Raw genomic sequence first — 57,671 nt, 5'->3', positions numbered from 1 at the left:
ATTCATTTACTTATTTTCCATCAGTATCGTTATCTTAATCTTTAGTGCTTTAATTTACTCGCACTTTGAACAACATAATCTATCAACTTCGCTTTGGTGGGCCATCACCACTGCGACGACCGTCGGATACGGTGATATTTCACCACAAACCGCTGGTGGAAAACTAATTGCCGCCTTTCTAATGTTTGGTGGAATTGGTTTTATTGGTTTGTTGACCTCAACGATTACTGACTTTTTCACTCATGGTGACAAGGATGTAACCGATGATAAGATTGATCAATTAAGCAAACAAATTGAAGCTTTAACCGCTGAGGTCCACTCATTACAAAAATCTGTTAAAAAAAATAACACCCCTAAATAGGGTGTTATTATTTTTTAGTCAGATAATTGAGTACTATGCACCGGTGCATGGTTACCTGGATATAAATCATTCATAATCGCATTGACGGTGATGGGAACTTCGCCAAAACCTGTTGCGATGATGGTTTGTTTACCATCATATTTGGCTTGGTCACCAACTGCATAAATGTTATGAATGTTAGTTTCTAAAGTATTATTAACCTTTGTGGCATGCTTTTCTTCTTCAATCTCAACCGCCCATCCTTGCATATCCTTATTATTGGAGATGAAACCGTAGTTTACCAAAATTTTATCAACATCTAAATCGATGAATTCGTCATCAGTTTTCATTTTTTTAGCATGAACACGAACTTGACCGTCATCGGTATTGACCAGTGATTTAATCAAGTATGGGGTCACTAATTCAACGCTGGATTGTTTTAGGACTTCTACCATGTGTTCAAGACCACGGAATTCATTGCGACGGTGTAATAAGTACACTTTTTTAGCGATGTCATTTAGCATTAACGCTTGATCAATTGCTGAATCCCCACCACCGGCAACTAATACGACTTTGTCACGAAAGCTTTCGATGTCGTTAGCAGTATAAACCAGTTGGTCATCAGAAATAGTTTCAACACCATCAGCGCTTAATTGACGGGGATTAAACGCCCCATTGCCGACTGCGATAATGATGGATTTTGTTTTAGTTATTTCCTGATTTGTGGTAATCTTAAAGGCGTTGTCGTCTTTTTCGACATTGATGACGGTTTGGTTTAACTTAATATCGCCGTCCATAGAAGCTAGTTGTGCTTTTAAGTTAGCAACTAGTTCACGCCCTTTAATGGCCGGGTATGCTGGAATATCTAGCAATGTCTTTTCTGGATATAATGCATTTACCTGACCACCTAATTCAGATAGACTTTCGATTATTTGGAACTTGGCGGTCCGCATGCCAGCATAAAAACCGGCAAACATTCCCACGGGGCCGCCTCCAATAATCGTAATATCATAAATTTCGTCTGTCATTTTATTTAACTCCTTTTATTTCGGTGTTATTTAATATATCATATATCTTATAATTATACTTTAGCAAAGGAAGAACAATTATGCACAGCAAACGCAGAAAAATTATCATTGGGATTATCTTGCTAATTGAAGCAATCGCCCTGTTTACTACTACCGCCTGGATTTTTAGAGGGCGCGTTCTAAATGGTCTTCAAGTGGAAAAGACCAGAACAGCAACTATTTTCATTCCTGGATACGGTGGTAACGCTGTTTCTACCGATGACTTCATCAATCAATTTAACGATCATGGAATTGCTAAGCGTGCGCTTCGTATCCATATTTCAAGTAATGGTAAAGTCACTACCATGAAAAAATATGTAAAGAAGATTACCGCTGACAATCCATTAGTTCAATTAATTTTTGAAGACAATACTCATCCAATCAAGCAAGCTAAGCAAATGAGAAATGTGATGACTTACCTATATAAGACTTATCACATTAAATCAGTAAACTTCTTAGGGCACTCATCAGGTGGTCAAATCGCTTATGAATACATGGTAAGAAATCCTAATCAAAAGGATGCACCAAAGATTAACAAATTCGTAAGTATCGCCAATGATTACGATCCAAAAGATAAACGTGTTAAAAACTTACCTCGCAATTTGAAGGTCTTCAATATTGCTGGTGAAATTTACAACTTCGGTACCGATGGTGAAGAAGCTGTTGATATTGTTAAACCAATGGGTAAATTAGTTAAACCATACGTTAAGAGCTACACTTTCTACTTATACCAATCTGATCCAATTTCTGCTGAACATTCAATGTTGCATGAAAATCCTACTTTAGATAAGACCATTGCAGAATTCTTATTTAGAGATTAAAACTAAGCACTCATTTCCATGAAATGAGTGCTTTTTTATTAATATTTTTCTAATTTTTAAGTAATTTGTTCGTCTTTTTACCTGGATTAATGAACAAATTACGGAATTCCCCTTTCAATTTACGGTAAAAGTCCATATAATTGAGTTAATGAAAAATGTTCACGGACGCAACGAAGATCCGTGAGGGGAATATTATTGGGAGGGTTTTTCATTATGGCAAAACAAAAAATTATCTTGGACTTAGACACTGGTATCGATGACGCAATGGCCATCGCATACGCTGTCGCTGTTCCAAACGCAGACTTAGTAGGGATTGTTAACTCATACGGAAACGTGGTAGTTGAACAAGCTGCGAAAAATTCTCTACAAATTTTAGATTTATTAGGCGCTACCAATGTGCCTGTTTTTGAAGGAGTACCTCATTCACTAGAAACTGATAGTTTTGAAGTAATGGATGTCTCTGCCCATATTCACGGGGTAAACGGTGTCGGTGAAGTCGAACTTCCTGCATCAAGTCGCCAAGTGGAAGACATGTCTGGTGTCGATTTCATGATTGAAGCCGCTCACAAATACGGTAAGGATTTAACAATTATCCCTACTGGTCCACTAACCAACCTAGCATTAGCACTTCGCAAAGATCCTGAAATTGCGAACCTAATTGGTAATGTGACTTTAATGGGTGGAGCGCTAACTGTTCCTGGTAACGTTACTGACGCAGCTGAAGCAAACATTAATCAAGATGCGACTGCTGCAAACGAAGTATTCAGAAGTCCATTACACGATACTATGGTGGGGCTAGATGTTACTTTAAGAACTCTATTAACAAAAAAAGAAACTCAACAATGGCGAGATTTAGGTACTGTAGCCGGTGAAAAATTCGCAGATATTGTTGATTACTACATCGATATTTATGACGAAATGTACCCAGAATTAGGTGGTTGTTCATTACACGATCCACTTGCGGTTGGGGTTGCTTGTGACCCTAGTTTTGTCCAAACTCTAGACATCGACTTATTAGTTCACACTGGTGAATTAAACTACGGTCGTACTACTGGAGACACTGCCAAGCTAGATGACCCCAATCCAAGTGCCAGCGTTGCCATTCAAGTAGATGAAAAACGCTACCTAAAGACATTCATGGAATACTTAAACTACCTATTTGCAAACAACAAATAACAAAAAAGCTTACCGCGATGGTAAGCTTTTTATTTTACATATTAAAGTAATGATGAAGGTACACGGCAACGCCATCTTCATCATGATCTAAAGTCACGTCGTCTGCAATCGCTTTGATTTCATCAGAAGCATTACCCATCGCTACTCCAATGTGGGCTGCCTTTAGCATTTCTTGATCATTTTCAGCATCACCAAATGCCATTAAGTTCGTAAAATCTAATTCTAAGTGATGTAATAAGATTTCTAGTCCATAAGCCTTACTCATGTTTTCAGGCAGAAATTCCATGATTTTCGGCTGTGAACGGACAATTTGATAACTATTCTTAATTTCATCTGGTAAATCCGCACGCGCTTGATCTAATGTCGCCACCTGTTCAGACATAATGGCCTTGCTGTATTCTTGTTCTGGTAAGTCAGTAAAATCGATTTGCTCAAATTCCAATGGTGAATTTAAGACTTCTTTATATGTAGATTTAACTAAGTCGGTTAATTCATAGACTTGTTTGAAATCTAAGATATCCAAAGGTAATTGGTGGTCAGATGCAAATTGATGAATTAAACTGAAGTCAGCTTTGGATAAACTCTTTTGGTTTAACACCGATTGGTCATCATTTTTAATAACCATCCCACCATTAAAGGTAATTGTGTAGTCGTTAGGACCTAATAAATCTAGTTGTTCAACATATGGCCAGACCGCATTAACTGGTCTTCCGGTACATAAAACTACAGCGATACCTTGTTCATGTAGCACTTTTAAAGTTTCTTGATTAGCGGTACTTATTTTCTTGTCGGAATTTAGTAAGGTATTATCTAAATCCAGCGCAATCATTTTAATCATGGTGTACTCCTATCTAAGTGGACAAAAAAACGACATTACCAAGTAATGCCGTCACTTTACAATATTAAGCTTCCAGTTGTGATTCTAATTCTTTTAGTTCAGTTTCACGGATGGAACGTGGTAAGAAACGACGAATTTCTTCCTCATTGTAACCAACTTCCAAGCGCTTGTCATCAAACACGATTGGGCGTTTAATAAGGTCGGGATATTTGACCACTAAACTAACTAGCTTTGATAATGATAAACTATCAAAATCAATGTCTAATTTCTTGAAAATCTTGGATCGAGTTGAAATAATATCTTCACTACCATTTTCAGTTAGACGTAAAATTTGTTTTATTTCATCCGCATTCAATGGGTTCGAGTTAATGTTTCTTTCTCTAAATGAGATATCATGAGCTTTTAACCATGCTCTAGCCTTACGACTTGATGCACTACTTGGTGCAACGTAAAGATTCAACATTTTATCACCCCTTAATCGCTTAAGTATTAGTAAAAAACAATTATGGTTTGTGTCCTCGCTTACTATTTGTAAACTGAACAACTGTAATTATACTAACACATATAGAAGATAAATCAATTTAAATTTTTCTTAAGATGAGAAAACCTTAATCATTTCTTAATTTCTAACTGAAGGAAAAGTGATAGAATATACACAACTCAACATAAATCGATGGATATAAATTTTGGAGGTGATTTCGATGAAAATAAATCTTTTAGAAACTAGTGATTCACATGGTTTTATCTTTCCTACTAACTACGTAAAGTCATTCGACGATAAGCCATTTGGCGTGCTTCGCTGTGCTAGTGCGTTTAAAAGCTTACGCCAACGCTTAGATAACGTTATTGCAATCGATAATGGTGATTTTCTAGAAGGTTCTGCACTAGCGTATTATATTGCAGAAATTAAGCATCAATCATCCCCTGCCCAAATCAGTAATGTCTTTAACGCGATGGACTATGATTTTGGCGTTTTAGGTAATCATGAATTCAACTATGGATTAGATTACCTAAAAAATACAATTAAAGAATCATCCAGACACTTCCTTTGTGCCAACATCATTGATCAAGACGGTAACCATCCTTTTGGTGCCCCTTATGAAATTAAAGAAATCAATGGCATCAAAATTGGTTTCTTGGGACTAACCACGCAAGGAACTACTAAATGGGAGAAAAATGAGAATTTAGCCGGACTAACATTCCTTTCCGCTAAGGACACTGCCGCTAAATACATTCCTGAAATGAGTGAACAAACCGACTTAAACGTGATTATTTATCACGGTGGAATCGAACGTGATGAAGACGGTGTCCCAACAGAAGTCCTAAATGGTGAAAACGAAACTTATGACATTTTGGCACACGTCGACAATATTGACGCGATTATTACCGGTCACCAACACAGAAAGATTGCTGGACACCTATTAGGCGTTCCCATTATCCAACCCGGCCACCGTGGCGAATATATCGGGCACATCGAATTGGACGTTCAACAAGATGAAAACGGTAAGTATTATGTCGACAACAGTGAAGCCGAACTAATTGCGACTAACGGATACAAAATCGATGAAGAGCTAGCCCACCAATTAAATGACCTTCAAACTTCAATTGATGTCTGGTTAGATGAACCAATGGCACATATTGATGGAAAAATGGACTTTGATGACGCCTTTGTCGCTCGTTTACACAAAACTAGTTTTATTCAATTCATTCAAAAAATTCAAATGCAAACCATGGGCGTCGACCTATCCGCAACCGCCTTATTCAACGATGAAGCGCACGGATTTGAAAACCCCATTACCATGAGAAATATTATTACCAACTACGTTTATCCTAACAGCTTAGCCGTTTTAAAAATCACAGGTGCTGAATTAAAAGCTGCGATGGAAACTAGCGCCAAATACTTTGACTATCAAGACGGTCAAATATGTGTGAACCGTGATTATATTTTTCCAAAATTAAAACACTATAATTATGACATGTATGAAGGTGTCAACTACACTATCAATGTCGCCAAGCCAGTTGGCCATCGCATTGAAAACCTCACATATCATGATCAACCACTCGCTGATGATGTTGAATTAAACATTGTTTTAAATATTTATAGAGCCGTTGGTGGTGGTAACTATCAAATGTTTGACCAAGATAAAATTATCAAATCAGATGACCGCATGATGAGTCAGTTAATCGCCGATTACCTTCACCATCACGAAACTATCAAAGCTGAAAACAACCATAACTTTGAAGTCATTTATCGACCATAAAAAAGAGCATCCAATTATTGGATGCTCTTTTAATTTATAATTACTATGCTTCTTTAATTGCGTTATGATTGCGTTTTTTGGTCTTCCCAACGTATTGAACCGCTTTTAGTTCACGGATGGTAGTAACCTTAATCTTACCAGGGTAAGTTAATTCGTCTTGAATTTGATCTTTAACATGCTTGGTTAAAGACTTACTCTTATCGTCATCCAACATTTCTGGGTTAACGATAATTCGAATTTCACGACCGGCTTGAATAGCATAACTATCACGAACACCATCATGTTGATTAGCAATGCTTTCCAGATTACGTAAACGAGTTACATATTCTTCAATCGATTCGCTACGTGCTCCTGGACGTGCTCCAGAAATCGCATCAGCAGTCGCAACTAGAATTGAAATTGGATCAGTTGGTTCAACATCACCGTGATGAGATTCAATTGCGTTAACCACGACTTCATTTTCATTGAAGGCACGAGTTAGTTTCGCCCCTAACTCAACGTGAGTTCCACCAACTTCATGGTCAATTGCTTTTCCGATATCATGCAATAGTCCTGCACGCTTAGCTAATTGGGTGTTTAAACCTAATTCCGCAGCTAATGCGCCCGCTAATTGCGCACTTTCAATCGAATGGTAAAGAACGTTTTGACCATAACTGGTTCTAAACTTCAGCTTCCCAATAATTTTCATTAAATCAGGGTGCATTCTACCAACATGCAGTGAATGAACAACAGTTTCACCAGTTTCACGCAATGCAGCGTTTACCTTTTGGGTAGTTGTATTCACCAAATACTCAATATTACTGTTAGTAAAATGACGAGAGATAACGAGACTTTCGATAGTGGTGCGTACGATTTCTCTTCTGACCGGATCATGGGTCACAATGTGTAGTAACAATGGATAATCTTCATCAAAGATTAAATCCGTTCCCGTTAAGGTTTGAATTAAGCGAATATGTTGTTCATCTTTACCAACTAACTTCGCTTTAATTTCATTACTAGGTAAATTAATATTGCGTTCAATGTGGCTTCGAGGTTCATCACGCGGACCACTTTGAATCGCTTCGATGACTAAGTCGTTAGCAATCTTATTCGCAGCGACTTTGCTTTCTGATAAGTTATATTTAACTTCTATGTCTTTTTCTCGACGAAGTTGGTTTTCGGTGTTGCTCAAAACAGTTTGACGAGCTGAGTTCTTATCGATGTGACTAATAGATTGCAATGTTAATTCACGTTGTTCATGAATATCTTCAGCTTGGTGCAAAATGTCATCAATTTCATCTTGAATCTTCTTTTGTTCATTAGCTCGTTCATTTAGATCATCAGTGTACTTGGTCAAACGAGTCTTCATTTGTTCTAAGTACTTTTCATGTTGATCTAAACGTTGTTCACGCGTTTCATTTTCTTCTTTTTGTGATTGAATTTCATCATTGGCAATTTCTTGGTATTGCACAATGTCTTCTTTATCATCTGAAATGATTTGTCGTGACTTCATTTCCGCATCTTGTTTAATTGATGCTAAATGAGCTTGAGCTTTCTTTTTGGCATCTTGAATTTGCATTTTAAAACGCATATTGCTGGACCAAATACCGATAACTACTCCGATAATTAGGAATAAGACGGTCATAATTTCAATCAAAAAGCGCCCTCCTTTCTGATTTTTAAATATTTTTTATGATTGTTATAATGTATGTTTTAGGATTTTTTATACATATATCTATAATAACATTTTCAGGACAAATTGTTACACCGAAAGTCATCAAAAAAAACAAAAAAGACGACTAAATTGGATTAATCGCCTTGGTTTTTATCTAAAATATTGATTTAAAAATCCTTTGATTGTTTTAACGTACAACTTTGGATTGGTTTGATAAGAAGCGGCATGCGCTGCGTTTTTAACTACTAATAATTCTTTAGGACCTTTGGTGGCATTATATAATGGATAAACCATTTTGGTTGGTACGAAGGTATCTTTACCCCCATGAATGAATAACATTGGACGATGATTCTTCTTCACTTGATCTAGCGAAGAAGCTTCATACATACTGTAGCCCGCACGAAGATGGGTAATCCCACTTAAGATTGGTACTAATGGCCACTTTGGAAAGGCTGGCATATGATAAAGTTGCCCCGCTTCGTAATTGATTTCGTCAGCAACGCTGGTGTAACCACAGTCTTCAATAAAGGCCTTAACTTGATGCGGTACTGACTTTTCACCAGAAACCATCATGGTAGTGGCACCACCCATGCTGACCCCAAACATGACGACTTGCGAATCTTCCCCATTATACTCAATGACTTTCTTCATCCATCTAATGTAATCGAGGCGATCCGGCCAACCATAACCGACGTAATTACCCTCACTTTGACCTTGACCACGGTCGTCTGGTGTTAAGACGTTATAGCCTAGTTGATGGAAAATGTAGGCGTATGGCGCCATTTTTTCCTTATTACCCATGTACCCATGAGCGATTACAATTGTCTTGTTAGTTTGATGAGTTGCTGGAATATAGTTGGCAACTAACTTTAAATGACCACCGACTGATTCTTGCGTCCACTTAATCTTCTTCACTTGTTGATACCACTTGGTTCCCTCGTATAGTGGTGAATCTGGTTTGACTTTTTCATTGCTTAAAAACGATTTATGTGATGGAACCACAGCGACGTTATAAAAATACATTCCCGCCCCAATTAAACCAATCACAGTTAGTGAAATTAAAACTACTAAAGTTATAATTAAACCCTTAAGTTTGTTCTTCAAGGTGCTTCTCCTTCTCCATACTTGATAATTTGAGTATAGATTGTCGGGAATTAAAAAGCAACTAGCGAACTATTTATCTAATTTTCAGTTATAATAACCATAGAGGTGTTAGAAATGTTTCCAATTCGATTAAGAGCCCTCCGCAAAGGGCAAAATATCAGCATGAATCAACTTGCAAATAATTTAAACGAAAAATTTCCAGAAGATGAACACAAAAACACACCTTCTCAAATTGGTAATTGGGAACGTGGCATTCGTTCACCTTCATATGTTGAAATTAAAAAACTTGCGCTATACTTTAATGTAAGTATGGATTATTTAACTGGGCGCACTTCGATTGAACACGTCAATTTGGGTGCAACCTTAATGGCTGAAAATGAACTAACTTTTGGTAATCATACTTTAGACCAACGCGATCGCTACGAAGTTTATCAATTAATTAATGGTTATCTTCATGGCAAAGACCAAAATTATTTAGAAGATGGCCAAAAAGATACTGCCCATCAAGAAGAATTAAACTTAAATTTTGATGATTTTAAAATCTAAAAAACGCCGAGAAAAAATTTCTCGACGTTTTTTCGTACATAGCACTTAGATGGTTGATTTCTTTTTATCTTTAACGTGATGGAAAATATGGTGCTTACCAATATAGGCCCATCTAATTAATGCAAAGTAACCAATCCAGAAAAGAAGCAATAAAATGATTTTGAGCCAAATATCATTTAACACCCTCATATTTCCACCTCCAATTAATAATTAAATTGTTTTACGTTCGTATGGTTCAGTACTGATTTGTTCATCTAAGATGGTCTTGCACCATTCTTTAGCTGAGAATAATGAATGGTCACGGTAGTTACCACAGCTTTCAGCAGTAGTTCCTTGAACGTCTTCCCATTCAATGTCATCTCTGATGGCACGAAGTGAATCCTTTAGCGCACGAGCAACATTTTCGTTACCAGGGTTACCCCAAGTAATCAAATGAAAACCAGTACGGCAACCAAATGGTGAACAGTCAATGACACCATCTAGACGGTCACGTAATAAACCGGCTAATAAATGTTCAATGGTATGTAATCCGGCTGTTGGGATTGCTTCTTCATTAGGTTGAACTAAACGCAGATCGAAGTTAGCGATAGTGTCGCCATTAGGACCTTTTTCTTCGGTGATTAAACGTACATATGGAGCCTTAACAGCAGTGTGGTCTAGTGTGAAACTTTCTACTTTTGTTTTTACTTTTGTCATAATAAATTCTTCCTTTCAAAAACGTAATCGTTAATTTTTATTTAAATGCAGGGACATCGACACCTTTATATTTGTCCTTGATCAAGTTGTAAACCGCTTTAGAATGGTACGCTTTTACCACCTCCTTGTAAGTGGCGTTATCAGCTTCTGAACTCTTAGTTACCAAGATGTTAATCCATGGTTGGTTGTAAGAATCGTTTACATCTGGAGCAATCGCATAAATCGCATCCTTAGCTGGGTTTAAGTGGTTAGCTTGAACGTAGTTTGAGTTAGTGACTCCAGCGGCGAAATCAGGTAATAATTTAATGATGGCAGCTGGGTCCACTTCGATAATGTCTAACTTCTTAGGGTTAGAAATAATATCAGTTAAAGTTGGTGAGTAACCTTTGGCTGGGTTAGTCTTGATTAAGCCCGCCTTTTCTAAGACCTTCAAAGCACGACCGGCGTTAGTTGGGTTATTGGGAATCGCAATCTTGTCGCCTTCTTTAAGATCTTTGACACTCTTAATTTTCTTAGAGTAGATGTTTAAAGGTTGGATATAAGTGTTTCCGATTGCCTTTAGATTGTACTTCTTTTGGGTAATTTCTTGATTTAGGAATGCATAGTGTTGGAATGAGTTAATATCAATTTGACCACTGTTGGTGGATTGATTTAGCGCTTCACCATCACTGAAGACTTTTAAGTCAACGTAGATGTGTTTGCTGGCTAGTTCTTTATTCACTTGTTTCCAAATCGGAACATCGGTACTACCTAGTACCCCAACGGTAACCACTTTTTTATCTGCGGTATTTTCTTTCTTACTGTTTCCGGAAGCGATGAAAAAGCCGACGATAATGACTAATACTGCGACAACTGCCAATGACAAGATACGCACTTTTTTATTTTTACTATTTACTGGTTTACTCATAATAAAACCCTCCTTAACGGGTTAAAATGTCGGCAATTAAAGTACCGATGATTTGCACGATTGTGACTAGAATTAATAAAACGATGATACATGCAAGTGTGACGTCGAATTGGTTTTGTTGGTAACCATATTGGATGGCGAAGTTTCCTAAACCACCTCCGCCGACAACGCCGACGATTGCGGTTAAACCAATCAAGCTAACAATGGTAGTGGTGGTCATGCGGGTAATGCTGACGATGCCTTCGTGTAAATAAATCCCGCGAACGATTTGCCAGTTGGTAAGCCCAATTGCTTTCCCGGTTTCAATCAAGCCTGGATCAATATCATTTAACGCCGATTCAATTTGACGAGCGAAAAATGGTGTAATCCCAACTACTAGTGGGAAGATAGTTCCGCTTACTCCAATCGCAGTGCCTGAAATCAAAGTAGTAAGTGGAATCAAGGCGACGATTAGGATGATGAATGGAATACTTCGGAAGAGGTTAATTAATTTATCAAAGATATTAAAGCAGATGAAGTTTTCCTTAATCCCGCCGCGTTTGGTGATAATCAGAATAATAGCGAGAAAAATACTGACAATAAATGCGATTAATCCGGAAAGAATGACCATCTCAACCGTTTCTTGAATCGATTGGGTAAACGCCTGCCAATTTTGCGCTACGTTTGGAAAATAGTTATTCAACATCGTCAATCACCTCCACTAAGACCCCATCGTTATGAATGAAATCTTCATATGCATTTTTGATGTCGTCTTCATATCCTTCAATTGAGATAATCAGACCACCAATTAATTTATTTTGAATTAGTTTGATATCAGCTAATAAAATACTGATATCAACGTTAAACTTGCGAGCAACATTTGAAATCACTGGATCAATTGTATTTTCATTATTGTATGTAACTCGAACTAACAAACTGTTAGTTGGTAGGCGCCATGCGTCATACATTGCCTTATCAATTTTTAGATTAGTGGTAGTATCGACAAAACGCTTAGTGATTGGTTGACTCGGATGAGCGAAGACATCGTAGACATCCCCTTGTTCGACGATTTTACCGTTATCTAGGACAGCGATTTGATCACAAACCTGTTCAATCACCTTCATTTCATGCGTCACAATTACAACTGTGATTTTGAGTTTGGTATTTAGATCTTTTAAAATCGCTAAAATCGAATCGGTAGTTTCTGGGTCTAGCGCACTAGTCGCTTCATCACAAAGCAATACTTTCGGATCATTTATCAATGCTCTGGCGATGGCGACTCTTTGTTTTTGCCCACCAGATAGTGATGATGGATAATCATTCTTTTTATCCTTTAAACCAACTAGGTCTAACAATTTGTCGACCTTATCGTTAATGACTTGCTTATCTAAATGTTTGTACTTGATTGGCAATGCCACATTTTGGGCGATGGTTCTTTGTGGCATCAAATTAAATTGTTGGAAAATCATACTGATTTCGCCACGAAGTTGAATTAATTGTTTGGCGTTTAATTGATTAACTACTGTATCTTGATAATGAACGGTTCCAGAAGTTGGGGTTTCTAATCCATTGATACAACGAATCAACGTCGATTTCCCCGCTCCTGAGTAACCGACAATCCCGAAGATGCTGCAGGTTGGAATCTTTAAATCGACCCCGGATAATACTTGATTGGCATTTTCATCTTCAGAAAAAATCTTGTTGACTGCTTTTAACGTAATAATATTTGTTTGGACCATCTCGTCACCTCCTAATAAAAAAGACGCCCTGTTGAATAAATTCAACAGGACGCCTGAGCGCGGTACCACCTGGTTTGATAACTATCTTAGTTATCCGCTTATCGTATTTTACGATTGATTAGTTAACGTTAATCACTCCGTAGCCATTCACATAGCTGATATCTCATAGACCATCTATAAATTAATTTACATACTATCTTCTCACCATCGATAGCTCTCTGAAATGACCTTAATTTACTCTTCTAATCATCGATATTAATATTTTTAGTCATGCCAAATTTGTTTAGCTGTGTTGACCACTAATTCAATCTTTTGCCATTGTTGTTCTTCTGTTAAATGGTTCCCTTCTTCGGTTGAAGCAAAACCACATTGAGTACTTAATGATAGGTGTTTCAAATCCACATATTGTGCTGCTTCATTGACACGTTTGATTAGTACTGCTGGATCTTCTAGTTCTGGTTTCTTAGAAGTTACTAGTCCTAAGACAACGTCTTTTCCTTCAGTCACTTCAGCTAATGGCGCGAAGTCGCCTGAACGGTCATCATCGAATTCTAGGTAGTAAGCATTCACATTCTCTTTACCAAATAGTTCTTTTGCAACAGTGTCGTAACCACCTTGAGCGGCCCAACTTGATGCGTAATTACCACGGCAAACGTGCGTGCTAATACGTAAGTCTTCTGGGATATCTGTGATGGCTTCGTTATTAAAGGCTAAGTAGATTTCTTGTAGTCTTTGTAAGTCATCAACGTCATCAGTCATTAGTTTCCAGAAGTCCTTATCTGAAAGCATGCCCCAAGTACAGTCATCGATTTTGACATCGCGACAACCAGCATCGTATAAAGCTAGGATTAAGTCATGGTAGGCTAATCCTAAGTCATGGATAACTGCATCTAAATCATCCCCGTATACTGCTTTTAATGCAGCAATGTTTTCAGGACCACGAACTAGTTCAGCGTAACATTGAGCTGGCGATGGAATGCTTTGTCTAGCAATGACATCTTCGTTATCAGCAACTTGTGCTTGTAAGAACTTAAACGCTAATAGGTCTGGATGGTTGGGATTAAATTTGATTTTGCCTTCAACTTGCGCTGAATCATTTCTAGTTTCAACGTCGTGGAATATGTAGCCGTGTTCTTGATGAGTATGCTTGATTCCATCAAATCCCCAGAATGTGTCTAAGTGCCAGTAACTACGACGGAATTCTCCATCAGTGACGATTTTTAAGCCATGTTGAATTTCTTTTTGGACTAAATCTTGAATTAACTTATTTTCAACTGCTGTTAGTTGTGCTTGATCAATTTCGTTTTTAATAAATGCGCTGCGTGCTTCTTTTAATTCTTTGGGACGTAGAAAACTTCCTACGATATCAAAATGAGTTGTCTTAGTTGCTACTTGTGTCATATCAATCACTCCTTAAAATTTATCTTCTTTTCAATCAAATCAACAAAAAAATCCGCTCCTAGCTTATAAGCTAGAAGCGGATTCCGCGGTACCATTCTAATTTAGGTGCAGTTTACACTACACCCCTCACTAACGTCTATCAACGTGTGCAATTAATAATGGTTGCCAACCCATCAGCGTTTAATAAGTATCGACGCTGCCAATTAACGGGCCATCTTCACTTAAGTTAATTCGATCTGCTCACATCAACCGCAGACTTTCTGAACTATCAACCTAGGTTACTCTCCCGATCTTTTTGTTTAAATGATTTGTTTGATTGATATAAATACTAATTCCATAAATTATAAAAGTCAACACATTTTTTAATTTATTTCTAATTTATTTTTAATTAGGGGTAAAAAAAGCCTGACGCATCAGGCTTTTTAGATTATGAAAAATTTTTAATCTTTAGGTAAATTTGGATTATCCAAGTGACTGATTTGTCCCTTGAATTCATCAGCATTAACTTCGATATCTTTAGAGTGATCAACACCAGTATCACCATAGAAGACCATGTAATCAGCTGTTTCACCATGTTCCGCGATATCTAGACCCTTAATTTCTTCATCCTTAGTAACACGCATTGGCATTACTAGTTTTAATAGGACGATAATTACGGCACAGGCTACTGATACGAAGATAATGGTTACTAAAGTCGCAATAATTTGGGTAGCGAATAGTTTCATACCACCACCGTAGAATAGACCGTTATCAACAACGGAACTGTTAACTGACTTAGTAGCCAATAGACCAGTCATGATACTACCAACCATTCCAGAAACACCGTGACAACCAAATGCATCTAGGGTATCGTCAGCACCAATCTTATTCTTTAAAACATTGCAGTAGTAGTAGCTTACTAGCGTCGCAACAATTCCAATTGCAAAAGCACCAGTAATAGTAACGAAACCAGCAGCAGGAGTAATTCCAACTAATCCACAAAGAGTACCAGTACAGATACCACCTAATTGTGGTTTACCAACAAAGTGCATGTCTAATAACATCCAAACCATCATCGAAGTAGCTGCAGCGACAGTTGAAGTCATAGTGGCTTGCATTGCGATATTGTTAACGCCTAGTGCTGATCCAGCGTTAAAACCATACCAACCGATCCATAGGATTGTAGTTCCTAAAAGCACCCAAGAAAGATTGTAGTGTTTAGTTTCTTTACCAAAGTCTAAACGTTTGCCTAAATAAATTGATAATACTAAGGCAGTCACCCCGGCATTAATATGAACAACGGTTCCACCAGCAAAGTCTAGTGTTCCTAATGAAGCTAAAATACCATTTGGTGACCACACCATATGTACCATTGGGTAGTAAATAATAATGGACCATAGAATTACGAACCATAATAAAAATTTAAAACGAATTCTTCCAACAATTGCACCAACGAAAAGCGCTGGGGTTATAACAGCGAACATCATTTCAAAAATTGAATAAATACTTACTGGAATCTTAGTTGAAGTCAATGAGTTCAAATCAATTCCATGCATGAATGGGTTCGATAAATCCCCGATAAACCCACCAATGTTACCTGAAAAAGATAAACTATAACCAACTGCAACCCATAAAATAACTGCTAATCCAGTCATAATGAACACTGACATGGTAGTGTTAACAACGTTTTTCTTGGAAACTAAACCTCCATAGAAGAACGCCAAACCTGGTGTCATGAATAAAACCAAAATGCTAGAAATAAATACAAATCCGGTACTTGCTAAATCCATTTACTCTACCCCATTTCATTAATGTTATATTATGTTACATATTATATCATTAAAAAGAAATAAGTACAGAATAAATTCTAGATTAATTTCATTTAAGCGTTGTTTTTGGGATAATATGTTATATCTTATTACATAAAACAATGTCTTTTGCATTCATCCCCTTTTTCCAATAGAATAAGAACTAATCGTTACAAGGAGATTCCTATGGATAAAAAGAAACTACTTAAGAAAATGAAGAAAAACAAAAAAATCACCCATCAACCTTCATACATTGAACGCATCAAGCATTACTATGAGGTCTTTAGTGATTTTTCAGATATTAAATACCTATTAAATAATATTTTAGAAGCCGATAGATTATTGCAGCAAAAGCAATTACCGCAAGATTTACCGGAATTACTTTTGCCAGATGATATTCAAGACACCATCTTCACCTTTGTGAATAATAAATATCCAATGGGCGACCCTAAGGGCGATCAAGTCTGGAACACCTATGTCGATAATCTACCTAAGTTAGATAAGGATATCCGTGAATTTCGTGACTACTTAGAGGATGAATACGGAATGTGGGCTTATATTTCAGCGCCATTCGTCAATGATTTAGCTAAGTTTTTAGATGGCCATAAAGTATTAGAAGTAATGGCCGGTAATGGTTATATTTCAAAGGGACTGCGTGATAACGGTGCAGATGTAATTTGTACCGATAGTTTAGCTTGGACGAAGGAAAACGAAACCGGTAAACACCTTCTAACTGACGTCGAAGCCCTCGATGCGATTGAAGCATTTCAAAAATATCAAGACGAGATTGATTACATTATCATGTGCTGGTCACCAGATGGTGTCGACATCGATTGGCGTTTACTATCAGCAATTCGTGAATCTGGTAAAGATATTACCCTAATCACGATTGGTGAAAAGTATGGCGCAACTGATTCAAAGATTTTCTGGGACAACGCTGAATTCATCGAAATTGACGACGTCAAAAAATTAAACCAACATCATCAACGTTTCGACTTAATCGATGACCAATTATTCTTTGTAAAATAAAAAGAAAAAAGGACGTAACTTCAATGAAGTTACGTCCTTTTTGGCATCTACTAAGTAGACGGGTAAGTGGTGTTCACATCACCGAAATACCAGACACGCGAATTACGTTCGCATAATGTGTCCCCTCCGAAAATATCACTTAATCACATCTTGTGAAGACAACTTTCGCTGCGTGATCTCCTCGACTCATCGCAAACAGTAGTATAACACAAATTACCTACTGTTGCCTATTTTTTCTTAGTGGTCTTTTTAGTGGTTTTCTTAGCAGCTGGTTTTTTAGCCGGTTTCTTTTTATCAGTTTGCTTATCAGCTTCAGCAGCAATCGCACGATTTTCATCAACAGCAGCTAGTTGTTGGTTGACCCATTCCACTAGTTTGGCGTTAATCTCGTCGTTATCAGTAAAGTCGTCTTGTGTTGATAATTCATCGATTCTTAACTTAGAGCGGTTTACATCTGGTGATTCCACTAACATATAAACGTTTAGCGGACAGTTACCTTCGTCGCTCATCATCTTCGAGATGTTTTTGATGTAGCGATATGGTAAGTTCACAATGCCATTTTGTAAGTAAAAACTAATTTCTTCGCCCTTTACTTGAACTAAGGCAGAAGCTAGTCGTCCACTATTGATTTGTTCATCCATAAAAGCGACTGCTTCAGCAAAGGCTTTTTTAGGGTCTTTTTTAACGCTGGCAAGCGTTACTTCACTTGAAAATGTTTCGTATTTTTCATTTTCAACATCTTCAATAAATTTTTGTGCATCTATTTCCATTTAATTTAACACCTATCTTATTTTTTTACGTTCTTTTTCACGATTCGGACATAGTCAGTTTTGATTTGTTTGGCGGCAATTCGATACCACAACAAGTTGACAATAATTCCTAACACTGCAAAAATAAAAGTTATTATTGAAACGCTACTGTTATGTTCAGTCGCAAAAATAAAGACGATTCTAATCATGGTTAATGTGTAAATACCCACAATAAATAGTAAGAAATGGTACGCTAAGCGCCAATTTCTAAGTCCACCAATGATTAACACTAAATATAAAACAACCGCAAATACGGCTGTTTTGGTGATATCAGAAGAGTGACCACCCATTAATACGTCACAAATAATAAACATCGCAAGTGACAACAAACTCCAGCTTGTAATGATTTTCTTGTCCATAGTGACCTCCGAATAAAAATTACTATTTACACCTTATCACAACTTAAACCATTTGAGTAATAGAATTAACCAAAAGAGGCTAAAAAATGCAAAAATGGCACTATCAAGTTCCCATCAAGGGATTATCTAAACCCACCAGCATTAAAGAATATTTAAAAAAACACTTACTAATTCCGAAACACTTCATCTACCCACTTCGCCGTGAGAAACGAGTATTAGTGAATCAAAAATACATCACAATGAATTCATTAGTAAATAATGGTGATGAAATTGACTTAACCTTTATTGAGGATGATTTCACCCTACCAGTTCAAAACCTCATCGCAGATGATAGCCATTCAATCGAGGTTTTATACGAAGATGACGATATCTTAGTGGTCAATAAACCAGCTGGATATAAGACCCACCCCAATCAACCAGGTGAAGTAAATACCGTCTTAAACTTCTGCGAGGCATACTTAAACAAAAAAAATCAGCACGCTTATATGATTCATCGTCTTGATCAGCAAACTTCCGGCGCCTTAATCGTCGGTAAAAATCCGGTAGTAGTTCCAATCTTGGTTAGACTGATTAAAGATAAAGTAATTAATCGCATTTATACCGCCGTAGTTGACGGTCAGTTCAAACAATTAAACGGCATTATCGAAAACTCAATTGGTTTAGACCCCGATGACAAACGCAAACGTAAAATTGATGGAGCTAATCCATTATCCGCTAAAACTGCTTATCAGGTCCTATCTACCACTGAGCAACACTCAATTGTCCAATTAAAGTTATTTACTGGGCGAACACATCAACTTAGGGTCCATTTGGCATCAATTAACCATCCAATTGTGGGCGACCCTTTATATGGACAAAATTTAAATAATCAACAAATGTTACTACACTCCACCCAATTACATTTAGTCCGTCCATTTTATTTCGACACAATTGATATTAACGCCCCACTGCCTAATCAATTTAATCAATATATGTAAAAAAAGAGCCGCATCATAAGATGCGACTCTTTTCATATGGTTTTAAAAGTTAATGTCGATTTAACGAATTACTTTAATGGTTTCCATTCCCATGCATTTACTTCTGGTAAGTCAGTACCAACTTCACGGATGTAAGCATTGTGCTTGTCAACCATGTCGTTCATACGTTGTACGAATGAAGCACCCTTAACAGAGTATTCTGGAATGTCGTTAACAACTTCCTTAGCTAGGTCGAAACGATCTAGTTGGTTCAATACACGCATGTCGAATGGTGTAGTGATATCACCGTTTTCACGGTAACCGTGAACGTGAACGTTGTGGTTGTGACGATCGAAGAATACATCCTTAACTAGGCCTTCGAAACCGTGGAATGCAAATACAACTGGTTTGTCAGTAGTGAATAGACGGTCAAATTCTTCATCAGTTAAACCACGAGGGTCAACCTTAGGTGAACGTAGTTTCAAGAAGTCAACAACGTTGATGAATCTGATCTTCATTTCTGGGAATTCTTCATGTAGTAATGAAATTGCAGCTAGTGATTCCCAAGTAGGTTCAGTACCAGCAGCAGCAATAACTACGTCAGGTTCTTGACCTTGGTCAGTTGATGCCCAGTCGATGTAGCCTAAACCATTGTTTACAAGGTTAGTAGCTTCTTCAATTGAGAACCATTGTGGACGTGGGTGTTTTGAAGTGATGATCAAGTTGATCTTTTCTTCACTAGCAAAAGCAACGTTACCAACAGCTAATAATGAGTTAGCATCAGCTGGTAGGTATTCACGAATGAATTCAGGTTTCTTTTCAGCTAAGTGAGTTAGCATACCTGGGTCTTGGTGAGTGTAACCATTGTGATCTTGTTGGAATACAGTTGAAGTATCAACAAAGTTCAATGATGGGTACTTTCTTCTCCATGGTTGGTCAGCAGCTTTACGTAACCACTTGAAGTGTTGAGTTAACATTGAGTCAACAACACGACCGAATGATTCGTAAGTTGCGAAGAAACCATGACGACCAGTTAATACGTAACCTTCTAACCAACCTTCAGCTTGGTGTTCTGAAAGTTGTGAATCGATTAAACGACCTGAGTGGCCAACGTATTCATCGTTTGGTTCCATGATGTCTTCCATCCATTGACGGTCAGTTTCAGCAAACACACCGAATAGACGGTTTGACATTGATTCGTCAGGACCAAAGGCACGGAAGTTAGTTGGGTTAGCCTTCATAACGGCACCTAACCAGTTACTCCATACAGCCATATCTTGGGCTACAGTTTGACCTGGAACCTTAACGTCAACAGCAAATTCTTTAACGTCTGGTAAGATAAGTGGCTTAGGATCGATACCACCGTTAGTAATAGGGTTAACTGACATTCTTCTGTCACCCTTAGGTGCTAGAGCTTTAATGTCTTCCTTGATAGTACCATCATCGTTGAATAGTTCTTCTGGTTTGTATGACTTCAACCAGTCAACGATTAAGTCAGCGTGTTCCATCTTGTCTGATGAAACATCAACTGGGATTTGGTGAGCACGGAATGAGTTTTCAATTGGGTTACCGTCTAAGTCAAACTTAGGACCAGTCCAACCCTTTGGAGTTCTAACAACAAGTACTGGCCAAACTGGTTCTGTAGCAGTTTCAGCAGTTTCGTTGTTACGTGCATTCTTTTGAATTTCTTGAATTTCTTCAACAGCTTCGTCCATAACTTTAGCCATCTTTTCGTGGTAAGCCATGTGATCATCGAAGTCAGCTTCGTTTTCAACGAAGTAAGCCTTCCAGCCCATACCCTTGAAGTAGTCAGTAATTTCTTGGTCTGACATACGTGACATGATAGTTGGGTTTGAGATCTTGAAACCGTTTAAGTTAATGATAGGTAGAACGGCACCATCAGTAACTGGGTTGATAAACTTGTCTGAGAACCAACTTGCAGCTAGAGGACCAGTTTCTAATTCACCATCACCAATTTCAACAGCGGCAATTACATCAGGGTTATCGAAGATAGCACCAACACCGTGGGCTAGTGAGTAACCTAATTCTCCACCTTCATGAATTGAACCTGGAGTTTCAGGGGCAGCATGTGATGCAACTCCACCAGGGAATGAGAATTGTTTGAATAATTTAGCCATACCCTTTTCATCTTGTGAGATGTTTGGGTAAATGTCTGAGTAACTACCATCAATGTATGAGTTAGATACCATAACTTGGCCACCGTGACCTGAACCTTCAATGTAGAACATGTTTAGGTCATACTTGTTGATAGCACGGTTTAAATGTGCGTAAATAAAGTTTTGAGATACGATAGTACCCCAGTGACCGATAGGCTTAACTTTAACATCTTCTGATGTTAATTCTCTCTTTAATAATGGGTTATCTTTTAGATATAGTTGACCTACTGATAAGTAGTTAGCAGTACGCCAGTATTTATCTAATTCTTCCAAGTATTGCTTGGAATCGAAATCTTGAGCCATTAATTAACACTCCTTTTAAAATAAAAACTATTGAAATTAATAATGGAAAAATTATCAGACTACACCCGATAATTTTAATTACAATGAATATAATAAAGATTTTTCATAAAAAGTCAACCTTTTTACAAATTGATACGGTCCAATTATATTATCGTAATTTCACCATTATCATAACGACATTATTATGAACGATTTTTCCATAATAGTCCAATGATTTTCATAACTTTTTTGATATTATTTTTTAAACCATCACAAACGTGTTGTAACGTAGATATTGATAGTGTAAACGCATGTTGGAAACCTCAAATGGAGTCCCGTCATCTAGGAAGAAAATCCCTTCCATTACCCCAACTGGTTCAGTTGGTTTTAGATTTAATAATTTTTGGTCTTGTTCATTCGATGGACTCGCCAAAATTGATAAAAATGATCGCGTGACACTTTTGTGAATTGTATCTTCAACGTAATTGAAAATGGATTGTTCTACAATCTCTTTGGTTAATTCCGGCGCAATCTTAATTGGAATATAACCAGTTTCAATCATAAATGGTTTGTCATCAAACAAACGTAGACGTTGAATTTCATATACGAAGTCGCCTTCAGCTAAGAATAAATCTTGTTGAATTTCTTTGCTAGCAGGAATGACATTAAAACTAAGTAGCTTAATCTTAGGCACTTTCCCCTGACTTTTCATACTGTCAGTAATCCCTAAGTTAGAACCTTCATAATGAAAAATGGTTTTATTCTTCATATATAAAGGATTAATAAATGTACCGGAACCACGTTTTTTAAAGATAATGCCATCATCAGCCAATTCTTTCAGTGCTCGTTTTACCGAACTACGGCTTACATTATATGATTCACTTAAAGTTCGCTCATCTGGTAAGCGCTTATTTTCAAACTGGTTGTCGATTATCTTTTGCTTTAAATCGGCCAGCACTCTTCGGTAAACTAAATCAGCCATTGCATTCTCCTTGTGTATTTTTTCTAAAAATCAGTATAACAGATTTATAAAAGTAGTTATACATCCCTAGAAAAGATTCTTTGGATGGGGCTTGCCCACCAACTCGTGTTTGACGTGATTAATCATGTCCGCAATCATCTCCACGATGTGTGGATCATCAACGGTATACAACACCTTGTTGCCTTGTTTTTCTTTGCAAACAATTTGATATTGATGCAATAAATTTAATTGCTTAGAAACTACCGGTTGTTCTAAATCGGTTAGTTCGCAAATGGAATTAACACTGATGGGTTCTGAAGCTTCCATTAAACAAGTCACAATCCGAATTCGTCTTTCGTTGCTTAAGACTTTATAAATCTTTGCGACTTCAGCGATTACTTCTTGTTTTGCCATTGCCATCTTATCATCTCCTAAAACCAACTAATCACATGTGTAATCAATCCACTATCGAATAATACATAAATTCCGACACCAATATACACGACCTTGGTTAAAATTTCACCGTATTTTTCCATTAAGTCGTTAATTGATTGAATATTACCAATCGCCTTAATTAATAAAATAATAAGTAGTGATAATACAGTCAAAACAACTATCACTTCGATAATTTGTACAGCACTAATAGTTGATAAAACTGGTAAGAATAACGACAAGTTACAACCAGCACAGACTGATAAGTAAGTAATTAACGTAATCACGACTGGTGATTTATGATTAACTTCTTTTGCTTCTTCATCCTCATCTTTTAATGCCATGTAAATTGGAAGCAATCCTAACAATCCTAACAACCATTCTGGTAAGAATTGATCTAAGATTTGACCGACACTAAAGCTTAAAATCAATAAAGTCCATAGTCCTAATAAATATCCCATCATTACTGACTTTAAATTATATTTCTTCAATAGTAGAAGTAAGATAAAGAAAAAATCTAAATTAACTCCTAAAAACGTAACTAATATTAATAACCAATTCATTTGTTCACCTCATAATATATCTGTTTTTATATATACCATTTTTAATATGTTATATCTTACCATGAGAACATTGTAAAATCTATGCTAAAATGAATACCGAGGTGATTTTGAAATGGGCAAAAAGAAAGCAAAGGTCCACAAGACATTAGTGGAACAAATTCTTGATAAAAATAACATTTCTTATATCCAACACCAGTTCGCCACTCATGACGAAAATAACGTGGCGCAATTAGAAGTCGAAGCAGATACAGATCAACATACCATCTACAAGACTTTAGTTTTAGAAGGTAAAACGACTGGTCCTGTCGTCGGCGTGGTGCCATTGGATCAACATTTAGATGAAAAGAAATTAGCCAAGGAATCTGGCAATAAAAAAGTGAATATGGTGCCTTTAAAGGATCTTTTAAAGACCACCGGTTATGTACATGGTGCAAACACACCAATCGGAATTTATGAAAAATTCCACTACCCTATTTATATCGACAACGAAGCTCAAAGACAGGGTCAAATTTTAGTCTCATCAGGCCAAGTTGGTCGTTCCGTTGAATTAGACGCTAACGATTTAGTTAAATTAGTTAACGGAAAATTCGTGGATATCGTTAAATAATCCGTAACTATTAATGAATGCCTCGCCATTCGTCTATAAACTCATTAACAAATTCCTGCATGAACTTCTGACGATTAGTTGCGATTTTCTTCGCAGCATTTGTATTCATTAAGTTTGGCAATTTAAATAACTTCTCATAAAAGTGATTAATTACCGTTGTATGTTTACGGTATTCGCTTTTGTCCATATTCTGGCGAGGTGTTTGAGCGGGGTCATAAATGGTATCGCCAAAGTGACCCCCAAAATACATAGCGCGAGCGACGCCGATGGCGCCAATTGCGTCTAGTCGATCCGCATCTTGGACGATTTGACCATCAATTGATAGAGCATATTGATGAACCAAATTAGCACTATATGACATGTGGGTGATGATATCCATCACCGCATCAATTTCAGTATCAGTGTAAGCAAGACTCTTTAGTTTTGTTTGGACTGATGCTTCTTGCTTATCGACATCGTCAACAAGTTTATCATCAATCACATCATGTAAGTATGCAGCGGTAATGACAATCTTTTCATTCACACCATCTGTTTGTTCCGCAATTATTTCAGCTAATGACACAACTCGTTCAATGTGGGCAAAATCATGTCCGGTGGTATCATCTTGTAGTTGTGATTTCACATATGTACGTAATTCTTCTAAAGTTTCCATCAAAACATCCCCCTGTGATTTATTTCTATTTTAGCTGATTTAGATTTAATTCGATACAAAAAACGCCCTACAACTTGTAGGACGTTTTTTTATTATTCATGTGTCATATCAGCGAAAATTTCATTAGCAATCAAACGGTTCACAATCGTGTCCGCAATAGCACTCAATAAGTTTTCGATATCTGTCCCATCATGCTGGACTTGTTCGCCATCAGCAATATGGTGCAATCTTTGCACTAGCATTTCGATAAATTCATCGTAGGCTTGCTTGGGAAATTGTTGTTTGGTAACTTCATCAATTCCTTGTCGAATATCCTTAATTGAGAAAACTGGTTTTAATAAACTGATAATAATAATATCTGCCACATGGACAGTTTGATATTTTTTCTTTACTGGCGCAAATGTCGCCTTATTTTTTACGTAATTATTTACCATTGACTTAGTGACTGTATCCATCCCTAATGGTCCGATAGCTTCATTTACGACAGCCACTAGTTGATCCATGTATAAATCAAACTTAGGAAGTTCTTCCCACTTAGGGAGGGTTACTTCTTTCATTTGATTTTGCCATTTAGTGTACTTGCTGTTCATTCGATCACCCCGTTAACGTAATTATATCACATCAACTAGTATAAAAAACTAGCTTAAATAGCATCGCTAAATTTTTCTGGGTTCATTTTAACTAACACACGGTGAACAATTGAAGAAATCAAGATAAAGACTGGAACAGCAGTTACCACCACAATTGATGCTGGAATAATAATTGGCATCGTAAAGACGTCAACTAATGAAAACGCCTTAGGGAAGAATAAGAATATCGCCGCAAAGATAACAATCGATGGTGCGATAATTGAAATCTTAACATTATTCAATGGACGAGATGCTTTAAATAAAGCAATCCAGTACACGCATCCGGTTACCAACACACTAATTGTAGCTCGTTGAATATAATTAAAGTCGAAAGCTTTTCCAATGTAGATAATCAAGACCACATATCCCACGATAGTAATCGCAGCTGGTAATGCGACTTTATAAATCTTGGAACTAAACTGGTTAGTTACTCTTTGATAGTTAGGGGCTAATGCCAATAAGAATGATGGTAATCCCACCATAAAGGTATTGATTGGTGTCAATTGAATAGGTTGGAACGGATAACTATGAATACTAAACATAAATAGAATCGAAAGTGACAACGAGAACATTGTCTTAATTAAATACAATGAAGCGACACTTCCGATGTTATTGATAACACGACGTCCTTCTGCTAAAACATCAATCATCGCAGCAAAGTTAGAATTAATCATTACAAAATCCGCAATTCCCTTTGTGCTTTCACTACCGGATGCCATCGCAATTCCACAGTTCGCTTGTTTCATTGCTAACATATCGTTAACCCCGTCACCTGTCATGGCAACGGTATTACCATTTAATTGGTAAGCACGAATCAAACGTTTCTTTTGTTGTGGCGTTACTCGACCAAAGACCACGTATCGTTGCACCAATTCTTGATAGTCAGCATCAAATTCAACAGTTGTCATGTCAACAAAGCGGTCACTGTGATCTAAGCCCACTCGTCGCGCAATCGCACTAACCGTTTTAGGATCATCCCCTGAAATTACACGTAAAGCAACACCTTGTTGCTTAAAGTAATCAAGGGTAGTTGCTGCATCCGGGCGAATTTCATCACTGATTAAAATTAAACCTAATAATTCAACATCATCCAATGGTTCTTTCAACGAACGATGACTTTGGACTAACGCTAAGACACGGTAACCTTGGTTCGCATATTCATCGATTGTCTTTTGGGTTGATTCATCCATTTCAGGAACAATAAATTGAGGTGCTCCCATAACAAAATTACCATCGTCAGTTTCGACTCCACTCCACTTTGTTTCTGATGAGAATGGGAATTTACTACTTAAGGTTAATTCAGGGTCATCAATCGCCTTTTTAATCGAAGTCGAAGTTTCGTTATCGTCTTCAAACGCGTATACGATGCGACCCAGAGTTTGTTTTAATGCGGCTTCTGAATGATTTTGAAGTGGTAAGATTTTTTCAAATTGAAGCTTACCAGTAGTAATAGTTCCGGTCTTATCCAAACAAATCGTATCAACACGGGCTAGAGTTTCAATCGCTGGCAATGCTCTAACTAAGACCTTATGACGAGCTAGTTTAGCAGCCGACACAGCTAGAGTGACTGATGATAATAGAACCAATCCTTCTGGAATCATTCCAATCATCGCCGCAACCGTTCCTAGCAAAGCTTTATTGATGTCGTCACCACGAGCTAATTTGGTAACTAGTAGTAATGCCCCCAATGGCACGATCACAAAGGTAAGCCATTTAATAATCTTGTTGATGGTTTTCAACATCTTACTATCAGAATCTTTATGAGTACGTGTCACTTCAGATTCCATTCGGTTAACGAATGTTTCATCACCGACTTCAGTCGCCACGATGCGGGCGCTTCCACTAATAACAAAACTTCCTGATGTAATCGCATCACCGTGTTGCTTTTCGATTGAATTAGTTTCACCAGTGATTTGAGATTCATCAACTTGAAGTGATTCGGATGTTAAGACTTTTCCATCAATAGGAATTTGGTCACCATGACCGATTAATAAGACGTCGCCTAGGACGATTTGATCCGGTTTTATCTCTTTGGTATGACCATCTCTGACTACCCGAATTAAACCTTCAGATAAAATCGCCATCTTATCTAATTGTAATTTCGAACGAATTTCTTGAATACTACCAATGACGGTGTTGGAAATCGCAATCACTAAAAACAAAAGGTTTTTGTAATCGCCAGTATAAAAGACCATCGCAGCTAAGACGATGTTAATCAAGTTGAATAACGTGAACGTATTCGTTTTTAAAATTTGCGGAATCGTTTTAGTAAAACCAGTGCGCTTAATATTATGCAAACCTTGGTTATACAAACGTTTTGCTTGTTCTTCGGTTAAGCCCTTTTGGCTATCGATTTTAGATTGCAATATCAACACCCCTTTTAGATGTAAAAAATTTGATTTATCGGCTTTTAATGAACTATCATAAGGATGGTTAAACTAAAAAGGAGGCCTTTTATATGCCTAACTCAATTTCAGATACCATTAAACTAAATGACGGTAACCAAATGCCTATTTTAGGATTTGGAACCTACAAATTAGCTGATCAAGATAGTATGGACGCTGCCATTGATGCAGCGTTTAAGGCTGGTTATCGATTATTTGATACTGCCCAATTCTATAATAATGAACATCTACTAGGAAATTCAATTAAAAAGCTACAAATTAACAGAAATGAAATATTTATCACCACAAAAATACCAGAACCAAAACAAGGTTATCAATCCACTTTAGATGCGATTGATGAATCATTAGCTAATCTCCAAACTGATTACATTGATTTATTGTTGGTGCACTGGCCTGTCCGTAGCCACTTCTTTGAAACTTGGCGTGCCTTTGAAGATGCCAAAAAAGCAGGAAAAGTGAAGTCAATTGGGGTAAGTAATTATCACCAAACTCATTTGGATTTATTAAAGACCCAAGCAACTGAAATGCCAGCCGTTAACCAAATCGAAGTGCATCCCTACCTAAGTCAAAAATCAATGTTGGCTGCCAATAACGAAGAACAAATCGTGACCCAAGCATGGAGTCCTATGGGCCGTGGAGCCACTTTGCACGATGAAACAATTCAAGCGATCGCTAAAGCACATGGTAAGTCAGTCGCTCAAGTCATATTAAGATGGCATCTACAAAACGGTGTCGCGATTATTCCAAAGTCCAGCACTCCTGAACGAATCTTGGAAAATGGCGACTTATTCGACTTCGAATTATCAGATCACGAAATGCAATCAATTGATGACTTAAATCAAGATATGCGTACTGGTGACGACCCCGAAGTAGTTTATGAAATTGAACACCAATATCCTCGTCATAAATAATTTAATTAAAAAGTAATTATATTAGGTGTATAATTACTTTTTAATAATACATATATAAGGGGTTTTAAGTTATGGGTTTAATCATTTTTGCAATTGTTTTAATGTTTGTCCTTGTCGGAATTGGCTTTGCAATTGTCTTCACCTGCCTTTTCGTCGCTTGGCTATTTAGTTTATATTTTGATCGCGACGAAAGAAAACGCGCAAGTCGTGAAATGGATTTACAAACGCAACAAACAGAACAAATGGTTAATCGTCTAAAAGCTCAAAACCAACAAATGAGAGAACAAATTTCCCGTCGTGAACAGGAAAATCACAACAATAATTAATGAATCTATAATTTTTTGTTTACAATTTTTTTATTTAGCGTTAAAGTGTAAATAACTTAATAATTTATCTAAGGAAGAGGCGCAGATGTTAAGAGTAGCTTAGGAGAGCCATTTAGGTGGTGTTGATACTAAGTTAAAGGGACATTTGCCGAAACAATTAGTTTCCTAAAAAACTAACTTGTTGGGTCCTAGTTGAATAAGCTAGGGACTGTCGTGAATGGAGATATTCACGGGGTGCTTTTAAGATTATACGTAGAGAAATTTAACACGATAATAATTTTAAAAGGACTATTCTAATTCGAATAGTCCTTTCTTATTGAGTAGGCCCCCTTTTGATAACAACAATCAATTGGTGGCCTTTTTCTTTACCTTAGCACTCTTCTTTTGAGAGGAGAATGATTTTTATGGATAAGGTTTCAGTCAACAAGAAGATTTCAACGATGGGATTGGTTTTAATTATCTTTTCAACCATTTTTGGAATTTCAAATTCGCAAACAGCATTTTATCAAATGGGATACTCAAGTATTCTCTGGTATGTATTAGGAGCAGTGCTATTCTTCATTCCTACTAGTATGATGTTCGCTGAATTTGGTTCATCATACAAGGATGCTCACGGTGGAATTTATTCCTGGCTTGAAAATTGTATCGGTAAAAAGTGGGCATTCATCGGTAGTTTTACTTGGTTAGCCGGATGGATCATCACTTTAGTTTTCATGTTAACTACAATGTGGATTCCACTAGCCGTTACTATTTCAGGACATGATACTACTGGTAGCTGGCACATCGGTTCACTGGATTCAACCGCAACTGTTGGGATTTTAGGTATTATCGTGATTGTAATCGTAACTTGGTTAGCAAACCACGGTATGAAGTCAATCGCGAGCCTATCTTACTTCAGTGGACTTATCGGAATTTTCGATATGGCAATTTTCATTTTACTATCAATTTTTGTTTTAGCAGCTAACCATGGTCACTTTGCTGAACCAGTTACTGCCCATGCATTAATTCACTCACCAAACCCTGCATTCCAATCACCAATTGCTGTATTTTCATTCCTAGTTTACGCAATCTTTGCATATGCTGGTATGGAAACATTAGGTAGTATTACCGACAACACTAAGAACCCTAAGAAGACTTTCCCACGTGCCGTGGTGATTGCAACTGTAATCATGACTGTTGGATACTTAGTTGGTATTTTACTATGTGGAATTAGTACTAATTGGCTACATACTTTAAGCGGTTCAAACGTTAACTTAGGTAACGTCCGTTTTGCATTATTAACTAACTTAGGTTACGTCTTCGGTCACAACTTCTTACACTTAAGCGTTGCGCAATCACTAATAGTTGGTCAATGGGTAACTCGTATCACTAGTTTAACTGGATTCCTAAGTTACGCTGGGGAATTTATTTTCCTAACATATGCACCAATCAAGTCATTTATCGAAGGTTCACCAAAGGAACTATGGCCAAGTCGTTTAACTAAGATTAACCGTTTCAACGTCCCTGCCAATGCTCTTTGGGCACAATGTTTCGTCATTGTCTTAATCATTGCTGGTATTTCCTTCGGTGGATCAAGTGCCCAAACTTTCTACACTATCTTAACTGACATGAACAACATGACAACAGCAGTGCCATACCTATTCTTGGTTGTCGCATTCCCAGTATTTAAGAAGCACATCACCCAAACTAGTGATAATTTCGTCTTTTACAAGAATAAGTGGTCAACTTGGATTACTTCTATCGTGACAATTTTAGCATTAAGTTTTTCAATTATTTTTACCACCCTACAACCACTATTACAAAATGACTTCCAAACCGCATTCTGGACACTATTTGGACCCGTCTTCTTCATCATCATTGCATGGAGTTTTTACCACCGTTTCCAAAACAGAATTCCAGATTAATGCAAAAAATAGTTTGACAGTCTAAATTTTTTGATATATTCTAATTGCAACTTGAAAGTAGTAATTCAAATCAACTAGTTAAGCGAGTATCTGATTTAGTGCAACGAGATACCTAGTTCTTGAATGAAGGCAGTCAAGCTATATCAATTGAATCGAAATCTTAATGCGCATTAAGAACCAGAGGTATCAAGTGTGAGCTTGATATAAAATAAGGTGGAACAGTGTTGAAACGCCCTTGTACGAAAGTACAGGGGCGTTTTTTATTACTAAAGGAGTATCAAATTATGTATGATTTTTCAAAAGAAGATCCAGAGATTTTTAACGCCATTCAACAAGAACATCAACGTCAAGACAATGTGATTGAATTAATCGCATCAGAAAACATCGCATCACAAGCAGTTTGCGCCGCCCAAGGCTCTGTGTTAACCAATAAATATGCGGTAGGTTATCCCGACAAACGTGTCTATACCGGAAACGAAGCAATTGATGAAATTGACAAGATTGCGAAACGTCGTGCCGAAGAACTATTCAATGCTGAATACGCCAACGTACATCCCCACTCAGGAAGCCAAGCTAACCAAGCGGTTTACGCTGCTTTCCTAGAACCCGGCGACAAGATTTTAGCAATGAGTGAACACGCTGGTGGTCACTTTACCCACGGTCAAAAACATAACTTTTCCGGTCAACTATACGAATCACATTTTTACGGTGTGGATCCAGAAACTGAATTACTGGACTTCGAAAAAATTCGTGAAATCGCCTTAGAAGTCCAACCTAAGTTAATCATCGCTGGTGCTTCCGCATACAGCCACGTGATCGATTGGACTGAATTCAGAAAAATCGCTGATGAAGTTGGTGCCATTCTAATGGTCGATATGGCCCACATCGCTGGTTTAGTCGCTGCTGGTGTGCATCCTAATCCAGTTGAAGTCGCTGACGTAGTAACTTCAACCACTCACAAAACTTTACGTGGCCCTCGTGGTGGACTAATTCTAGCTAAAGCCAAATACGCGGAAAAACTAGACTACGCCGTTTTCCCAATCTCACAAAGTGGTGCCTTAGAACACGTTATTGCTGCTAAAGCGGTAGCATTAGGCGAAGCACTTCAACCATCATTCCATCAATACGCAATTGACGTCATTAAGAATGCTCAAGCAATGGCTGCCATCTTCAACCAAGATGACAAGATCCGCGTTGTTTCTGGAAATACAGAAAATCATGAAATGACTTTAGATTTAAACCAAACCGGTCTAACTGGTCATCAAGCTGCCGAATTACTTTACAGTGTCGGCATCGCCACTAACAAGGAACTATTACCACTAGAAGACGGTAATACTATGGAAGGAATCCGTATCGGAACTCCTACTATTACCAGTCGTAACTTCGATGAAAGTGACGCTGAAGAAGTCGCTGAAATCATTATCAAAGTATTAAATAACCCTAGTGATGACGCCCTATTAAATGACGCCCGCGAACAAGTTAAAGCACTAGTTGCTAGTCATCCTATTAATAGATAAAAATAAAAAAGCACTGACGTGCTTTTTTATTTTGGATTATTTAAGATACTGTTGATTACGTAGTACACCACAATTGAAACTACTAGCCGTTTATTAGTAATCACATTTTGGTAAATACTGTGTAGCCAACTCTTCAAGTAATCTCCATGATTATTAACGTTGTCATTAATGATCTGATTATTGCTCTTAATATAGTAGAAATTGACCATAAAAAACGCCACAATCAAAAGCAAATATACTAACGCCAATAAGAAATTAGCTGAAATCAGGCTAAAAATAAGAGCGAATAAATTAAAACCAACAACTGATAAGTAAATTGTGTACACTATGACGCTTAGCGCTTTACTTTTAAAAAGTGATGCAACAGTGTAATAAATTATTAAAAACGCCATTGGTACCAGTTTATAGTAGAAATTAATTGGTCTTATTGATATCGCGAGGTTAAATTGATTATCAGTAAGTGTCCATGTGATTAAAGCAAAAATGACAATTGCGACTGCACTGTAAATCAAAATGTTTTTCTCGAATTTTTTTGTTTCCATTGTTGATGACTCCTTTTACACATTGGATGAATACTTAATAGATAATACCACCAAATATCCAATACTGATAGCAGACATTAACATTAATGCAAACCACCCAGATATAGTTGATAATCCAGCTGCTAACACCCCGGCAATCGCCGAACCAATTGGTAAACCAAAAGTCACAATCGTGTAGAAAGCGCCCATTCCTCCACCAACTTTATCTTCCGGTAAATTTTTAATGATAAAAGCGTCAATTTTTGGATTAGAAATCCCAGCAAAATAACCACTTAAAAAGATTAATACTAATAATAGGTATACGTTTGGCAAAGCAACTATTGATAACGGAATGATAAAGAACATCATCATTTCAAAAATTAAGTTATGTTCAATTGTCATAGCATAGAATCGGTTAAATGGAATCACTGATCCCATAATCATTCCTAAAACCTCAATCGTATCAACAGCTGCAACCGTAAATCCAAAATTAAACAATGTTAGCGCATGATTACCTAAAATCGTAATACTTAGCAATGTGGTTTGTAATGCGCCAATTAAATTAAAAGCAGTAAAGATGATTAAAAAGTGTTTCAACTGTTTAATCTTAATTATGTACTTAAAGTTTTCTTTGATGCTTTCAAAATTATCCTTGTTAAAGGCATAAAAAGATTCCGTACTAGTCTTCTTAGGTTTTGGTTCATTAACCTTAATATTATGTAAGACTATCAGTGATAGGAAAAATGAAAAGGCATTGATCAATGCGAAGACAGCAAAGTTAAAATGAATTAAAGTCAGGATGAAGGCACCGATTGGACCACCAATCAAATCCAAGGTTTGAGAAATTCCACTTTGCACCCCGCGCACCTTCGCTAAATCATCAGACGAAACGTGTTTCTTTAGAATTGGTAACTGCATGTATGAACTAAACGTCCCCAGCATGTCACTCATGACGTTAATTAGTAAAACTAACCCGAAGACTAACCAGTTCTTTTCAATGTTAATGAACATTGATAGGAATAAATATAGAAGAATTTGTGCAACTCTAACATTAATTAACCCTTTAAACTTACGACTAACCTTATCGGCAAAGAAACCCAATAAGAAATTCAGTAAAAACGGAATTGTTGAAATAATACCGACTGCTGAAATCGCAATCTTGGCATTCGGTGTGTGACTTGCATAGATAACAAACACAATATTAAATAAAGTCGTGCCAATGCCATTAAGCACACCCGAATAAAAGAGCTTTCTGACGACACTGTCTTGTTTGAAGATTATCATCCACAGACCCCCTTTTGATAAAGTTTATTGCATTTTTATAATCATAATTTAATGATTGTCTAACAATACCATTATACCAGTTAGGGTTCAAACTTATTGTATGTAAAATAAAAAAGACCATCTTGAGAGAGAGCGGTCTTTTTTGAGAGAGATAAGAGATAATTTTAGAGAGATGAGAGGTCTCCCTAATATCAATAAATATGAGTTAACTGATCGCCTTATGCGAACAACTGTTCTTATTATATATGACGATTCAGAAAAACACAAGTGATAATATAAAATATTTAGTATAAATAAGCAAGTGTTTATAACCAAATAATGTAAATTTTAATAAGAAATTAATTATTTGTTCGCTAAATGCCATCGTATCAACATCTTAAAATAATGGTAATTTATTGATATCTTCAATTATTCGATTAATTTTTTCATTAATATCCAATTCATCTAGTTGTTTTTCTAATTCATCAATTTGATCATATGGTTGAAATTGTTCTACTAATCGTTCTCTACCATACGAATCATCCCTTTGTTGGTCCAATTGAATCGTTTGGTCTAACGTTAGATTTAAATAATAAACTAAAGTTTGTTCGCCAAACATTTTAATAACGTTCTTAATTGATTCTGCATAAATATCTTTAGGTAGTTGGCCTTCAATGATGACGTATTCAAAACGCTTTTGACCATATTGCGCTAACTTAGTCATGGTTTGAGTGTCATCATCTGCAGATGGTTGAATTAATAATGTTTTATTGATGCCAAGTTGTTCTTGGAGTTTAGCAGCTAATGTTGTTTTACCGCTGGATTGGTTACCACGGATGATAATTAGTACTGGTTTCATATTCGACCTCTTCTTTTTTGGAGGAATTTTCCCCTCCCCTATTCATCAGGTCTAATTATACCAAAATAAAAAACAGCCCTATGAATACAGCTGTTTTTGTTTTATATTATTTTGCAACCCAAGGTCTAGCAACGTATCCAGTGTGAGTTGAACGTGCGTAGATGCTTGAAATTTGCACACGTGGTGGCCAACTTTCAATCATCTTGTCATTACCTAAGTATAATGCCACGTGCCAAATAGTTTTAGTGCCTGGTTGGTAGTAGAAAATTAAATCTCCACGTTTTCTTTGGCTAAATGGAACAAACTTAAATTTCTTAGAAGCCCATAGACGACGTGAGTTCCATTCGTTGCCAGGATGTGCATGTTGGATCGCACTAACTGGCGCAGGATTAATTCCACCAGCATATAGAGCTTGAACCACTAAACCAGAACAATCGTTACCATACTTAGGACTTGAAGATGCACCATAAATGTATGGATTACCTAAGTACTTATATGCTTCTTTAATAGCTGCTTCAATGTGGGCTTTGTTACCTTGAGTGATCTTAGCACCTAGTGGAGCAACGTATTTATCGATATCGTAGAAGTCACTCTTCTTGAAACCTAGTTTAACCCAGGTTTTAACGTCTACGTTACCAGTGACTTTTAGATTGTGCTTACGTTGGAAGTTTTCCACCGCTAGTTTAGTAGCATAGTTGTATTCATAGTGACCAGTACCAATTGGTCCCATGTTAATACCTAAACGACGCATAATCTTTAAAGTCTTGATTCCTTCGTAACCGACTTTAACGGTATAACCAACCTTCCCCACCGGTTCAATTTGTTTATCAGAAATTTGATAATATTGTTTGGGATTTTGGTAAACATGTGCAGATGCATCAACATTATGTAGTAGTGAAACAGTTCCAAATGATGCAACTACCAAAACCGCAAACCAAATCTTATTTAGTCTTAGCATAGTAAGTCCCCCTAGTAGTTATAACAATATTATATTACTCCTATAACATGTCTAATTTCTCTTAAGATTCCTTAATATCAATTAAGAATTCTTAATAAATTTAATGTGATTATTAGATTATAATTAATCTTATCAATTCCATTGGGGGAAACATTAATGAAGAAGTCAGTTTATAAAATGAGCTTGTTTTTAATTAGCATGACGTTCTTGATTGCGATGACTAATGTGAATGCAGCCAAGGCGGATGCATCTAACCCGTCTGCGACAGCAACAAGCACTGATACAAGTAGTACTACCAACAATACATATACACCGGGGGATAATAGCAGTTCTTCGAACCAAACTAATTCGCAAACTACTGGCGATAACAGTTCGAACAACTCTACTAACGCGCAACCAAATGTTGATACCAATAACTACTACCAAGTAATTTCAACACAAAGCGTCAGTGGTTCTGTTGCAAAGTTTTAAATCTACTATCAAATAAGGTAGAATAATAGAAAAAGATAGCAGGAGGAATGACGATGAATCATTTTAAAGGAAAGCAATTTCAGCAGGATGTGATTATTGTAGCCGTGGGCTACTATCTTCGTTATAACCTTAGCTATCGTGAAGTTCAAGAAATCTTATATGATCGTGGCATTAACGTTTCTCATACGACGATTTATCGTTGGGTGCAAGAATATGGCAAACTACTCTATCAAATTTGGAAAAAGAAAAATAAAAAATCCTTTTATTCATGGAAAATGGATGAAACGTACATCAAAATTAAAGGAAAATGGCATTATTTGTATCGAGCCATCGATGCAGATGGTTTAACCTTGGATATTTGGTTACGTAAAAAACGGGACACACAAGCAGCCTATGCTTTTCTTAAGCGGTTAGTGAAGCAGTTTGATGAACCGAAGGTTGTAGTCACAGATAAAGCCCCCTCTATTACAAGTGCCTTTAAGAAACTAAAAGAATACGGCTTTTATCAAGGGACAGAACATCGTACCATTAAATACCTGAATAATTTGATTGAACAAGACCATCGTCCAGTAAAGAGACGCAATAAATTCTATCGAAGTTTACGCACTGCCTCACCCACGATTAAAGGTATGGAAGCCATCCGAGGATTATATAAGAAAACCCGAAAAGAAGGCACTCTCTTCGGGTTTTCGGTCTGTACTGAAATCAAGGTATTATTGGGAATCCCAGCTTAAATCATAGATACCGTAAGGGATTTTATTCTTTATTTAAAACTTTGCAACAGAACCGGTTGGATTAAGACATCCGCACTAGATTCATCCTCATATAAGATCAACCATGTCCCGCTAATCGGTCAATTACCACAACTACCTACTGGTTGTGAAATTACCGCTGTGACTATGATGATTAATTATCAAAATAAGAGTAACTTAAAGAAAACAGATTTGGCGAAAGAAATGCCAAAGAGCAAAAATCCAAATAAAGGATTCGTCGGCGATCCATTTAAAAAATCAGGTTGGTACATTTTCCCACCCGCTTTGATGAATCTAGTTAAAAAACACCTAGGATCTAGTAAGTTATTTACTGGTAAATCCACTAAATTCCTAAAGAACTACCTTCGAAAAACTGGTCACCCGCTTGTGGTATACGTAGGAGATATTGATAACTTTCCTAATCACGCTGTTACCATGACTGGTTTTGACAAGAATCACATTTACTTTAACGATCCTTGGACTAAAAAGAGAACATCATTAACCAACGCTAAATTTGAATACCATCGTAAGTATGTTCAAAAAAAGGCAATTGGATATTAATAAAAAAGCAGTAAGTCTTAGACTTACTGCTTTTATTTGTTTTCATATTCAGCTAAAACACGTTTCCATTCAGAAACATGTTCTGGTGTATCTGGCTTAGGCATTAACATGTAGTTAAACTTAATGTCGTCGTTGTCCTTAGCTCCTTTTGTGGCTTCAACAACTGGACGTAACTTCCAGCCCAGCATTGGATTAATAATCTTAGATGTATCCATCTGATCATCTCCTTATGTATTTGCCACCATTATATACGTATACTTTATAAATGAGAACTAAACTGTTTATTTTTTGTTCAAAATTGGTAGTAAACGAGTTGCGACTAAAGCGGCTACGATTGCTTTTAAAACATCGCCTGGAATGAATAAGCAATTAGCTAAGAATGACTTATCTAACCCAATGTGACTTTGGAATGAAATGAAAACAATCGCAATTGCATAGGCAATCACTACACTGACAATCAATGTGTTGATGAATAAATTAGTGAAACGGTTTGGATCAAAGAAGCGACTCAATGCATTTCTGAAGAACGCCATCAAACTTGGCATTAATAGCCATGATAATAGGTAACCACCAGTAGGTCCGGCGAAGATTACTAGTCCCCCACGGAAACCAGTTAAAACAGGTAATCCGACAGCCACTAAAATCATTAATAGTAATACTGAAATGGTCCCCTTTTTAGCGCCTAGTAATAAACCAGCTAGCATAATCCCAAAGTTTTGTAGCACAATTGGTACTGGAATAACTCCGATTGGAATCGCTGGAATAAATGCTAAGGCAATAATCAAAGCTGTCATTAAGGCAACTTCTGTAATATCTCTACTTTTCATATGTATCCCCTTTATTGTTAACTAATTATTTTTATACGGTTAACAATTTGATATAATACAAATTGTTAACTAAAATGTCAAATGGAGTAACTAATCTGGGAGGAAAAGTATGATATACGGAATTCAAATTGATAACAGCGGGCGTTGTGTCCATTACCGTAAACATAACGATGTTGCTGCAATGCAATGTGATCAATGTCATCAATACTACGCATGTTATCAATGTCATAACCTAATTACCGATCATCGATTTATGCCCATCAGCGTGCATAAGACGCTTCCTGTAATGTGTGGAAAATGTGAACATCAATTAACTTATCAAGAATATCGTCAATCGACATGTCCTTATTGTTTTGCTCAATTTAACCCTCGTTGCATGTTGCACCGAGATTTGTATTTTAAAGACTAAAAAAGCCACTGTGTAGTGGCTTTTTTATTTATTCTTTTACTAAGTGTGATACCTTGTGCTTCTTTTGATTCTTTTCACCCTTTTTGATGCTCTTTTTTAACTTACTAATTTCTTTTAGTAGTCGTTTCTTTTCCGCCTTAGTTAACTTACCTGATTTTAACTTAGCAGATAAAGAGCTTAATTGTACTTTATTGGCCTTAACATTAGAAGCTTGAATGGATTTTTTAATCAAGTTTTCTTGATGCAAAATTGCTTTCTTTTCTGCCTTAGTTAGGTGCTTGGATTGAAGTTCTTTTTGAATATTAGCTAATTTCTTTTTACTATTGCTAATAGACTTTTTCAATTGAGCTACTTGTTTAGAAACTGAGACCGGAGTTGATTGTTTGATAACGTTTGCAATCTTTTTAGCAGGTTGGGTAGTTTTGCTAATACTTGATGAATCGCTACTAATTTCGGATTTTAACTCGTCTTCTGAAGTTGAAGTTTTGTTTGAAACTGGTTTAGAACTAATCGTTGGCTGACTAGTAACTGTTTGTTTAGTGTTTTTACCCTTATCTGGAGTTGATTTATTATTAACTGGCTTACTAGTTGCCGTTTGGGAATTACTATTTGCTAAACCGTTATCATTATTTGAAGAAGGAGTTGAATCCTTGCTTGTATTTGGTTTAGTTGTGTTCTCATTGTTTTGGTTTCGTAGTTACGGTTGTACCTTTATTTATGCTATTTGGGGTAGATGTAACAGTAGCTGGAGTTGTTGTAACTGGGTTAGTATGCACATCAACAACATTGAAATTAGATACAGATTGATCTAATTGACTCTTCAACGTATTAGCATCATTATCAAAATCGGTGCCATCCAATGATTGAAGATAAAATTCATTATTAGAATCGTTTTTAACATCTTGAACTTTGTTATATACATCCATAATACTGTCTTTAATTGCAGAATTATTAGTAAATTGGTTTGATGCTGCTTGTTGTTCCTTAACTAATTTATCTTGTAGTGCTTCAACTGCAGCAAGTTTAACTGACAATGTTGCTTTTAATTGTTCAGCTGAGGGTAAACTTTTTAGTGAATCATTAATACTATCTAAATCATTTTTTAAATTAGTATCATCTTCGTCAGAAGATGTATTATCGTTTACATTTTTGGTTTGCGCTGAATCATAATTACTAACATCATTACTCAAAGTGTTAAATGATTTTTGTTGATTCATTGCATCATTTAAAGAATTACTCATTGTATCTAATCTATTATTAACACTTTGTTCTTTGTTATCAATGTCGGCATCTGAAACAGCGATATCTAATTGATTAAGTTTATCATCAATGTTGGATTCCATATCACCAATTTGACTATATTCATATTGTTCATTTGATGCATTTTGTACTTTTTCAATCGAACTTAGCCCTTTATCTAATTGATCTAATTTACCGTCAACATCAGATTCCATATCAGTGGTTTGATTAGCTTCAACTTCATCCACTTTAGCTGGGTCTTTTAATTGATTAAAAATATTATTCTGATTTGAGGCTGCTTTATCGATTGCATCATTTAATGTATCCAATTTATCATCAATGCTATCTTCTACATCTGCATTTTCAATTTTATTAAAATTATCAGTTGCCTTAGTTTGAATATTAGCAGCTTTATCAACTTGTTGTTCAACTATATCTAATTTTCTATTAATTCTTTTTTCTAACTTATTGATTTCATCATTTGCTTTTTTAACGTTATCAATATGTTTTTTATTAATTAAATTGTAGATATCGCGGTCCAACGACTTAACTTGATTCTTAACATTTTGTTCTTCAGAAGATACCAAATTGCTTGAATCATCATCATCTAATAAATCACTATCAACGTTCTTGCTAGCATTTAGATAATTTTGTGCATCATTTAGTGCTTTAGTTATGTAATCTAGTTTGAAATTAATTTGATTATTTAATCCCTGGAATGTTTGATTATCTTCATCATTTTCAGTATTTGCAATTTGTTGATTATTAGAATTAATTGCATCTTGAATGTTTTTCTCGTATCTAGTTTCAGCATATGTAATTTCACCACTGTAAAAGCAGTTTAATTGATGTGCAATTTGAATCGCTAGTTTAATTAAATCCGCATCAGAAGTTGTTTTTGATTGACTAGTATTAGCTTTTTGCTGATTTGAATTATCTTTAGCTTCAGCGTTGGCAACTTGATAGCTTTCTGAAAGGTATGACATTAAAATAACCGTCAATGGAATTATGGATAGTGTTAATTTTTTTAGATTTTTTCTCATAATATTCCTCCAATTAAAATAATTTTATAATAACATTAAACTTATATTAACATGGATTTTATCAAACCTTAAGAAAAACTTAAAAATTTATAATTTTTTTGTACAAAAAGATCTAAAAAGTATAAAAAAGCCACTATATAGTGGCTTTTTTTAGTTAATTTGTTGTTGTATTATATGCTTATTAACAATTATAAATCGATGGGGGGGCATCATATTTTGATCAAATCATTAAAAATTGTTATCTGTTTTGACATCATTTATGCTCTATTAAACTCAGCCTTTTTTGTATTTATCTTAAAGCCATACTTTTCAGCAATAAATATGGAAAATACTCTAATTGGTGGAGTAAATATCATTTTTGCAATCTTATTAGTGATTTTTATCTTGAAAATATATGATTGGTTTGTGGACTCTAAAAATGGAACTGTTGGAATGATCGTTTTTCTAATTTTAATATTTTTATTCGTTCGTTTATTTTTAATCCTATAAAAAAAAGAGAATTCAGTCTTCTGAATTCTCTTTTTTATTCATATACCTTTTTTGCAACATCAAATGCTGACCACGCTTTAGGCCAACCGACGTAAAACGATAAATGAGTAATGATCTCGGCGATTTCTTCTTTGGTAATGCCGTTTTGTTTACCAATCTTTAAATGTGCTTCTAATTGAGCGAAGTTACCAGACGCAATTAAACTACTAATCGTAATCATGCTGCGACTCTTGGGTGAAAGTTCTTTTTCACGACTCCAAACTTCACCGAATAAAACATCGTCATTAATTTCTGCGAACTTAGGCGCAAATACACCTAAGTTATCTCTGCCTGCGGTTTGTTTTTTCATCTTAATCACGCTTTGCTGAAGAATTGGCTTGACTGTATTGATTATCATTAACCACTTCTAACCATTCTGGAGTCCCTGCTGTAATCGCAACGTGTGAGAACCAACTATCTTGTGTTGCACCGTGCCAATGTTTGACACCATCGTGCGTAACGACAACATCCCCCGGATGTAATTCACGTGCTGGTTGACCTTCTTCTTGGTATAAACCAGCGCCACCAGTTACCAATAATAATTGATAACCGTCATGGTGGATGTGCCAATTATTACGGCACCCCGGTTCGAAAGTTACATTACCCACTCCTACATTTACTTCTTTTTCGGGACTAATTAAACCGTTTAAATAACTTTGACCGGTGAAAAATTGGGCGTAAGCATCATTCTTATCACCACGGTCAAAAATAATTCCATTCTTTACTTCTTCATTCATTTTGGTGCCTCCTACTCGAATCGTTTTAAATATTCTTCGAAGCTTTCGTCAACTTGATGTTCTAGTTTGCCATCATACCAATCAATTTTATGCGACAAAATTTGTAGGTGAGCTTCTCGTTCTTCAATTTCAGCTAAGCTACGTTTTCTAACTTGTTGTAGTAATTCTTTGCGGTCTTCAATCGTTGAATCACCGACTTTACGTAGCGCAACATAATCTTGGATTTCACTCATCAACATCCCTGTCCCCTTCAAATGTAAAATGAATCCAATCCACTTAACATCTTGGTCATCATAATAACGACGCTCATTTTCATCTCTTTTAGGAACAATCAAATTTTGTTTTTCATAATATCTAAGGGTATAGGTGGTTAAACCAACTTTTTCGGCAAATTCGCCAATGCTGTATTGATTCATAATAAGTCCTTTCTACTAACTTCTTTTCTACCATACTAGTTATAGTTAACTCTAAGTCAAGCGATAAAAAAAGAATCATCTCAAAAGATGATTCTTTTCAAATTATTTAACTAATTTTTTGATTGCTTTTAATAGCGCTTTGCGTTGTAAAACAAGCTTATGATGTGCTTTTTTGCCTAGGTGTTTTTGGTGTAATTCTTTGTTGATTTTTGCTAGTTGTTTCTTGTCAGCAGCTAAAGTTTTAGCGTGTGATGATGATTTCTTTTGGCCACTTACTTCTTTTTCTAACTTAGCAACTTCTGCTTGTAGTGAAGCGATTGCTTTGGCATCAGAATCGTTGTTGTTATTAGATGAAACCGCAGAAGAAATCATTGATTGTACTTGGGTAGTATTAGGTACAATATCACCTGGGTTGGTTTGTTCAATTTTCTTTGAATTATAATCATCCAATAGCATTTCTAAAGAATTATAATCTATATTACTATTTACTACAGAATCTTCTAAATCTGCACGATAGTCAGTATGTGTTCCTGTGTAATTGGTAATAAACATAACATCTCTTCCAGAATCAAAATAATCCGTAACATAGCTACCAGTACCTGTAAATTTATCAGATGCTCCATTTGATTTAGATACATAATTATTATAAGCATCTTGTGCTTCTTGTTTATATCTACTTAAAGCTGATAAATTATCATTCTTACTAGGTAAGTACTTTGGATCATTATCTGAATTAATGTAGGACACTTCAGAATTAATGTAATTAATTATATTTTGTTCATTAGTTGCAGCCATAGTTTCCAAAATTTTATCAGAAATTTGATTCATAACTTTTTTGTTGTTTAAATCATATAGTACATTTTGTTCTTTACTCCCCCAACTATCCGCCTTCGCAGCTACCGGTGCAACGCTAGATAACACCAATAGTGATAAAGGCAATAATACTAAACTCTTTTTGAAACTCTTCAATTAAAACATCCCCTATATGTATATAATAAAATTTTTATATCACATATATTAATATACACCTCTTTGAGAAAAATAAAATAGCGCTAAAAATATTTAGCGCTATCATATTAAAAATTAACCTTCACCACTTCACCGTTATTAATGGTAACTTCTTTACCATCAACATCTAGTAATAAGTGGCCTTGTTTATCAATGCCAGTCACAATTCCTTCAACTGTATCGTTGATTACATCGACACTAACTTTCTTACCATTCAAGAATGATATCTTTTGGTAATCCTCAATGAAGTTAGCTTCCAAATAATTTGGGAATTCTTGTTCAAATCCATTCACGATTAAATCGACCAATCGATTCTTATTGATTTGTTTATCACTAATCGAACCAACTTTATCTTTCAACTCATCCGGAATATCTTGGATGTTTAAACTAATACCGATACCCACAACAATCGCAGATGGTTGCATTAATTCCGCGTCCATCACCAATTCAGTCAAAATACCAACCACTTTTTTATTATTTACATAAATATCATTAATCCATTTAACGTAAAAATCGATTTCCGGATACATTTTCTTCAGTGCTTTCGCAACCACCACTGCAGTCATAGTAGTTAATAAACCCGGATTTAAGTTCTTGGCATCATGAAATGGCACTAGCATACTCATGTATAATCCTGACTTTTCAGGTGAGTAAAAACTACGACCACGACGACCATATCCTTGGGTTTGTTTTTCAGCAATAATTAAATGACGCTTGTCATCATGATTTTGATCATTCAATTGTTTCGCAAATGAATTGGTCGATGTGATTTCTTTTTTAACAATGACATCATATTCAGCATCCAAACCATCTTGGATTAATTGCGCATTCAGTTCATCGTTACCAATGTATTTGTAGCCTGAATTGGTTTTACTTTCAATTTGATGACCTTGTTCTTTTAATTGCTTAATTAATTTCCAAATCATGGTTCTACTAATATCCAATGATTCAGCTAACTGATTGCCAGACACCCATTCATTTTGGTGTGCGATAAACAATTGTAGTAATTGATCAATTTTCATGACGAACTCCTTTGTGTTGTTAAAATAATCATATCATATTTTGACAAATTAATAGAATTAAGACTAGCCATTTTCCTTTAGGAAACGGCTTTTTTAAATGCCAAAAAATTTTTTCATTTTTTATTTGCATTTTTTAAATTCATCTTTTATAATAATCTTCGTTAAGTAAGTTAGTACTCACTCACTATTCAAAAAGGAGAATTTATCATGACTAATAAAATCATTTCAATTAATAATTTAAAGAAAAAATATGGTAAACAAGTTGTTTTAAATGACGTATCATTCGAAGTTAATACCGGTCAAATCGTTGGTCTAATTGGACCATCCGGTGCTGGTAAATCAACCATCATTAAATTAACTCTTGGTATGGAAAAAGCTGATAGTGGTAATTCAGAAGTATTTAACACTCACATGCCTAACCGAAAAGTATTAAATAAAATGGGTTACATGGCTCAATCAGACGCCTTGTATTCCTCACTCACAGCTAGAGAAAATCTTACTTTCTTCGCTAAGATGAGAGAAATCAAAAAAGATTTAATTTCATCAGAAATTGAACGTGTCGCTGAAATAGTAGATTTAACTCAACATTTAGATAAGAAGATTGAAAACTTCTCAGGTGGAATGAAGCGTAGATTATCACTTGCGATTGCATTCCTGGGCAGTCCTCAATTACTAATTCTAGACGAACCTACTGTTGGAATCGATCCAGCATTAAGAAAACAAATTTGGATGGAATTAGGCAAACTCCGTGACAATGGTTGTTCAATTTTAGTAACTACTCATGTTATGGATGAAGCCGAATTAACCGATCGTGTTGCCCTACTAATTGATGGAAATATTATTGCGGATGATACCCCCGAAAATCTAAAAGCTCAATACCAAGTGGATAGTATTGAAAATGTATTTATGAAAGCTGAAGGTGATATGTAATGAAAACTTTATCAATTGCTAGCAGAATTTTAAAAGAAATTTTCAGAGACAAAAAAACATTAGCAATGATTTTTATCGTACCTATTATTGTGATGTCACTAATGTCTTATATTTTTAAGAGTTACAGTAATACGGATGTCAATATCGGTACCATCAATGTTTCTCAACAAGTTGAATCTAATTTAAAGCACGTTAAAAATATTGATATCAAAGAATACAATAATGAAAAAGACGCAAATAAAGCGCTAAAAGATAACAAGATTGATTCATTTATTGTATACAAAGACAATAAGTACACTATGGTGCATGCTAACATTGATGCATCCAAGACCAGTATGACTAAGGCTGCACTACAAGCTGCGCTTACTCAAACTACCATCAAAAATCTATCCAGTGTTGTCGAAAAAGTTATGCCTACTCAAATGAATCAACCCAAAGTTCAATTCGCCAATGAATACAGATACGGTAGTAGCAACACTAATTTCTTTGACAAGATGATGCCTACTCTAATGGCATTCTTCGTGTTCTTCTTTGTCTTCCTTACTTCTGGAATGGAACTATTGAAAGAACGTACTACCGGTACTTTGGACCGTCTTTTAGCTACCCCGGTTAAAAGATCTGAAATCATTTTTGGTTACACTTTAAGTTATGGTGCGATGGCAGTTATTCAAACTGTATTAATCGTATTATTCACTATTAACATTTTAAATATAGAAGTTGTTGGATCAATTTGGTTAATTCTATTAACTACTTTCCTACTATCCATTGTGGCAATTGCTGCCGGATTATTGCTTTCTACTTTTGTTAAGTCAGAATTCCAACTAATGCAATTCATCCCCGTCGTAGTTATTCCACAAATCTTCTTCTCTGGACTAATTCCTTTGGACTCTCTAGATACTTGGGCTAAGGCATTATCATTCATCTTCCCTATCAAATACGCTTCAGAAGCAATTAGTAATGTCATGATGCGTGGCTTTACATTCAGTGGAATTAGTATAGACTTAATGGTAATTATTTTATTCATCGTCGTTTTAACAACCATTAATATTATTGGATTAAAACGCTACAGAAAGGTTTAACCAATGGAAGAAACAACTTACACTAGTTTTAATGATTGGATCGAAAATAGTAAAATGCCTAACGGTAAACGTCAGGTACTAAAATCAGCGATTAAATTATTCGCTGAGAACGGCTACCAATCAACTTCTACTTCATCCATTGCTAAAGAGTGTGGATTAAGTGAAGCAACCGTCTTTAAACACTTTAAAAACAAAAAAGAATTACTTGATACTTTAGTTACCCCAATTGTGAACGAACTTGCTCCATCATTTGGGGAACAATTTATAGAGGCTGTTGATCAAGAAACTTTTAAGCTGGATCAAATGATTGAATATATCATCAGTAACCGGTTTAAGTTTATTGAAGATAACCATGAAATCATCGAAATCATGGTTAATCAATTACTAATTGATAATGAATTGAGAGACCAAATTGAGGATATTATGCTTCCTAAGTTATCATTCATTATTAAAAAAGCAGAAAGATTAATGCAAAACGATGACGACGTAAGAAACGATGTATCAGTTGAAGAATTGTTTAGAATCATTAGCGGTCAGCTATTAGTTTCAATGATTCAAGAATATAAATTCCATCCTCAAAATTGGAATAGTGAAAAGCAAATTGCATCCATGATTAAGATGACCAAAAATGCTATTCACAAATAAAACAAAAAGGCTATCCCCTTTGGATAGCCTTTTTTTGTTGATATATCAACAATGCTAAGAAACTTATCTACCAATTTTTAACTGTTTTTCATATAATTAAAGCATTCATTACATAAAAGGAGCGATGAATCATGCAGTTTGGTGATCGTTTAAAACAACAACGTAAAACCAAAGAATTAACCCAAGATGATGTCGCAAAAAAACTGAACGTTTCTCGTCAAACTATTTCGAGCTGGGAAAACGAAAACAGCTATCCCGACATCAAAAGTCTAATTCAATTAAGTAATTTATACGATATCTCTTTGGATACAATGCTAAAAGAAGATAACGGAATGAAAGAATTTATTGAGAAAAACGATTTACATAAGAAGATGGTTGGCTTAAAATGTTCGCTTTATTCTTCATATACTTTAGCAATCGCATTTTATATTTTGATTATTAACAATTACCAACATGTTAGCCCTGCTATTGCAATATTAGGATTATTAATATATGCCATGTCTTTATGTGTTGTTAATTCATTCAAAAAACTCATGATCAATTTAGGCTTTGACCCGGTTTCGAATCCCATAAATCATATCATCACCAATAAATTCCTTCTCTACATATTTGCGACCATATTTATGATTTCACTAGCATTGTGTTTTTGGCCCGGATTATATTTTATTCCTAGAACCTTTGCCCCATTCTTTATCTGCATTATGATTGACGAGATATTGATTCTAATTTACTACTTACGAAACCGTTAAAAAAGGAGTGCAAATTTATGCAATTTGGTGACCGTTTAAAACAACAACGTAAAATTAAAGAATTAACCCAAGACGATGTCGCAAAAAAACTGAATGTTTCTCGTCAAACGATTTCGAGCTGGGAAAATGAAAACAGTTATCCCGACATCAAAAGTCTAGTTCAATTAAGTAATTTATACGATATCTCTTTGGATACAATGCTAAAAGAAGATAACGGAATGAAAGAATTCATCGAAAAAGACACTCTTCGCAAAAAGATGTCAGGAATAACTTATTTTGTTTTTGCTTTGTATGGATTAATCACAGCTATGTTAATCTGCATCATTAGTAATATCACAAATATTAGTCCTACCTTTCAATTATTGGGCGGAGTAATATTTATACTATCTTTGTTCCTGATGAGTTCCATTGCCAAACTACTTAGGGAATTGGGTTTTATCAATCATTGGAGCCCTATCAATAAATCGCATCACAAAACATTGATATTCTTCGTTGCCGTTGTTATATCGTCCTTTGCTTCTTCATTATTTGTCGGACGTCATATTTACATCCCATTCATAATTTTAATTATAATCTATGAAGTAAGCATATTCGTTTACTACTTAAGAAATCGTTAAAAAGTTATCACACAATTGTGATAACTTTTTTATTTTTTCTCTTGCATTGGAGTCAGCTCCAAGGTTTATACTATTCCATAATCAAGTCAGGAGGTAATCAAAAATGAATATAAATGAAGTTAGTAAAAAGCTATCTATTTCTAAAGACACCATACGTTATTGGGAGAAAATCGGCCTCTTACCTTCCATTCCCAGAAACGCCAGTGGTTATCGAGAATACTCTCAAAAAGAATTTAATTGGGTTTATTACATTAAAGCATTGCGCAATGCTGGTATGTCAATAGAAAGACTTTTAGAATTCGTACATCTATATTTAAAAGATGCTAATGACTTAAATCATCGAAAAGAATTATTAATTCAACAACGAGAAGAGTTGCTAGCTGAAATTACCAAACGACAAGAGACTGTCGATTACTTAACCTATAAAATCGACCATTTCGAAGAACATGTATTAAATCAATATGATGAAAGCAAAGGAGATTAACTATGAATACCAGAAAGCTATCAAACAATACAATTATTCCATCACTAGGATTTGGAGTCTTTCAAGTCCCTAACGAAGGAGCAGCCAAACAAGCGGTTATCGATGCTATTAAATCTGGATATCGTCTAATTGATACCGCTGCCAGCTATGGAAATGAAAGAGAAGTTGGCGAAGGCATTCAAGCTGTAATAGATGAAGGAATCGTAACTCGTGAAGAATTATTTATAACTTCTAAATTATGGGTACATGACGTTACAGCAGATAAAGCTTCACAAGCCATTCAAGATTCATTGAATCGACTAAATTTAGATTATCTAGATTTACTATTAATCCATCAACCATATAATGATGTTTTCGGTGCTTGGAAAGCCATGGAAGCTGCTTATAATAACGGCCAAGTGAAATCAATTGGAGTATCTAACTTCGACATTGCACAAATTACTAATTTGGCTGAATTCAACGATATCAAACCAATGGTGGCACAAATTGAAGTTAACCCATTCTGTCAAAACTTCGCAAAAGTCAAATACATGCAGGAATACGGAATTCAAATTGAAGCCTGGGCACCTTTCGCTGAAGGCAAAAAAGATTTATTTAAAAACGAATTACTTCAATCAATCGGCGATAAGTATAATAAATCCGTTGCTCAAGTGGTATTACGTTGGTTGTATCAAAGAAATATTATTCCATTAGCCAAATCTGTAAAACCATCAAGAATGGCTGAAAATATTAATGTTTTAGACTTTGAATTATCAGATGATGACATGAAACAGATCGAAACATTAGATACCAATAAAAGCCAATTCTTTGATCACCATGATCCAGAAATTATTAAGTGGATGGCTGGAAGAACTATTGAATACTAATTAATAATGAAAAAGACTATCCCACAGGATAGTCTTTTTCATTACTCTTTATCTTGTTGTTGATTTTCTTTTAATAACTTTGCAAAGGTAGTCATTTGACCATATGAGTCAGCACCGTCATTAGGCACTACTACCATGTTAGTGTCTGAATTTGCTAGGTTACTAAACGCTTCAATACTTTGCGCATTAAAGTATTTAGCATCAGCATTCTTCAAAGCTTCTTGAATTTTATCAATACGGTACTTTTCAGCATCCGCTTTAGTCTTAGTAGCTTGGGCATTTGCTTCAGCGGTTGCGACTAGGGCTTCGTTTTGTGCCTTAGTACGTAATTCAACTGACTTCGCATCACCTTCCGCCTTAGAAATTTCAGCTTGGCGTTCACGGTCAGCAGTAAGTTGAGTGTTCATGGCTTCTTGAATCGCCTTACTTGGGGTCAATTCATCAATATTGATACGATCAACGTTGATTCCATAAATATCAGTTAAATCACCAATTGCATCGGCTAATTCTTTGTTGATTTCCTTTGTAGAACCCAACACTTCGTTTAAATCCATACGACCAATGATATCTCTTAAGTGTCCACGCACTAATTGAACCATAGACATTACTGAATCAGTATTTTCGTATTGGTACTTCACAGGTTCAGTAACGTGGAAGTTCAAACTAACGCTTCCTAACACTTCAGCATTATCCTTAGTAATCAATGAGTACTTAGGTAATAACTTAGGTTGCATGGCTAAACTAACTGTTCTAACGCGTTGAATAAATGGAATATAGAAATGTAAACCAGAACTTAATGTGTGGCTGTATTTACCTAAAGTTTCTACTAAACCTTCATTATTTTGACGAACAACTTTAACTCCAAATGGCATTGTTTTGACCTCACTTTAATTGTTTTAAATAAAGAGTATTTCCAGCGTTATCAACCACTTCATATTGGGCATGGCTATCATAATTCAAATCATCCATAATTTGATATCGATACCAAATCCCCGCCACTTCTACTAGTGGTTGATCATTTGAAAAATGTTTTTGGTCGACAATCTTGCCGATGAAAAAACGTCGTTCTAAGTTATCTGTCATCCAAAAACACCCCCTCTTTATTACCCCGTATTATCCCACTCTTGAATTTAATAGTCTATCTTTTCCAATAAAAAAAGCCGACAAGAATCTCGGCTTTTGAATTTATTTCCGTTTTTTAACTGTATAAACAACTAACCCGATGATAATCCATAAGATGACCAAGTAAGGATAGATGTTTCCTGGGAACGCAGGAACTGGATATAGGTTGGTCCACATTGGGTAAACCAATACTAAAATCCCTAATACTGGCACTAAGATGTGTTTTACAAATGAACGTTTAATGGTATCACGGTGTTTGTGGAAGTATAGAATCGTTCCTAAACATGCTAATCCATAAACGGTCAACATACTTAATACTCCTAAAGTAGATGAGTTATCGTAGATCACTTCTGGTCCGTATGGTAAACCAAAAATTAAGTAGGCAATTCCCATGATGGCTGTTAATAACCAAATTGCACGGGTAGGACTATTTAGTTTTTCGTTAAATTGACCAAAGTACTTAGGTAGATACTTCTTAACTCCCATTGCATAAATCATGTATGCTCCGGCGTTCATGATTCCTAGAACGGAACCAAAACTACTGATTAAAATGGCGAAATCCATGATTAGAGCCATTGGGCGACCCATGTACATTATTGATAAGTCATTCAATGGAGAAGAAGAATGCGCAAAGTTTGCAACATGGTTAATACCAAATCCAACAACTTGCATGTAACTAGCAATCACAAAGAAAATCCCAGCAAAAATAATAGTAATAATAATTGATAATGGCACTGAACGTTTTGGATTCTTTGTTCTGACAGCAACAGTTGTAACTCCTTCAAATCCACAGAATGAAAGAATGGCGAATACCATCCCTTGACCAATTCCAGATAGACTACTGTGAGTTGGAATAAATGGTTGGGCACTAATCCCATCCCTACCACCTTTAGCAAAGATGATGATGGTCAATACTACTAAAATGGTAATCGCTAAAAATTCAATCGCAATTGCTGACTTACTAGTTAGTTTTAAACCAAAAGTAAGCACTAAGGCAGCACCGATTAAAATCACGAAAGCCATAATCGTATCGTTGAAGTTCAACCCTAATTCGGCAAAGAAAACATGTGCGAAATTAGTGTTAGCTCCCATACATGACACCGCTAAGTTGACGTATGCGAACGTCAAAGTCCAACCACTGACTAACCCTAAGCGTTCACCTAAAGCATGTTGGTTATATGCATACACGGATCCAACGTCTGAAATATGTTTTGATAATTCTGCAAAACATAATCCAACGAATAACAATCCAATCGCCCCTAGCAAGAATGCTAACGGCACGTTAATCCCAGCAAATGGTACCGCTGGCACGGCGTTAAACGCAATTGAACCAGTTGGAGCCACGGCCGCAACGGCAAGCGCAAACGTCTCAAATTTAGTGATCTTTTTTGATTCATCTAAATCCATTAATATCACTCCCTCTTAAAGTATGTAACAAATAATCGTTATCAAACAAAATAAAAAAGAGCTGTACATCCCCTTGGCGGAAATGGCAGCTCTTTTCTGAATTTAATAAGTCAATCTTGACGTGATTAATTCGGAGAAGAAACCGCCGTCAAGACAACAATGGATGTGTGTAATTGTTAATAATTGGCTCATAGTAGTTCCTCCTCCGATATATTTTCTAACGATTATATCGTATACTAATCTTTTATTTTTAATAAGTCAATTAAAAAGCTCTTATCGTTTTCTTAAAATAAAAAAGGAACCGGTTCCACCGACTCCTCATTTATTAATCATTCACAACAGTAGCTTTAATTGTGTTTCTTTCAGCCATGTCTTTGTATGCTTGGTTAATGTCTTCTAGTTTGTACTTACCAGTAAAGACCTTACCTGGGTGGATAGCACCTGATAAGACAGCGTCTAGTAGTTCTTGACGGTCGTAAGTAGTAACCGAAGCAATTCCTCCGGCAAGCGCAATGTTCTTACCGAATGAAGCAGCCATGTTTAAATCACTAGCATGTGGTAAACCAACACGACCAACCTTAGCACCTGGACGAGCAACATCTAAAGCAGTCTTAGTTGATAATTCAGTTCCTACACATTCAAGAACGGCATCTGCACCGTTACCGTGAGTTAATTCCATTACCTTTTCAACCGCTTCATCACCACGTTCAGCGATAATGTCAGTTGCACCAAATTCTTTAGCTAGTTTTTGACGATCTTCGTGACGACTCATCGCAATAATTTGTTTTGCACCACGTAGTTTGGCAGAAATAACTCCACATAAACCAACGGCACCATCACCAATAACAACTGCAGTATCACCCTTTTGCACATCAGCAGTACGAGCAGCGTGGTAACCAGTTGCCATAACGTCTGATAGTGCCAATAGTGAATCTAACATTTCGTCACTGTAGTCTTCTGGTTTACCAGGAACCTTAACTAATGACCATTCACCGTGTTGAGCACGTAGGTATTCAGCTTGGGCACTTTGAGTAAAGTTATCTGAATGATTCAAACAGCTTCCATCATAACCAGCTAAACAAGCAGCACAATGGCCACAACCGTGAGTAAATGGCACGATTACGAAGTCACCAGGTTGTAAAGTAGTAATGTCCTTACCAACTGTTTCAACAACACCTAGCGCTTCATGTCCGTTGTTTAACGCATCTTTCTTGTATTCGTCTTGACCTCTGTATGTCCATAAGTCAGATCCACAGACACAGGTACGAACCACCTTTAAAATTACATCGTCATCTTTTTGAATCTTAGGCATGTCGACGTCTTGAACTTCGACTTTACCTGCTTCAATAAATACAGCACTCTTCATAAATTGATCCTCCCAATATTTTATTACTTACCATTATTTCATATAAAGTACACTTTAAGTCAAATAATAAGCTTTATAAATTAAAAACACCCCATTAAAAAAATAGGATGTTTTATTATTAGTTATTATCATTTCTTATTCTTACTTGGTTAACAATCAAAATTGATTCCACAATATTTAGGAAAATTTGTCCATATACAATAGGACTGAAATGTCTTTGATTAATCGCTAATATAATCACAAAAATTACAACAACAAGCGGAATTATCAAACCTGTCCATACAAAATGTTTACCATTCCTTACATAGTAATGAAGGCAACATAATCCTAAAAATAAAATAAAGCATAAAGTTTCTATCATTAAGTAAATCTCTCCTCTGTACGTAGATATACTCTACGCTATTTTTTACGAGATGTCTTTAGAAAATCTTAACCTTTGTGTGTTATTCCCCATATTATCACGATATTTATCATATGCAAATTGTTACAACTATTAATTTTTATAACAAAAAGAAGCGACCCGGGCAGGATCGCTTCAAAGAGAAATTTTTAATTGAGTAAAAAGTTTTGATTAAGTATAAATAGAAAGGTTTATTTTACAGTAGCGTATGCCACACCAGAAATAATATTTGCGTATGACCATTTGTTAGTTCTCTTTAGTAATTTAAATTTTTTCTTGTTTTTGTTTAAATTCATCATATTAACATCTCCTAAAAATAAATGTTTTAATGTTTTCATATCTTATCAACAAACATAGTATACAATGATAAAAATTGAATTGCACGCGATTTAATAGTGTTTAAATGAAACTTAATCATCTTAATAAATTCATAATATTTTTAAGAAAAAAGCATACTTTTTTAACAAAAGTATGCTTTTTATGAAGTTATTAAACTTAATTACTTATCGTTATCCTTGTGTCTCTTTAGACCGAAGATTGCTAAAACTGAAGCAATGATTGCAGAGATGATACCAACGATAATATCTCTAATTTTTTCGTTATTATCGTTCTTCTTAGTAGTCTTTGCTTTCTTCTTGCTGTCAGAAGTTGTAACTTCATCACTCTTCTTAGCGTGTTGTTTCTTAACTTTCTTACTGCTCTTCTTGTCAGCTACACCATCATTTTGGTCCACATTTCCTTGTGTTCCGTTAGTGTTTTCAACTGAAGAGTAGCTTGATGCACCGTTTTGTGATGAAGATGTTGAAATAGTGCCACTAGGTTGATCTGATTTACCAGAATTATTCTTGTGACTTTCAACAATCTTACTGTGCTTTTTGTTCTTCTTCTTTGAATTCTTATTAGAATCCTTATTGATGTTTTGACTATTAGTGTTTTGTGAGTCTCCGTTTGAAATAACAGGAGTATTTGTTACGTCACTTCCATCAACATTGTCATTTTCACTACCATTTGATAAATCGACACTGTGGAACTTAGTATTTGCATTAACCTTAGCACCATATTTTGCTAAAGCTTTGTTAACTTCATCTCTAACTTGATCAGAAGTTAAAGTGTTTTGAGTTCCATTCAAGACAACTTGATACTTCTTACCTGTACTATCAATAACAGTTACGTTCTTCTTGTATGGATTGTTAGTTGAATCACTTCCATCTAAAACAACTGTATTGTTATCTGATAGATCTACGTCAGTAAAGTTGGTTCTGTCGTTTAATTTAGCACCATAAGTAGCTAATGCTTTTTCAACTTGTTCTTTTACTTTGTCTTTTGAAAGTTGGGCAGTTGCACCATTTAGTTTAACCTCATGAGTGTTACCGTCTGCATAAACAACTGTAATTACCTTCTTGTATGGATTATTAGTTGCATCACTTCCATCAACGTTATCATTTTTATCCTTGTTATTTAAATCTACAGAATTAAATGATGTGTTTGGATTTACTGATACTCCATAGTTAGCTAATTGCTTGTTAACTTCTGATTTAACTTGATCTGAAGTTAAACTACTGCTTGTTCCGTTTAGTACGACTTCATGGTCAACGCCATTTGAATCAGTAACTTTAACAGTCTTCTTAAATGGATTATTGGTTACGTCACTTCCATCAACACTGTTAGAAGCTTTATCTGTTAAATCAACAGAAGAGAAAGTAGTGTTTGGATTTACTGATACCCCATAGTTAGCTAATTGCTTGTTAATTTCTTCTTTAACTTTGTCTGGAGTTAATGTTGCTGAATCGTCACTGTTTAATACAACTTGGTGTGCAACACCATCTGTATCAGTAACTGTAACTGCTTTCTTGTATTTATTATTAGCTGCATCGCTTCCGTTAATATCATTGTTAGCATTGGCATTTGTTAAATCTACATCACTAAATTGTGTGTGTGGATTTACTACAGCGTTACCGTCTTTTTGTAATGCTGCTGCAACTTGCTTTTGTACATCTGAAGCACTTAATACCTTTCCATCACTGTTTAATGTTACTTTGTGAGTTTTTCCATCGCTGTCAATAACAGTAACTGTCTTCTTGTTTGGATTGTTTGTTACATCACTTCCATCAATATTACTATTTGCATCTTCATTAACGTTTTGATTTTGTTGGCTATCATTTAAGTTAACTGAAGGGAATGAAGTATTAGCATTCACATGAGCATTTTCATTAGCTAGCGCTTTTGCAACTTGATCTTTAACTTCTTCACTTGTTAATGATGTTTTAGTATCACTGTTTAATGTTACTTGATATTGGTTACCATCACTATCTGTAACAGTAACTGTCTTTCTATAACGGTTGTTAGTTTGGTCACTTCCATCAACACTTACACTATCAGGACTGTTTAAATCTGCAATATCTTGGTAATGTGTGTTTGGATTTACTTTTGATCCACTTGGCAATTGGTTGTTAACTTGATCCTCAACTTGAGCGGCAGTCATTGACTTAGTAGCACTATTTAACTTGATTTGATGCTTTTTACCATCACTATCTGTAACAGTAATAGTCTTATTATA

61 protein-coding genes, 1 pseudogene, 1 riboswitch and 2 other annotated features (2 of these 65 cut by a window edge) are annotated in these 57,671 nt (G+C 35.8%); of the genes and pseudogenes, 23 read left to right on the top strand and 39 right to left on the bottom strand.

Annotation, left to right across the window (positions count from 1 at the left end):
• Window positions 1-361 carry the 3' end of a potassium channel family protein gene (locus ABWU86_RS05690; RefSeq protein ID WP_293793963.1) on the top strand. It extends 383 nt beyond the left edge of the window, so 361 of the gene's 744 nt are visible here — the last part of the coding sequence; the start codon falls outside the window, past its left edge; its stop codon occupies window positions 359-361.
• Window positions 362-375: 14 nt separating this feature from the next.
• Here ABWU86_RS05690 and ABWU86_RS05685 read toward each other — a convergent pair whose 3' ends face one another.
• Window positions 376-1,368: an NAD(P)/FAD-dependent oxidoreductase gene (locus tag ABWU86_RS05685; protein WP_293793966.1), complete on the bottom strand. Its 993-nt coding sequence runs from the start codon at window positions 1,366-1,368 to the stop codon at window positions 376-378.
• An 80-nt stretch (window positions 1,369-1,448) separates the two neighbouring features.
• Here ABWU86_RS05685 and ABWU86_RS05680 point away from each other — a divergent pair, with 80 nt between their 5' ends.
• Window positions 1,449-2,228, top strand: coding sequence for an alpha/beta hydrolase (locus tag ABWU86_RS05680; protein ID WP_293793969.1), 780 nt, complete (start codon window positions 1,449-1,451; stop codon window positions 2,226-2,228).
• Between the two features lie 213 nt (window positions 2,229-2,441).
• Complete coding sequence (locus ABWU86_RS05675; RefSeq protein ID WP_293793972.1) at window positions 2,442-3,404, top strand: nucleoside hydrolase; 963 nt, start codon at window positions 2,442-2,444, stop codon at window positions 3,402-3,404.
• 34 nt (window positions 3,405-3,438) lie between these two features.
• Here the strand turns inward: ABWU86_RS05675 and ABWU86_RS05670 are convergent, their stop codons facing one another.
• The gene (locus ABWU86_RS05670) at window positions 3,439-4,242 is read right to left on the bottom strand and encodes a Cof-type HAD-IIB family hydrolase (protein WP_353321918.1); all 804 of its coding nucleotides are present in this window, start codon (window positions 4,240-4,242) and stop codon (window positions 3,439-3,441) included.
• Between the two features lie 64 nt (window positions 4,243-4,306).
• Complete coding sequence (spx, locus tag ABWU86_RS05665; RefSeq protein WP_353321916.1) at window positions 4,307-4,705, bottom strand: transcriptional regulator Spx; 399 nt, start codon at window positions 4,703-4,705, stop codon at window positions 4,307-4,309.
• A gap of 238 nt (window positions 4,706-4,943) precedes the next feature.
• Between spx and ABWU86_RS05660 the strand changes: the two genes are divergently transcribed.
• Window positions 4,944-6,503 carry a bifunctional metallophosphatase/5'-nucleotidase gene (locus tag ABWU86_RS05660; RefSeq protein ID WP_353321914.1) on the top strand — a complete coding sequence of 520 codons (1,560 nt, stop codon included), beginning with the start codon at window positions 4,944-4,946 and terminating at the stop codon, window positions 6,501-6,503.
• 43 nt (window positions 6,504-6,546) lie between these two features.
• Here ABWU86_RS05660 and rny read toward each other — a convergent pair whose 3' ends face one another.
• Both rny and ABWU86_RS05650 read right to left on the bottom strand, forming a co-directional pair.
• A complete protein-coding gene (rny, locus tag ABWU86_RS05655; protein ID WP_293793980.1) occupies window positions 6,547-8,139 on the bottom strand; it encodes a ribonuclease Y in 1,593 nt (530 codons plus the stop codon).
• Window positions 8,140-8,307: 168 nt separating this feature from the next.
• Complete coding sequence (locus ABWU86_RS05650) at window positions 8,308-9,261, bottom strand: alpha/beta hydrolase (protein WP_353321911.1); 954 nt, start codon at window positions 9,259-9,261, stop codon at window positions 8,308-8,310.
• A gap of 114 nt (window positions 9,262-9,375) precedes the next feature.
• On the opposite strand from ABWU86_RS05650, the gene ABWU86_RS05645 reads away from it, so the two are divergent.
• Window positions 9,376-9,807 carry a helix-turn-helix domain-containing protein gene (locus ABWU86_RS05645; RefSeq protein ID WP_293793984.1) on the top strand — a complete coding sequence of 144 codons (432 nt, stop codon included), beginning with the start codon at window positions 9,376-9,378 and terminating at the stop codon, window positions 9,805-9,807.
• 45 nt (window positions 9,808-9,852) lie between these two features.
• Here the strand turns inward: ABWU86_RS05645 and ABWU86_RS05640 are convergent, their stop codons facing one another.
• The 7 genes from ABWU86_RS05640 to ABWU86_RS05610 all read right to left on the bottom strand — a co-directional run bounded on the left by ABWU86_RS05640 (window position 9,853) and on the right by ABWU86_RS05610 (window position 16,298).
• On the bottom strand, window positions 9,853-9,996 hold the full coding sequence (locus ABWU86_RS05640) for a hypothetical protein (protein ID WP_293793987.1): 144 nt from the start codon (window positions 9,994-9,996) through the stop codon (window positions 9,853-9,855).
• A 21-nt stretch (window positions 9,997-10,017) separates the two neighbouring features.
• Complete coding sequence (locus ABWU86_RS05635) at window positions 10,018-10,503, bottom strand: S-ribosylhomocysteine lyase (protein ID WP_053949571.1); 486 nt, start codon at window positions 10,501-10,503, stop codon at window positions 10,018-10,020.
• A 37-nt stretch (window positions 10,504-10,540) separates the two neighbouring features.
• On the bottom strand, window positions 10,541-11,410 hold the full coding sequence (locus ABWU86_RS05630) for a MetQ/NlpA family ABC transporter substrate-binding protein (protein WP_353321908.1): 870 nt from the start codon (window positions 11,408-11,410) through the stop codon (window positions 10,541-10,543).
• Window positions 11,411-11,423: 13 nt separating this feature from the next.
• Window positions 11,424-12,095, bottom strand: coding sequence for a methionine ABC transporter permease (locus ABWU86_RS05625; RefSeq protein WP_353321906.1), 672 nt, complete (start codon window positions 12,093-12,095; stop codon window positions 11,424-11,426).
• Window positions 12,085-13,128 (bottom strand): methionine ABC transporter ATP-binding protein, encoded by a 1,044-nt coding sequence (locus tag ABWU86_RS05620; RefSeq protein ID WP_293793993.1) that lies wholly within the window; start codon window positions 13,126-13,128, stop codon window positions 12,085-12,087. Before ABWU86_RS05620 ends, ABWU86_RS05625 begins: the two co-directional genes overlap by 11 nt.
• 42 nt (window positions 13,129-13,170) lie before the next feature.
• Window positions 13,171-13,387, bottom strand: a binding site (T-box leader).
• A gap of 5 nt (window positions 13,388-13,392) precedes the next feature.
• The gene (locus tag ABWU86_RS05615; protein ID WP_353321904.1) at window positions 13,393-14,529 is read right to left on the bottom strand and encodes a 5-methyltetrahydropteroyltriglutamate--homocysteine S-methyltransferase; all 1,137 of its coding nucleotides are present in this window, start codon (window positions 14,527-14,529) and stop codon (window positions 13,393-13,395) included.
• Window positions 14,530-14,598: 69 nt separating this feature from the next.
• Window positions 14,599-14,832: a binding site (T-box leader), on the bottom strand.
• A gap of 137 nt (window positions 14,833-14,969) precedes the next feature.
• Window positions 14,970-16,298: an ammonium transporter gene (locus tag ABWU86_RS05610; RefSeq protein WP_353321902.1), complete on the bottom strand. Its 1,329-nt coding sequence runs from the start codon at window positions 16,296-16,298 to the stop codon at window positions 14,970-14,972.
• 204 nt (window positions 16,299-16,502) lie between these two features.
• Between ABWU86_RS05610 and ABWU86_RS05605 the strand changes: the two genes are divergently transcribed.
• Entirely contained in the window at window positions 16,503-17,345 is an 843-nt protein-coding gene (locus ABWU86_RS05605; RefSeq protein WP_353321900.1) for a class I SAM-dependent methyltransferase, read from the top strand.
• Window positions 17,346-17,572: 227 nt separating this feature from the next.
• On the opposite strand, the gene ABWU86_RS05600 is transcribed toward ABWU86_RS05605, so the two are convergent.
• Together ABWU86_RS05600 and ABWU86_RS05595 are read right to left on the bottom strand one after the other, a co-directional pair.
• On the bottom strand, window positions 17,573-18,115 hold the full coding sequence (locus ABWU86_RS05600; RefSeq protein WP_293793996.1) for a hypothetical protein: 543 nt from the start codon (window positions 18,113-18,115) through the stop codon (window positions 17,573-17,575).
• 17 nt (window positions 18,116-18,132) lie between these two features.
• Window positions 18,133-18,513, bottom strand: coding sequence for a hypothetical protein (locus ABWU86_RS05595; protein ID WP_353321897.1), 381 nt, complete (start codon window positions 18,511-18,513; stop codon window positions 18,133-18,135).
• Window positions 18,514-18,599: 86 nt separating this feature from the next.
• Here ABWU86_RS05595 and ABWU86_RS05590 point away from each other — a divergent pair, with 86 nt between their 5' ends.
• The gene (locus ABWU86_RS05590) at window positions 18,600-19,490 is read left to right on the top strand and encodes an RluA family pseudouridine synthase (RefSeq protein ID WP_353321895.1); all 891 of its coding nucleotides are present in this window, start codon (window positions 18,600-18,602) and stop codon (window positions 19,488-19,490) included.
• A 68-nt stretch (window positions 19,491-19,558) separates the two neighbouring features.
• Here ABWU86_RS05590 and ABWU86_RS05585 read toward each other — a convergent pair whose 3' ends face one another.
• The 4 genes from ABWU86_RS05585 to ABWU86_RS05570 all read right to left on the bottom strand — a co-directional run bounded on the left by ABWU86_RS05585 (window position 19,559) and on the right by ABWU86_RS05570 (window position 23,884).
• Window positions 19,559-21,949, bottom strand: a complete 2,391-nt coding sequence (locus tag ABWU86_RS05585; RefSeq protein ID WP_053949562.1) for a phosphoketolase family protein — start codon at window positions 21,947-21,949, stop codon at window positions 19,559-19,561.
• Window positions 21,950-22,190: 241 nt separating this feature from the next.
• A complete protein-coding gene (locus ABWU86_RS05580) occupies window positions 22,191-22,910 on the bottom strand; it encodes a GntR family transcriptional regulator (RefSeq protein WP_053949561.1) in 720 nt (239 codons plus the stop codon).
• A 66-nt stretch (window positions 22,911-22,976) separates the two neighbouring features.
• Entirely contained in the window at window positions 22,977-23,309 is a 333-nt protein-coding gene (locus ABWU86_RS05575) for an ArsR/SmtB family transcription factor (protein ID WP_237756906.1), read from the bottom strand.
• Between the two features lie 11 nt (window positions 23,310-23,320).
• Complete coding sequence (locus ABWU86_RS05570) at window positions 23,321-23,884, bottom strand: cadmium resistance transporter (RefSeq protein ID WP_353321892.1); 564 nt, start codon at window positions 23,882-23,884, stop codon at window positions 23,321-23,323.
• A gap of 112 nt (window positions 23,885-23,996) precedes the next feature.
• On the opposite strand from ABWU86_RS05570, the gene ybaK reads away from it, so the two are divergent.
• Window positions 23,997-24,491, top strand: coding sequence for a Cys-tRNA(Pro) deacylase (ybaK, locus tag ABWU86_RS05565; protein WP_053949559.1), 495 nt, complete (start codon window positions 23,997-23,999; stop codon window positions 24,489-24,491).
• Between the two features lie 10 nt (window positions 24,492-24,501).
• Here the strand turns inward: ybaK and ABWU86_RS05560 are convergent, their stop codons facing one another.
• The 3 genes from ABWU86_RS05560 to ABWU86_RS05550 all read right to left on the bottom strand — a co-directional run bounded on the left by ABWU86_RS05560 (window position 24,502) and on the right by ABWU86_RS05550 (window position 28,138).
• Window positions 24,502-25,143, bottom strand: coding sequence for an HD domain-containing protein (locus ABWU86_RS05560; protein WP_353321890.1), 642 nt, complete (start codon window positions 25,141-25,143; stop codon window positions 24,502-24,504).
• Window positions 25,144-25,235: 92 nt separating this feature from the next.
• Window positions 25,236-25,733: a DUF1836 domain-containing protein gene (locus tag ABWU86_RS05555; protein ID WP_053949557.1), complete on the bottom strand. Its 498-nt coding sequence runs from the start codon at window positions 25,731-25,733 to the stop codon at window positions 25,236-25,238.
• 53 nt (window positions 25,734-25,786) lie between these two features.
• A complete protein-coding gene (locus tag ABWU86_RS05550) occupies window positions 25,787-28,138 on the bottom strand; it encodes an HAD-IC family P-type ATPase (RefSeq protein ID WP_435370534.1) in 2,352 nt (783 codons plus the stop codon).
• A gap of 92 nt (window positions 28,139-28,230) precedes the next feature.
• Between ABWU86_RS05550 and ABWU86_RS05545 the strand changes: the two genes are divergently transcribed.
• The 4 genes from ABWU86_RS05545 (at window position 28,231) to ABWU86_RS05530 (ending at window position 32,835) form a co-directional block, all read left to right on the top strand.
• Complete coding sequence (locus tag ABWU86_RS05545) at window positions 28,231-29,088, top strand: aldo/keto reductase (RefSeq protein WP_353321886.1); 858 nt, start codon at window positions 28,231-28,233, stop codon at window positions 29,086-29,088.
• A 71-nt stretch (window positions 29,089-29,159) separates the two neighbouring features.
• Window positions 29,160-29,414: a hypothetical protein gene (locus ABWU86_RS05540; protein ID WP_053949554.1), complete on the top strand. Its 255-nt coding sequence runs from the start codon at window positions 29,160-29,162 to the stop codon at window positions 29,412-29,414.
• 66 nt (window positions 29,415-29,480) lie between these two features.
• Window positions 29,481-29,662: riboswitch (Lysine riboswitch) on the top strand.
• A 156-nt stretch (window positions 29,663-29,818) separates the two neighbouring features.
• Complete coding sequence (yjeM, locus tag ABWU86_RS05535) at window positions 29,819-31,318, top strand: glutamate/gamma-aminobutyrate family transporter YjeM (RefSeq protein ID WP_353321883.1); 1,500 nt, start codon at window positions 29,819-29,821, stop codon at window positions 31,316-31,318.
• 284 nt (window positions 31,319-31,602) lie between these two features.
• On the top strand, window positions 31,603-32,835 hold the full coding sequence (locus ABWU86_RS05530) for a serine hydroxymethyltransferase (protein ID WP_353321881.1): 1,233 nt from the start codon (window positions 31,603-31,605) through the stop codon (window positions 32,833-32,835).
• A gap of 26 nt (window positions 32,836-32,861) precedes the next feature.
• On the opposite strand, the gene ABWU86_RS05525 is transcribed toward ABWU86_RS05530, so the two are convergent.
• The 4 genes and pseudogenes from ABWU86_RS05525 to ABWU86_RS05510 all read right to left on the bottom strand — a co-directional run.
• The gene (locus ABWU86_RS05525) at window positions 32,862-33,377 is read right to left on the bottom strand and encodes a hypothetical protein (protein WP_353321879.1); all 516 of its coding nucleotides are present in this window, start codon (window positions 33,375-33,377) and stop codon (window positions 32,862-32,864) included.
• A gap of 15 nt (window positions 33,378-33,392) precedes the next feature.
• Window positions 33,393-34,640: an MFS transporter gene (locus ABWU86_RS05520; RefSeq protein WP_353321877.1), complete on the bottom strand. Its 1,248-nt coding sequence runs from the start codon at window positions 34,638-34,640 to the stop codon at window positions 33,393-33,395.
• A 376-nt stretch (window positions 34,641-35,016) separates the two neighbouring features.
• A complete protein-coding gene (locus ABWU86_RS05515) occupies window positions 35,017-35,478 on the bottom strand; it encodes a P-loop NTPase family protein (RefSeq protein WP_353321875.1) in 462 nt (153 codons plus the stop codon).
• 106 nt (window positions 35,479-35,584) lie between these two features.
• Window positions 35,585-36,340, bottom strand: a pseudogene (locus ABWU86_RS05510) (C40 family peptidase); the annotation flags it as partial.
• A gap of 252 nt (window positions 36,341-36,592) precedes the next feature.
• Here ABWU86_RS05510 and ABWU86_RS05505 point away from each other — a divergent pair.
• From ABWU86_RS05505 to ABWU86_RS05495, 3 genes are read left to right on the top strand one after another with little or no spacing between them, the layout of a single operon-like run.
• The gene (locus tag ABWU86_RS05505) at window positions 36,593-36,907 is read left to right on the top strand and encodes a hypothetical protein (protein ID WP_353321873.1); all 315 of its coding nucleotides are present in this window, start codon (window positions 36,593-36,595) and stop codon (window positions 36,905-36,907) included.
• Window positions 36,908-36,960: 53 nt separating this feature from the next.
• Complete coding sequence (locus ABWU86_RS05500) at window positions 36,961-37,641, top strand: IS6-like element IS1216 family transposase (protein WP_013646119.1); 681 nt, start codon at window positions 36,961-36,963, stop codon at window positions 37,639-37,641.
• A 60-nt stretch (window positions 37,642-37,701) separates the two neighbouring features.
• Window positions 37,702-38,220: a C39 family peptidase gene (locus ABWU86_RS05495; RefSeq protein WP_353321981.1), complete on the top strand. Its 519-nt coding sequence runs from the start codon at window positions 37,702-37,704 to the stop codon at window positions 38,218-38,220.
• Between the two features lie 32 nt (window positions 38,221-38,252).
• On the opposite strand, the gene ABWU86_RS05490 is transcribed toward ABWU86_RS05495, so the two are convergent.
• From ABWU86_RS05490 to ABWU86_RS05475, 4 genes are all read right to left on the bottom strand, one after another.
• On the bottom strand, window positions 38,253-38,435 hold the full coding sequence (locus tag ABWU86_RS05490; RefSeq protein WP_353321871.1) for a hypothetical protein: 183 nt from the start codon (window positions 38,433-38,435) through the stop codon (window positions 38,253-38,255).
• A 66-nt stretch (window positions 38,436-38,501) separates the two neighbouring features.
• On the bottom strand, window positions 38,502-39,047 hold the full coding sequence (locus tag ABWU86_RS05485) for a biotin transporter BioY (protein WP_353321869.1): 546 nt from the start codon (window positions 39,045-39,047) through the stop codon (window positions 38,502-38,504).
• 437 nt (window positions 39,048-39,484) lie between these two features.
• Window positions 39,485-39,799, bottom strand: coding sequence for a hypothetical protein (locus ABWU86_RS05480; protein ID WP_353321867.1), 315 nt, complete (start codon window positions 39,797-39,799; stop codon window positions 39,485-39,487).
• Between the two features lie 334 nt (window positions 39,800-40,133).
• A complete protein-coding gene (locus ABWU86_RS05475) occupies window positions 40,134-41,738 on the bottom strand; it encodes a hypothetical protein (protein WP_353321865.1) in 1,605 nt (534 codons plus the stop codon).
• 216 nt (window positions 41,739-41,954) lie between these two features.
• Here ABWU86_RS05475 and ABWU86_RS05470 point away from each other — a divergent pair, with 216 nt between their 5' ends.
• Entirely contained in the window at window positions 41,955-42,227 is a 273-nt protein-coding gene (locus tag ABWU86_RS05470; protein WP_353321863.1) for a hypothetical protein, read from the top strand.
• Between the two features lie 34 nt (window positions 42,228-42,261).
• On the opposite strand, the gene ABWU86_RS05465 is transcribed toward ABWU86_RS05470, so the two are convergent.
• From ABWU86_RS05465 to ABWU86_RS05445, 5 genes are all read right to left on the bottom strand, one after another.
• A complete protein-coding gene (locus ABWU86_RS05465; protein ID WP_353321861.1) occupies window positions 42,262-42,576 on the bottom strand; it encodes a carboxymuconolactone decarboxylase family protein in 315 nt (104 codons plus the stop codon).
• Window position 42,577: 1 nt separating this feature from the next.
• Entirely contained in the window at window positions 42,578-43,003 is a 426-nt protein-coding gene (locus ABWU86_RS05460; protein ID WP_353321859.1) for a cupin domain-containing protein, read from the bottom strand.
• An 11-nt stretch (window positions 43,004-43,014) separates the two neighbouring features.
• Complete coding sequence (locus ABWU86_RS05455; RefSeq protein WP_353321857.1) at window positions 43,015-43,419, bottom strand: MerR family transcriptional regulator; 405 nt, start codon at window positions 43,417-43,419, stop codon at window positions 43,015-43,017.
• 102 nt (window positions 43,420-43,521) lie between these two features.
• Window positions 43,522-44,388 carry a hypothetical protein gene (locus ABWU86_RS05450; RefSeq protein WP_353321855.1) on the bottom strand — a complete coding sequence of 289 codons (867 nt, stop codon included), beginning with the start codon at window positions 44,386-44,388 and terminating at the stop codon, window positions 43,522-43,524.
• A 107-nt stretch (window positions 44,389-44,495) separates the two neighbouring features.
• Window positions 44,496-45,449 (bottom strand): biotin--[acetyl-CoA-carboxylase] ligase, encoded by a 954-nt coding sequence (locus tag ABWU86_RS05445; RefSeq protein ID WP_353321853.1) that lies wholly within the window; start codon window positions 45,447-45,449, stop codon window positions 44,496-44,498.
• 207 nt (window positions 45,450-45,656) lie between these two features.
• On the opposite strand from ABWU86_RS05445, the gene ABWU86_RS05440 reads away from it, so the two are divergent.
• The 7 genes from ABWU86_RS05440 to ABWU86_RS05410 all read left to right on the top strand — a co-directional run bounded on the left by ABWU86_RS05440 (window position 45,657) and on the right by ABWU86_RS05410 (window position 50,819).
• On the top strand, window positions 45,657-46,379 hold the full coding sequence (locus ABWU86_RS05440) for an ABC transporter ATP-binding protein (RefSeq protein ID WP_353321851.1): 723 nt from the start codon (window positions 45,657-45,659) through the stop codon (window positions 46,377-46,379).
• On the top strand, window positions 46,379-47,458 hold the full coding sequence (locus tag ABWU86_RS05435) for an ABC transporter permease (RefSeq protein WP_353321849.1): 1,080 nt from the start codon (window positions 46,379-46,381) through the stop codon (window positions 47,456-47,458). The genes ABWU86_RS05440 and ABWU86_RS05435 overlap by 1 nt, the downstream gene beginning before the upstream one ends.
• 3 nt (window positions 47,459-47,461) lie before the next feature.
• Window positions 47,462-48,103 (top strand): TetR/AcrR family transcriptional regulator, encoded by a 642-nt coding sequence (locus ABWU86_RS05430; protein ID WP_353321847.1) that lies wholly within the window; start codon window positions 47,462-47,464, stop codon window positions 48,101-48,103.
• A gap of 131 nt (window positions 48,104-48,234) precedes the next feature.
• Window positions 48,235-48,852 carry a helix-turn-helix domain-containing protein gene (locus ABWU86_RS05425; protein ID WP_353321845.1) on the top strand — a complete coding sequence of 206 codons (618 nt, stop codon included), beginning with the start codon at window positions 48,235-48,237 and terminating at the stop codon, window positions 48,850-48,852.
• 17 nt (window positions 48,853-48,869) lie between these two features.
• Window positions 48,870-49,469 carry a helix-turn-helix domain-containing protein gene (locus ABWU86_RS05420; RefSeq protein WP_353321843.1) on the top strand — a complete coding sequence of 200 codons (600 nt, stop codon included), beginning with the start codon at window positions 48,870-48,872 and terminating at the stop codon, window positions 49,467-49,469.
• A gap of 103 nt (window positions 49,470-49,572) precedes the next feature.
• Window positions 49,573-49,953 carry a MerR family transcriptional regulator gene (locus tag ABWU86_RS05415; RefSeq protein WP_053949536.1) on the top strand — a complete coding sequence of 127 codons (381 nt, stop codon included), beginning with the start codon at window positions 49,573-49,575 and terminating at the stop codon, window positions 49,951-49,953.
• Between the two features lie 2 nt (window positions 49,954-49,955).
• Window positions 49,956-50,819, top strand: coding sequence for an aldo/keto reductase (locus tag ABWU86_RS05410; protein ID WP_353317827.1), 864 nt, complete (start codon window positions 49,956-49,958; stop codon window positions 50,817-50,819).
• Window positions 50,820-50,860: 41 nt separating this feature from the next.
• On the opposite strand, the gene ABWU86_RS05405 is transcribed toward ABWU86_RS05410, so the two are convergent.
• From ABWU86_RS05405 to ABWU86_RS05385, 5 genes are all read right to left on the bottom strand, one after another.
• Window positions 50,861-51,691, bottom strand: a complete 831-nt coding sequence (locus ABWU86_RS05405; RefSeq protein ID WP_353317826.1) for an SPFH domain-containing protein — start codon at window positions 51,689-51,691, stop codon at window positions 50,861-50,863.
• A gap of 10 nt (window positions 51,692-51,701) precedes the next feature.
• Window positions 51,702-51,902 carry a hypothetical protein gene (locus tag ABWU86_RS05400; protein WP_353321841.1) on the bottom strand — a complete coding sequence of 67 codons (201 nt, stop codon included), beginning with the start codon at window positions 51,900-51,902 and terminating at the stop codon, window positions 51,702-51,704.
• Window positions 51,903-52,004: 102 nt separating this feature from the next.
• A complete protein-coding gene (locus ABWU86_RS05395; RefSeq protein WP_053949532.1) occupies window positions 52,005-53,348 on the bottom strand; it encodes an APC family permease in 1,344 nt (447 codons plus the stop codon).
• Between the two features lie 325 nt (window positions 53,349-53,673).
• Entirely contained in the window at window positions 53,674-54,714 is a 1,041-nt protein-coding gene (locus ABWU86_RS05390; protein WP_053949531.1) for a zinc-dependent alcohol dehydrogenase family protein, read from the bottom strand.
• 899 nt (window positions 54,715-55,613) lie between these two features.
• Window positions 55,614-57,671 carry the final stretch of a beta strand repeat-containing protein gene (locus ABWU86_RS05385; protein ID WP_353321838.1) on the bottom strand. It continues 2,145 nt past the right edge of the window, so only the last 2,058 of its 4,203 coding nucleotides appear in the window; its start codon lies off the right edge, out of view — the gene reads right to left on this strand; the stop codon is at window positions 55,614-55,616.

It is taken from the genome of Apilactobacillus pseudapinorum (genome assembly GCF_040369555.1).
GTDB lineage: Bacteria > Bacillota > Bacilli > Lactobacillales > Lactobacillaceae > Apilactobacillus.
This window is presented reverse-complemented; position numbering and strand designations above follow the sequence as displayed.

Bases quoted from the DNA above. Each gene is read 5' to 3' on its own strand.
- ABWU86_RS05540 (WP_053949554.1), top strand. From the start codon at position 29,160: ATGGGTTTAATCATTTTTGCAATTGTTTTAATGTTTGTCCTTGTCGGA.
- ABWU86_RS05640 (WP_293793987.1), bottom strand. From the start codon at position 9,996: ATGAGGGTGTTAAATGATATTTGGCTCAAAATCATTTTATTGCTTCTT.
- ABWU86_RS05425 (WP_353321845.1), top strand. From the start codon at position 48,235: ATGCAGTTTGGTGATCGTTTAAAACAACAACGTAAAACCAAAGAATTA.
- ABWU86_RS05515 (WP_353321875.1), bottom strand. From the start codon at position 35,478: ATGAAACCAGTACTAATTATCATCCGTGGTAACCAATCCAGCGGTAAA.
- ABWU86_RS05580 (WP_053949561.1), bottom strand. From the start codon at position 22,910: ATGGCTGATTTAGTTTACCGAAGAGTGCTGGCCGATTTAAAGCAAAAG.
- ABWU86_RS05415 (WP_053949536.1), top strand. From the start codon at position 49,573: ATGAATATAAATGAAGTTAGTAAAAAGCTATCTATTTCTAAAGACACC.
- ABWU86_RS05570 (WP_353321892.1), bottom strand. From the start codon at position 23,884: ATGAATTGGTTATTAATATTAGTTACGTTTTTAGGAGTTAATTTAGAT.
- ABWU86_RS05430 (WP_353321847.1), top strand. From the start codon at position 47,462: ATGGAAGAAACAACTTACACTAGTTTTAATGATTGGATCGAAAATAGT.
- ABWU86_RS05460 (WP_353321859.1), bottom strand. From the start codon at position 43,003: ATGAATGAAGAAGTAAAGAATGGAATTATTTTTGACCGTGGTGATAAG.
- ABWU86_RS05685 (WP_293793966.1), bottom strand. From the start codon at position 1,368: ATGACAGACGAAATTTATGATATTACGATTATTGGAGGCGGCCCCGTG.
- ABWU86_RS05680 (WP_293793969.1), top strand. From the start codon at position 1,449: ATGCACAGCAAACGCAGAAAAATTATCATTGGGATTATCTTGCTAATT.
- ABWU86_RS05405 (WP_353317826.1), bottom strand. From the start codon at position 51,691: ATGCCATTTGGAGTTAAAGTTGTTCGTCAAAATAATGAAGGTTTAGTA.
- ABWU86_RS05545 (WP_353321886.1), top strand. From the start codon at position 28,231: ATGCCTAACTCAATTTCAGATACCATTAAACTAAATGACGGTAACCAA.
- ABWU86_RS05670 (WP_353321918.1), bottom strand. From the start codon at position 4,242: ATGATTAAAATGATTGCGCTGGATTTAGATAATACCTTACTAAATTCC.
- ABWU86_RS05395 (WP_053949532.1), bottom strand. From the start codon at position 53,348: ATGGATTTAGATGAATCAAAAAAGATCACTAAATTTGAGACGTTTGCG.
- ABWU86_RS05445 (WP_353321853.1), bottom strand. From the start codon at position 45,449: ATGAAAATTGATCAATTACTACAATTGTTTATCGCACACCAAAATGAA.
- ABWU86_RS05620 (WP_293793993.1), bottom strand. From the start codon at position 13,128: ATGGTCCAAACAAATATTATTACGTTAAAAGCAGTCAACAAGATTTTT.
- ABWU86_RS05675 (WP_293793972.1), top strand. From the start codon at position 2,442: ATGGCAAAACAAAAAATTATCTTGGACTTAGACACTGGTATCGATGAC.
- ABWU86_RS05615 (WP_353321904.1), bottom strand. From the start codon at position 14,529: ATGACACAAGTAGCAACTAAGACAACTCATTTTGATATCGTAGGAAGT.
- ABWU86_RS05530 (WP_353321881.1), top strand. From the start codon at position 31,603: ATGTATGATTTTTCAAAAGAAGATCCAGAGATTTTTAACGCCATTCAA.
- ABWU86_RS05585 (WP_053949562.1), bottom strand. From the start codon at position 21,949: ATGGCTCAAGATTTCGATTCCAAGCAATACTTGGAAGAATTAGATAAA.
- ABWU86_RS05520 (WP_353321877.1), bottom strand. From the start codon at position 34,640: ATGATAATCTTCAAACAAGACAGTGTCGTCAGAAAGCTCTTTTATTCG.
- ABWU86_RS05525 (WP_353321879.1), bottom strand. From the start codon at position 33,377: ATGGAAACAAAAAAATTCGAGAAAAACATTTTGATTTACAGTGCAGTC.
- yjeM (WP_353321883.1), top strand. From the start codon at position 29,819: ATGGATAAGGTTTCAGTCAACAAGAAGATTTCAACGATGGGATTGGTT.
- ABWU86_RS05645 (WP_293793984.1), top strand. From the start codon at position 9,376: ATGTTTCCAATTCGATTAAGAGCCCTCCGCAAAGGGCAAAATATCAGC.
- ABWU86_RS05660 (WP_353321914.1), top strand. From the start codon at position 4,944: ATGAAAATAAATCTTTTAGAAACTAGTGATTCACATGGTTTTATCTTT.
- ABWU86_RS05505 (WP_353321873.1), top strand. From the start codon at position 36,593: ATGAAGAAGTCAGTTTATAAAATGAGCTTGTTTTTAATTAGCATGACG.
- ABWU86_RS05625 (WP_353321906.1), bottom strand. From the start codon at position 12,095: ATGTTGAATAACTATTTTCCAAACGTAGCGCAAAATTGGCAGGCGTTT.
- spx (WP_353321916.1), bottom strand. From the start codon at position 4,705: ATGTTGAATCTTTACGTTGCACCAAGTAGTGCATCAAGTCGTAAGGCT.
- ABWU86_RS05590 (WP_353321895.1), top strand. From the start codon at position 18,600: ATGCAAAAATGGCACTATCAAGTTCCCATCAAGGGATTATCTAAACCC.
- ABWU86_RS05390 (WP_053949531.1), bottom strand. From the start codon at position 54,714: ATGAAGAGTGCTGTATTTATTGAAGCAGGTAAAGTCGAAGTTCAAGAC.
- ABWU86_RS05465 (WP_353321861.1), bottom strand. From the start codon at position 42,576: ATGAAAAAACAAACCGCAGGCAGAGATAACTTAGGTGTATTTGCGCCT.
- ABWU86_RS05635 (WP_053949571.1), bottom strand. From the start codon at position 10,503: ATGACAAAAGTAAAAACAAAAGTAGAAAGTTTCACACTAGACCACACT.
- ABWU86_RS05440 (WP_353321851.1), top strand. From the start codon at position 45,657: ATGACTAATAAAATCATTTCAATTAATAATTTAAAGAAAAAATATGGT.
- ABWU86_RS05475 (WP_353321865.1), bottom strand. From the start codon at position 41,738: ATGAGAAAAAATCTAAAAAAATTAACACTATCCATAATTCCATTGACG.
- ABWU86_RS05560 (WP_353321890.1), bottom strand. From the start codon at position 25,143: ATGGAAACTTTAGAAGAATTACGTACATATGTGAAATCACAACTACAA.
- ABWU86_RS05610 (WP_353321902.1), bottom strand. From the start codon at position 16,298: ATGGATTTAGCAAGTACCGGATTTGTATTTATTTCTAGCATTTTGGTT.
- ABWU86_RS05410 (WP_353317827.1), top strand. From the start codon at position 49,956: ATGAATACCAGAAAGCTATCAAACAATACAATTATTCCATCACTAGGA.
- ABWU86_RS05605 (WP_353321900.1), top strand. From the start codon at position 16,503: ATGGATAAAAAGAAACTACTTAAGAAAATGAAGAAAAACAAAAAAATC.
- ABWU86_RS05500 (WP_013646119.1), top strand. From the start codon at position 36,961: ATGAATCATTTTAAAGGAAAGCAATTTCAGCAGGATGTGATTATTGTA.
- ABWU86_RS05420 (WP_353321843.1), top strand. From the start codon at position 48,870: ATGCAATTTGGTGACCGTTTAAAACAACAACGTAAAATTAAAGAATTA.
- ABWU86_RS05490 (WP_353321871.1), bottom strand. From the start codon at position 38,435: ATGGATACATCTAAGATTATTAATCCAATGCTGGGCTGGAAGTTACGT.
- ABWU86_RS05575 (WP_237756906.1), bottom strand. From the start codon at position 23,309: ATGGCAATGGCAAAACAAGAAGTAATCGCTGAAGTCGCAAAGATTTAT.
- ybaK (WP_053949559.1), top strand. From the start codon at position 23,997: ATGGGCAAAAAGAAAGCAAAGGTCCACAAGACATTAGTGGAACAAATT.
- ABWU86_RS05435 (WP_353321849.1), top strand. From the start codon at position 46,379: ATGAAAACTTTATCAATTGCTAGCAGAATTTTAAAAGAAATTTTCAGA.
- ABWU86_RS05400 (WP_353321841.1), bottom strand. From the start codon at position 51,902: ATGACAGATAACTTAGAACGACGTTTTTTCATCGGCAAGATTGTCGAC.
- ABWU86_RS05485 (WP_353321869.1), bottom strand. From the start codon at position 39,047: ATGAAAAGTAGAGATATTACAGAAGTTGCCTTAATGACAGCTTTGATT.
- ABWU86_RS05595 (WP_353321897.1), bottom strand. From the start codon at position 18,513: ATGGACAAGAAAATCATTACAAGCTGGAGTTTGTTGTCACTTGCGATG.
- ABWU86_RS05455 (WP_353321857.1), bottom strand. From the start codon at position 43,419: ATGAATCAATACAGCATTGGCGAATTTGCCGAAAAAGTTGGTTTAACC.
- ABWU86_RS05555 (WP_053949557.1), bottom strand. From the start codon at position 25,733: ATGAACAGCAAGTACACTAAATGGCAAAATCAAATGAAAGAAGTAACC.
- ABWU86_RS05630 (WP_353321908.1), bottom strand. From the start codon at position 11,410: ATGAGTAAACCAGTAAATAGTAAAAATAAAAAAGTGCGTATCTTGTCA.
- ABWU86_RS05600 (WP_293793996.1), bottom strand. From the start codon at position 18,115: ATGGAAATAGATGCACAAAAATTTATTGAAGATGTTGAAAATGAAAAA.